59 protein-coding genes and 4 tRNA genes (2 of these 63 running past the window's edge) are annotated in these 56,599 nt (G+C 62.8%); 13 read left to right on the top strand and 50 right to left on the bottom strand.

Going from position 1 to position 56,599, the window contains the following annotated elements:
* Nucleotides 1-474, bottom strand: the 5' portion of a protein-coding gene (locus tag FEZ59_RS24450; RefSeq protein ID WP_172933320.1) for a TIGR03084 family metal-binding protein. It extends 327 nt beyond the left edge of the window; the window shows 474 of its 801 coding nt (coding positions 1-474); its start codon is at nt 472-474; its stop codon lies beyond the left edge, outside the window.
* A gap of 109 nt (nt 475-583) precedes the next feature.
* On the opposite strand from FEZ59_RS24450, the gene FEZ59_RS24445 reads away from it, so the two are divergent.
* From FEZ59_RS24445 to FEZ59_RS24435, 3 genes are read left to right on the top strand one after another with little or no spacing between them, the layout of a single operon-like run.
* A complete protein-coding gene (locus tag FEZ59_RS24445; RefSeq protein WP_172933319.1) occupies nt 584-1,384 on the top strand; it encodes a crotonase/enoyl-CoA hydratase family protein in 801 nt (266 codons plus the stop codon).
* The gene (locus FEZ59_RS24440) at nt 1,381-2,241 is read left to right on the top strand and encodes an EamA family transporter (RefSeq protein ID WP_172933318.1); all 861 of its coding nucleotides are present in this window, start codon (nt 1,381-1,383) and stop codon (nt 2,239-2,241) included. Before FEZ59_RS24445 ends, FEZ59_RS24440 begins: the two co-directional genes overlap by 4 nt.
* A gap of 44 nt (nt 2,242-2,285) precedes the next feature.
* On the top strand, nt 2,286-2,813 hold the full coding sequence (locus FEZ59_RS24435; RefSeq protein WP_050656397.1) for a gamma carbonic anhydrase family protein: 528 nt from the start codon (nt 2,286-2,288) through the stop codon (nt 2,811-2,813).
* A 40-nt stretch (nt 2,814-2,853) separates the two neighbouring features.
* On the opposite strand, the gene FEZ59_RS24430 is transcribed toward FEZ59_RS24435, so the two are convergent.
* From FEZ59_RS24430 to FEZ59_RS24400, 7 genes are all read right to left on the bottom strand, one after another.
* A complete protein-coding gene (locus FEZ59_RS24430) occupies nt 2,854-3,840 on the bottom strand; it encodes a pirin family protein (RefSeq protein WP_172933317.1) in 987 nt (328 codons plus the stop codon).
* 20 nt (nt 3,841-3,860) lie between these two features.
* On the bottom strand, nt 3,861-4,334 hold the full coding sequence (locus tag FEZ59_RS24425; protein ID WP_172933348.1) for a MarR family transcriptional regulator: 474 nt from the start codon (nt 4,332-4,334) through the stop codon (nt 3,861-3,863).
* Nucleotides 4,321-5,415, bottom strand: coding sequence for an LLM class flavin-dependent oxidoreductase (locus FEZ59_RS24420; RefSeq protein ID WP_020906827.1), 1,095 nt, complete (start codon nt 5,413-5,415; stop codon nt 4,321-4,323). The genes FEZ59_RS24425 and FEZ59_RS24420 overlap by 14 nt, the downstream gene beginning before the upstream one ends.
* 147 nt (nt 5,416-5,562) lie before the next feature.
* Complete coding sequence (locus FEZ59_RS24415; protein WP_003942006.1) at nt 5,563-7,095, bottom strand: DHA2 family efflux MFS transporter permease subunit; 1,533 nt, start codon at nt 7,093-7,095, stop codon at nt 5,563-5,565.
* Nucleotides 7,092-7,562 carry a MarR family winged helix-turn-helix transcriptional regulator gene (locus FEZ59_RS24410; protein ID WP_003941890.1) on the bottom strand — a complete coding sequence of 157 codons (471 nt, stop codon included), beginning with the start codon at nt 7,560-7,562 and terminating at the stop codon, nt 7,092-7,094. Before FEZ59_RS24410 ends, FEZ59_RS24415 begins: the two co-directional genes overlap by 4 nt.
* 89 nt (nt 7,563-7,651) lie before the next feature.
* A complete protein-coding gene (locus tag FEZ59_RS24405; protein ID WP_019744299.1) occupies nt 7,652-8,617 on the bottom strand; it encodes an NADPH:quinone oxidoreductase family protein in 966 nt (321 codons plus the stop codon).
* Nucleotides 8,618-8,696: 79 nt separating this feature from the next.
* Nucleotides 8,697-9,353 (bottom strand): TetR/AcrR family transcriptional regulator C-terminal domain-containing protein, encoded by a 657-nt coding sequence (locus tag FEZ59_RS24400; protein WP_172933316.1) that lies wholly within the window; start codon nt 9,351-9,353, stop codon nt 8,697-8,699.
* A gap of 65 nt (nt 9,354-9,418) precedes the next feature.
* Between FEZ59_RS24400 and FEZ59_RS24395 the strand changes: the two genes are divergently transcribed.
* Together FEZ59_RS24395 and FEZ59_RS24390 are read left to right on the top strand one after the other, a co-directional pair.
* Nucleotides 9,419-10,408: an NAD(P)-dependent alcohol dehydrogenase gene (locus FEZ59_RS24395; RefSeq protein WP_172933315.1), complete on the top strand. Its 990-nt coding sequence runs from the start codon at nt 9,419-9,421 to the stop codon at nt 10,406-10,408.
* Nucleotides 10,409-10,452: 44 nt separating this feature from the next.
* On the top strand, nt 10,453-11,211 hold the full coding sequence (locus tag FEZ59_RS24390) for an acyl-ACP thioesterase domain-containing protein (protein WP_020906825.1): 759 nt from the start codon (nt 10,453-10,455) through the stop codon (nt 11,209-11,211).
* Here the strand turns inward: FEZ59_RS24390 and FEZ59_RS24385 are convergent.
* Entirely contained in the window at nt 11,208-11,408 is a 201-nt protein-coding gene (locus FEZ59_RS24385) for a hypothetical protein (protein WP_003941897.1), read from the bottom strand. The two genes, FEZ59_RS24390 and FEZ59_RS24385, sit on opposite strands and share 4 nt — an antisense overlap.
* A 73-nt stretch (nt 11,409-11,481) precedes the next feature.
* Here FEZ59_RS24385 and FEZ59_RS24380 point away from each other — a divergent pair, with 73 nt between their 5' ends.
* Nucleotides 11,482-11,979 carry a histidine phosphatase family protein gene (locus FEZ59_RS24380; protein WP_007728426.1) on the top strand — a complete coding sequence of 166 codons (498 nt, stop codon included), beginning with the start codon at nt 11,482-11,484 and terminating at the stop codon, nt 11,977-11,979.
* A gap of 13 nt (nt 11,980-11,992) precedes the next feature.
* On the opposite strand, the gene FEZ59_RS24375 is transcribed toward FEZ59_RS24380, so the two are convergent.
* Nucleotides 11,993-13,000 carry an LLM class flavin-dependent oxidoreductase gene (locus tag FEZ59_RS24375; RefSeq protein ID WP_172933314.1) on the bottom strand — a complete coding sequence of 336 codons (1,008 nt, stop codon included), beginning with the start codon at nt 12,998-13,000 and terminating at the stop codon, nt 11,993-11,995.
* Nucleotides 13,001-13,088: 88 nt separating this feature from the next.
* Between FEZ59_RS24375 and FEZ59_RS24370 the strand changes: the two genes are divergently transcribed.
* The gene (locus FEZ59_RS24370) at nt 13,089-13,475 is read left to right on the top strand and encodes a glyoxalase superfamily protein (RefSeq protein ID WP_172933313.1); all 387 of its coding nucleotides are present in this window, start codon (nt 13,089-13,091) and stop codon (nt 13,473-13,475) included.
* Between the two features lie 95 nt (nt 13,476-13,570).
* On the opposite strand, the gene FEZ59_RS24365 is transcribed toward FEZ59_RS24370, so the two are convergent.
* From FEZ59_RS24365 to FEZ59_RS24235, 27 genes are all read right to left on the bottom strand, one after another.
* On the bottom strand, nt 13,571-17,527 hold the full coding sequence (locus FEZ59_RS24365) for a DNA-directed RNA polymerase subunit beta' (protein ID WP_019744304.1): 3,957 nt from the start codon (nt 17,525-17,527) through the stop codon (nt 13,571-13,573).
* A gap of 117 nt (nt 17,528-17,644) precedes the next feature.
* Nucleotides 17,645-21,151, bottom strand: coding sequence for a DNA-directed RNA polymerase subunit beta (gene rpoB, locus FEZ59_RS24360; protein WP_019744305.1), 3,507 nt, complete (start codon nt 21,149-21,151; stop codon nt 17,645-17,647).
* 450 nt (nt 21,152-21,601) lie between these two features.
* Nucleotides 21,602-22,480, bottom strand: coding sequence for a hypothetical protein (locus FEZ59_RS24355; RefSeq protein ID WP_021334065.1), 879 nt, complete (start codon nt 22,478-22,480; stop codon nt 21,602-21,604).
* Between the two features lie 45 nt (nt 22,481-22,525).
* Nucleotides 22,526-23,254, bottom strand: a complete 729-nt coding sequence (locus FEZ59_RS24350) for a hypothetical protein (protein WP_019744307.1) — start codon at nt 23,252-23,254, stop codon at nt 22,526-22,528.
* 99 nt (nt 23,255-23,353) lie between these two features.
* On the bottom strand, nt 23,354-24,601 hold the full coding sequence (locus tag FEZ59_RS24345; protein WP_019744308.1) for an MCE family protein: 1,248 nt from the start codon (nt 24,599-24,601) through the stop codon (nt 23,354-23,356).
* Nucleotides 24,598-25,875, bottom strand: a complete 1,278-nt coding sequence (locus tag FEZ59_RS24340) for an MCE family protein (RefSeq protein ID WP_172933312.1) — start codon at nt 25,873-25,875, stop codon at nt 24,598-24,600. The genes FEZ59_RS24345 and FEZ59_RS24340 overlap by 4 nt, the downstream gene beginning before the upstream one ends.
* Nucleotides 25,872-27,125, bottom strand: coding sequence for an MCE family protein (locus FEZ59_RS24335; RefSeq protein WP_003941941.1), 1,254 nt, complete (start codon nt 27,123-27,125; stop codon nt 25,872-25,874). Before FEZ59_RS24335 ends, FEZ59_RS24340 begins: the two co-directional genes overlap by 4 nt.
* Nucleotides 27,125-28,120 (bottom strand): MCE family protein, encoded by a 996-nt coding sequence (locus FEZ59_RS24330; RefSeq protein ID WP_003942053.1) that lies wholly within the window; start codon nt 28,118-28,120, stop codon nt 27,125-27,127. The genes FEZ59_RS24335 and FEZ59_RS24330 overlap by 1 nt, the downstream gene beginning before the upstream one ends.
* Nucleotides 28,117-29,196: an MlaD family protein gene (locus tag FEZ59_RS24325; protein WP_019744310.1), complete on the bottom strand. Its 1,080-nt coding sequence runs from the start codon at nt 29,194-29,196 to the stop codon at nt 28,117-28,119. Before FEZ59_RS24325 ends, FEZ59_RS24330 begins: the two co-directional genes overlap by 4 nt.
* Nucleotides 29,193-30,554 (bottom strand): MCE family protein, encoded by a 1,362-nt coding sequence (locus FEZ59_RS24320; RefSeq protein ID WP_019744311.1) that lies wholly within the window; start codon nt 30,552-30,554, stop codon nt 29,193-29,195. Before FEZ59_RS24320 ends, FEZ59_RS24325 begins: the two co-directional genes overlap by 4 nt.
* Entirely contained in the window at nt 30,551-31,411 is an 861-nt protein-coding gene (locus tag FEZ59_RS24315) for an ABC transporter permease (protein WP_003941894.1), read from the bottom strand. Before FEZ59_RS24315 ends, FEZ59_RS24320 begins: the two co-directional genes overlap by 4 nt.
* Before the next feature lie 5 nt (nt 31,412-31,416).
* The gene (locus FEZ59_RS24310; protein ID WP_003942038.1) at nt 31,417-32,211 is read right to left on the bottom strand and encodes an ABC transporter permease; all 795 of its coding nucleotides are present in this window, start codon (nt 32,209-32,211) and stop codon (nt 31,417-31,419) included.
* 9 nt (nt 32,212-32,220) lie between these two features.
* Nucleotides 32,221-33,342, bottom strand: coding sequence for an ABC transporter ATP-binding protein (locus FEZ59_RS24305; protein WP_024487305.1), 1,122 nt, complete (start codon nt 33,340-33,342; stop codon nt 32,221-32,223).
* A gap of 259 nt (nt 33,343-33,601) precedes the next feature.
* Nucleotides 33,602-33,988, bottom strand: coding sequence for a 50S ribosomal protein L7/L12 (gene rplL, locus FEZ59_RS24300; RefSeq protein WP_003941857.1), 387 nt, complete (start codon nt 33,986-33,988; stop codon nt 33,602-33,604).
* 78 nt (nt 33,989-34,066) lie between these two features.
* Nucleotides 34,067-34,651 carry a 50S ribosomal protein L10 gene (gene rplJ, locus FEZ59_RS24295; RefSeq protein WP_003942074.1) on the bottom strand — a complete coding sequence of 195 codons (585 nt, stop codon included), beginning with the start codon at nt 34,649-34,651 and terminating at the stop codon, nt 34,067-34,069.
* Nucleotides 34,652-35,104: 453 nt separating this feature from the next.
* Entirely contained in the window at nt 35,105-35,797 is a 693-nt protein-coding gene (locus tag FEZ59_RS24290) for a hypothetical protein (RefSeq protein WP_172933311.1), read from the bottom strand.
* Nucleotides 35,798-35,950: 153 nt separating this feature from the next.
* Nucleotides 35,951-36,670: a 50S ribosomal protein L1 gene (rplA, locus tag FEZ59_RS24285; RefSeq protein ID WP_003941982.1), complete on the bottom strand. Its 720-nt coding sequence runs from the start codon at nt 36,668-36,670 to the stop codon at nt 35,951-35,953.
* Nucleotides 36,671-36,779: 109 nt separating this feature from the next.
* On the bottom strand, nt 36,780-37,214 hold the full coding sequence (gene rplK, locus FEZ59_RS24280) for a 50S ribosomal protein L11 (protein WP_003941896.1): 435 nt from the start codon (nt 37,212-37,214) through the stop codon (nt 36,780-36,782).
* Nucleotides 37,215-37,280: 66 nt separating this feature from the next.
* Nucleotides 37,281-38,117 (bottom strand): transcription termination/antitermination protein NusG, encoded by an 837-nt coding sequence (gene nusG / locus FEZ59_RS24275; protein ID WP_003942049.1) that lies wholly within the window; start codon nt 38,115-38,117, stop codon nt 37,281-37,283.
* 84 nt (nt 38,118-38,201) lie between these two features.
* Complete coding sequence (gene secE, locus FEZ59_RS24270; protein WP_020968963.1) at nt 38,202-38,705, bottom strand: preprotein translocase subunit SecE; 504 nt, start codon at nt 38,703-38,705, stop codon at nt 38,202-38,204.
* A gap of 31 nt (nt 38,706-38,736) precedes the next feature.
* Nucleotides 38,737-38,809 (bottom strand) — tRNA-Trp (locus tag FEZ59_RS24265).
* 173 nt (nt 38,810-38,982) lie between these two features.
* The gene (gene hadB / locus FEZ59_RS24260) at nt 38,983-39,408 is read right to left on the bottom strand and encodes a (3R)-hydroxyacyl-ACP dehydratase subunit HadB (RefSeq protein WP_003941909.1); all 426 of its coding nucleotides are present in this window, start codon (nt 39,406-39,408) and stop codon (nt 38,983-38,985) included.
* A complete protein-coding gene (gene hadA / locus FEZ59_RS24255; RefSeq protein WP_019744315.1) occupies nt 39,395-39,949 on the bottom strand; it encodes a (3R)-hydroxyacyl-ACP dehydratase subunit HadA in 555 nt (184 codons plus the stop codon). The genes hadB and hadA overlap by 14 nt, the downstream gene beginning before the upstream one ends.
* 86 nt (nt 39,950-40,035) lie before the next feature.
* The gene (rpmG, locus tag FEZ59_RS24250; protein WP_003941903.1) at nt 40,036-40,203 is read right to left on the bottom strand and encodes a 50S ribosomal protein L33; all 168 of its coding nucleotides are present in this window, start codon (nt 40,201-40,203) and stop codon (nt 40,036-40,038) included.
* Between the two features lie 61 nt (nt 40,204-40,264).
* Nucleotides 40,265-40,337, bottom strand: a tRNA-Met gene (locus FEZ59_RS24245).
* 45 nt (nt 40,338-40,382) lie between these two features.
* A tRNA-Thr gene (locus FEZ59_RS24240) sits at nt 40,383-40,455 on the bottom strand.
* Between the two features lie 311 nt (nt 40,456-40,766).
* A tRNA-Tyr gene (locus tag FEZ59_RS24235) sits at nt 40,767-40,849 on the bottom strand.
* Nucleotides 40,850-41,073: 224 nt separating this feature from the next.
* Between FEZ59_RS24235 and FEZ59_RS24230 the strand changes: the two genes are divergently transcribed.
* Nucleotides 41,074-41,565 carry a YajQ family cyclic di-GMP-binding protein gene (locus FEZ59_RS24230; RefSeq protein ID WP_003941854.1) on the top strand — a complete coding sequence of 164 codons (492 nt, stop codon included), beginning with the start codon at nt 41,074-41,076 and terminating at the stop codon, nt 41,563-41,565.
* 70 nt (nt 41,566-41,635) lie between these two features.
* Here the strand turns inward: FEZ59_RS24230 and htpX are convergent, their stop codons facing one another.
* Both htpX and FEZ59_RS24220 read right to left on the bottom strand, forming a co-directional pair.
* A complete protein-coding gene (gene htpX, locus FEZ59_RS24225) occupies nt 41,636-42,499 on the bottom strand; it encodes a zinc metalloprotease HtpX (protein ID WP_029254860.1) in 864 nt (287 codons plus the stop codon).
* Between the two features lie 135 nt (nt 42,500-42,634).
* Nucleotides 42,635-43,684, bottom strand: a complete 1,050-nt coding sequence (locus tag FEZ59_RS24220; RefSeq protein ID WP_020906817.1) for a polyprenyl synthetase family protein — start codon at nt 43,682-43,684, stop codon at nt 42,635-42,637.
* A gap of 98 nt (nt 43,685-43,782) precedes the next feature.
* Here FEZ59_RS24220 and FEZ59_RS24215 point away from each other — a divergent pair, with 98 nt between their 5' ends.
* Nucleotides 43,783-45,051: a geranylgeranyl reductase family protein gene (locus FEZ59_RS24215; protein ID WP_029254859.1), complete on the top strand. Its 1,269-nt coding sequence runs from the start codon at nt 43,783-43,785 to the stop codon at nt 45,049-45,051.
* 55 nt (nt 45,052-45,106) lie between these two features.
* Here FEZ59_RS24215 and FEZ59_RS24210 read toward each other — a convergent pair whose 3' ends face one another.
* The 4 genes from FEZ59_RS24210 to menD form a co-directional block, all read right to left on the bottom strand.
* Entirely contained in the window at nt 45,107-45,805 is a 699-nt protein-coding gene (locus tag FEZ59_RS24210; protein ID WP_003941879.1) for a demethylmenaquinone methyltransferase, read from the bottom strand.
* Nucleotides 45,806-45,842: 37 nt separating this feature from the next.
* Nucleotides 45,843-46,988, bottom strand: a complete 1,146-nt coding sequence (locus tag FEZ59_RS24205; protein ID WP_024487303.1) for a glycosyltransferase family 1 protein — start codon at nt 46,986-46,988, stop codon at nt 45,843-45,845.
* Between the two features lie 68 nt (nt 46,989-47,056).
* The gene (locus FEZ59_RS24200) at nt 47,057-47,500 is read right to left on the bottom strand and encodes a DUF3592 domain-containing protein (protein WP_020968960.1); all 444 of its coding nucleotides are present in this window, start codon (nt 47,498-47,500) and stop codon (nt 47,057-47,059) included.
* Nucleotides 47,497-49,110: a 2-succinyl-5-enolpyruvyl-6-hydroxy-3-cyclohexene-1-carboxylic-acid synthase gene (gene menD, locus FEZ59_RS24195; RefSeq protein WP_020906813.1), complete on the bottom strand. Its 1,614-nt coding sequence runs from the start codon at nt 49,108-49,110 to the stop codon at nt 47,497-47,499. The genes FEZ59_RS24200 and menD overlap by 4 nt, the downstream gene beginning before the upstream one ends.
* Before the next feature lie 68 nt (nt 49,111-49,178).
* Between menD and FEZ59_RS24190 the strand changes: the two genes are divergently transcribed.
* Nucleotides 49,179-49,781: a flavin reductase family protein gene (locus FEZ59_RS24190; protein ID WP_021343457.1), complete on the top strand. Its 603-nt coding sequence runs from the start codon at nt 49,179-49,181 to the stop codon at nt 49,779-49,781.
* Between the two features lie 58 nt (nt 49,782-49,839).
* Nucleotides 49,840-50,667 (top strand): siderophore-interacting protein, encoded by an 828-nt coding sequence (locus FEZ59_RS24185; RefSeq protein ID WP_080909967.1) that lies wholly within the window; start codon nt 49,840-49,842, stop codon nt 50,665-50,667.
* 65 nt (nt 50,668-50,732) lie between these two features.
* Here the strand turns inward: FEZ59_RS24185 and FEZ59_RS24180 are convergent, their stop codons facing one another.
* From FEZ59_RS24180 to FEZ59_RS24170, 3 genes are read right to left on the bottom strand one after another with little or no spacing between them, the layout of a single operon-like run.
* Nucleotides 50,733-51,179, bottom strand: a complete 447-nt coding sequence (locus FEZ59_RS24180) for a hypothetical protein (RefSeq protein ID WP_003941973.1) — start codon at nt 51,177-51,179, stop codon at nt 50,733-50,735.
* 48 nt (nt 51,180-51,227) lie between these two features.
* Nucleotides 51,228-52,223, bottom strand: coding sequence for an o-succinylbenzoate synthase (locus FEZ59_RS24175; RefSeq protein ID WP_134999277.1), 996 nt, complete (start codon nt 52,221-52,223; stop codon nt 51,228-51,230).
* A 1-nt stretch (nt 52,224) separates the two neighbouring features.
* Nucleotides 52,225-52,869: a PaaI family thioesterase gene (locus FEZ59_RS24170; protein WP_024487302.1), complete on the bottom strand. Its 645-nt coding sequence runs from the start codon at nt 52,867-52,869 to the stop codon at nt 52,225-52,227.
* An 83-nt stretch (nt 52,870-52,952) separates the two neighbouring features.
* Here FEZ59_RS24170 and FEZ59_RS24165 point away from each other — a divergent pair, with 83 nt between their 5' ends.
* Both FEZ59_RS24165 and FEZ59_RS24160 read left to right on the top strand, forming a co-directional pair.
* Complete coding sequence (locus tag FEZ59_RS24165) at nt 52,953-53,846, top strand: 1,4-dihydroxy-2-naphthoyl-CoA synthase (protein WP_024487301.1); 894 nt, start codon at nt 52,953-52,955, stop codon at nt 53,844-53,846.
* A 28-nt stretch (nt 53,847-53,874) separates the two neighbouring features.
* On the top strand, nt 53,875-54,264 hold the full coding sequence (locus tag FEZ59_RS24160) for a VOC family protein (protein ID WP_019744328.1): 390 nt from the start codon (nt 53,875-53,877) through the stop codon (nt 54,262-54,264).
* A gap of 80 nt (nt 54,265-54,344) precedes the next feature.
* Here the strand turns inward: FEZ59_RS24160 and FEZ59_RS24155 are convergent, their stop codons facing one another.
* The 4 genes in view from FEZ59_RS24155 to FEZ59_RS24140 are tightly spaced (at most 2 nt apart) and all read right to left on the bottom strand, a layout consistent with a single transcriptional unit that may run on beyond the window.
* Nucleotides 54,345-54,704, bottom strand: coding sequence for a hypothetical protein (locus tag FEZ59_RS24155; RefSeq protein ID WP_003942018.1), 360 nt, complete (start codon nt 54,702-54,704; stop codon nt 54,345-54,347).
* Nucleotides 54,705-54,706: 2 nt separating this feature from the next.
* Nucleotides 54,707-55,465, bottom strand: a complete 759-nt coding sequence (locus tag FEZ59_RS24150; RefSeq protein WP_019744330.1) for an ABC transporter ATP-binding protein — start codon at nt 55,463-55,465, stop codon at nt 54,707-54,709.
* Entirely contained in the window at nt 55,462-56,205 is a 744-nt protein-coding gene (locus tag FEZ59_RS24145) for an ABC transporter ATP-binding protein (protein ID WP_007728482.1), read from the bottom strand. The genes FEZ59_RS24150 and FEZ59_RS24145 overlap by 4 nt, the downstream gene beginning before the upstream one ends.
* Nucleotides 56,198-56,599: the 3' end of an ABC transporter permease gene (locus FEZ59_RS24140; protein WP_172933310.1), read on the bottom strand. 1,857 nt of this gene lie beyond the right edge of the window; the window shows 402 of its 2,259 coding nt (coding positions 1,858-2,259); the start codon falls outside the window, past its right edge — the gene reads right to left on this strand; its stop codon occupies nt 56,198-56,200. Before FEZ59_RS24140 ends, FEZ59_RS24145 begins: the two co-directional genes overlap by 8 nt.

The raw sequence follows: 56,599 nt of genomic DNA, 5'->3' as shown, positions 1-56,599 counted from the left end.
CGCCGTCGGGGCTCGCTCGACGCCGAGCGCGTCGGCAACGTCCTGCCCGTGCGCCCACGTCTCCATCAATCGCGCAGTTGCCATGGACACTCCGCCCATGGGCGGGCCGTACCAAGGAAACTTGGTACCGGACGGGGCGGCGGTGAGAGCCTCGACGAGAGCGGTGCGCCCCGCTCGCCAATCGGCGAGCAACTCCGCCGGCGGGCGGGCCGCCTGCTCGGCAGCACCGTCGTCGACAAATCCCGCCGGATTCACGAACGCCGCCTTCAACTGCTCCGCAAACCCGTCCGGGTCGGTGATCGCCAGGATCGCAGCACTGTCCGTCCAGTGCAGGTGCCCGATCTGATGTGCGATGGTCCACCCTTCCGCCGGCGTCATTGTCGCCCACTTCTCCTCGGGCAGATCCGCAACCAGGGCGTCGAGGCTCTCGCCTTCGGCCCGCAAGTCATCGATGAACGTCTGAAGTTCGGCCATGCGACCAGCATCACACCCGGGTCCATAAAAATCAAGCACGAATGATTGTTATTGAGAAATCTTGTGGTGAGAGACTGAGCTCAACTGCCATCGACTACCAGGAGCACCCATGAGCGACGCCGTACTGATCTCGCGAACCGGCGATGTGGTCACGTGGACCCTCAATCGCCCGGACACCCGCAACGCGATCTCCGAGATCGACATGATCGAGGCCCTCGAAGACGCGGTCACCGCAGTCAACCGAGATCAGAGTGTGCGCGCGGTCATCCTCACGGGGGCCGGGTCGGCTTTCTCCTCCGGCGGCAACGTCAAACACATGCGAGACAAGGAAGGCATGTTCGGTGGTGCTCCCGGCGAGATCCGTCAGGGCTACCGGCACGGCATCCAGCGCATTCCGCTCGCGCTGTACACATGTGAGGCGCCGACCATCGCCGCGGTCAACGGCCCGGCCATCGGAGCGGGCTGCGACCTCTCACTCATGTGTGACCTCCGCATCGCCTCGACCGCCGCAGTCTTCGCCGAGAGCTTCGTCAAGGTGGGACTCATCCCCGGCGACGGCGGAGCCTGGCTGCTCCCCCGCGCGATCGGCAACGCCCGCGCCGCCGAGATGGCGTTCACCGGCGAACCGATCGATGCTGCGAAGGCACTCGACTGGGGTCTGGTCTCGCAGATCACCGAATCCGAGGAATTGCTTTCCGCAGCGCACGCTTTGGCCGCGCGAGTAGCCGCCAATCCCCCGCAGGTACTCCGCATGACCAAGAAACTCCTCCGCGAAGGCCAGCACCAGAGCCTCGAGAGCCTGCTCGAACTCTCGGCCGCCATGCAGTCGATCGCCCACCACACCCGAGATCACCACGAAGCCGTCGCCGCGATGCTCGAGCGTCGAAGTCCCGAGTTCACCGGAGAATGAAGGCCGGCAGTCAGCTACTGCCGGTCGGCGCAGTCCTCACCTCGATACTGTCGCTCCAGTTCGGAGCGGCATTCGCGACGACCCTGTTCTCGCAGATCGGGCCGGCCGGAGCCACGACGCTTCGGCTGACGATCGCCGCGATCATCCTCGGCGTCATCGTCCGCCCGCGATGGAGCAGGTGGTCGAACCGGCAACGCAAAGGCATCTTCGCGCTGGGCATCGCCCTCGCCGTGATGAACGGCGCCTTCTACCTCGCCCTCGACACGGTGCCCATCGGCACCGCCGTCACCATCGAGTTCCTCGGACCGTTGACGCTGGCCGCAGTTCTGTCTCGTCGGTGGGCCGACGGAGCGTGGGTACTGCTCGCCTTCGGCGGAGTGTTGCTGCTCGGGTTAAGGGATCACGGCGAATCCGGATTGGACCCGATCGGGGTGATGTTCGCGTTGATCGCCGCGACTGCGTGGGCCGGCTACATCGTGGCCGGTTCCCACCTGGCCGCGACGCTCCCGAGTGCCGACGGGTTGGCAGGGGCAAGCATCGTCGCAGCCGTATTGACGCTCCCCTTCGGCGTCGTCACGGGCGGAAGCCAACTGCTGGATCCGAAGATGCTCGCCGCAGGCGCAGCCGTCGCCATCCTCTCGTCCGTCATCCCGTACAGCTTGGAAATGTGGGCGCTGCGCTCCTTGGCCAAGAAGGTCTTCGCGGTCCTCATCGCCCTCGAACCGGCAGCGGCCGCACTGGCCGGAGTCCTCGTGATCGGGCAAACGCTCGACGCTTTCACACTCGTCGCCATCGGACTGGTGGTGACCGCGGGTGTCGGGACGGTCGTCATGAATCGAAAGTCCACACCGAAATAGTCCAAGTACCGTCAGAGCACGTCATTCCAACGCACAGGAGAACCATGACCAACCCGATCATCGCCACCGTTCTCGGACGCACCCCGCAGATCGACGAAAGCGCGTTCATCGCACCCAACGCCACCGTTGTCGGCGCTGTGACCATCGCTGCGGGCGCCAGCATCTGGTACGGCGCAGTTATCCGCGGCGACGCCGAATCGATCTCCATCGGCGCTGACACCAACATTCAGGACAACTGCACCGTGCACGCCGACCCGACGTTCCCCGCAGTGCTGGGCGAGCGAATCTCGGTCGGCCACAACGCAGTGCTGCACGGGTGCACCGTCGAAGACGACGTTCTCGTCGGCATGGGTGCCGTGGTGCTCAACGGCGCACACATCGGTTCGGGATCACTGATTGCAGCCGGTGCGGTCGTGTCTCAGGGGATGCAAATCCCGCCTGGATCACTGGTCGCCGGCGTGCCCGCCAAGGTCAAACGTGAACTCTCCGAAGGCGAAAAGGCCGGTATCACCGCCAACGGCGCCGGCTACATCATGCTCGCGAAGGCTCACCAGGACATCGAACAGGCCTGATCAAGACGATGCTCGCGGACGGTAGCCGCAAGAGCAACGACTAGCCTCGGGGCCGCAACGTACTGTTCGGCAACTCGGGTGCCGGGAGCGCCGGGCCGTCGTATCCCGGCACGACGCCGAAACGCTGATCCGGGACGCTGCCGTCGAATCCGGAGGCCAGCTCGGCCTGCCACTTGCGTCGATACTCGACGATCTCTTCGTGGGTACGACCCATGAAGTTCCACCACATGATGACCTGCTCGCCCAACGGTTTCCCGCCGAGAAGTAGCAGTCGAGCCGGTTCGGATCCCGGATTGCGCAAAGTCAGTTTTCCGAAACCCGGTGCTTGATAACCCAACTCGGCCCAGCCGACGGTGGAACCACGCAGAACAACCGATCCTTGATCGACGATCACGCCGTGCTCATGTGAACGATCGACATCGAGGGCGATCTCGGCCCCAGGATCGAGAATCACCTCGGCACCGAGTAATTCGGTGAAGGTAGACACCGGAGACGTGTCACCGGCGAGCGAGCCGAGGAACACACTGAGCGTGACACCATCGGTGGTCACCGGCTCCGGTCGATAGTGAACGAACGCGGGTGCGGTATCGCGCGCCGCATCCGGCAGCGCCACCCACAACTGCATCCCGTGCAGAACCTTCGTATTCGGCGTCGACACCTCGGAGTGCGCGATCCCACTCCCGGCCGTCATCAAATTCAGTTCACCCGGCCGCACCATCGCATGGGAACCGATGCTGTCACGGTGCTCGATCTCTCCGGTGAACAGCCAACTCACCGTTTGCAATCCGGTATGCGGATGCGGCGGCACATGCATGCCCGGTCCTGAGCCGACGTCATCCGGACCGTAATGATCGGCAAAACACCATGCCCCGATCAGCGAACGCTCGCGTTGCGGAAGGGTGCGACGCACTCGCATCGCCCGCGGGCCACCGAGCGGTACGTCGCGCGGGGTGAGAATCTGAATCTCGCTCTCCGCCGGATGGCCTTCGCATTCCTGCTCGACGGGCTGCGCTTCGAGGTTGCTCATATCGTCCATCCTGCCTCTAGTCATGACTGCGCGAGACGCAGACGCGTGCACAATTCGGCCAACATTCGAAGTTCATCCGCGTCCAGGGCCGGTCCGACGTGGCGACGAATGCTCGCCGCATGACGGCGACCCACTGATTTCTGCAGCGCTGCACCCGCTTCGGTGAGCTGCACGATCGTTCCGCGGCGATCCTGTGGATCAACACTTCTCGATACCAGACCTTCGCCCTCCAACCGTTCTACCAGGCGGCTGAGCGACGGCTGGCTCAACAGGATCTCGCGATTCAGATCATGCAGGCGAAGTGAACTACTCGGTGTGAGGCTCAATGTGAACAGCACGTCGTACTCGCGCATCGAGACCTGATCCCAGACGTCGTCGGCAGCCAACCGCCGCAGCACCGACACCTGGGCGCGAAACAAGGCTTCCCAGGCGTCGGTGGCGAGTTCGGTGGTGCTGACCGGAACCTCAGGCGGTTGCTCGTCAGGCAGTGACACTGCTTGCCTCACGAGCCGCCTTCATCGACGCGTGAGTGGGCGGGTTGTCCGGCACATGTGCGGGCCGCCTGGCCGCGAACTCACGGCGCAGAACCGGAACAACTTCCTCACCGAGCAGATCGAGCTGCTCGAGCACCGTCTTGAGCGGCAGCCCGGCGTGATCCATCAGGAACAGCTGGCGCTGGTAGTCGCCGAAGAAATCGGCAAACGCCAACGTCTTCTCGATGACCTGCTCAGGGGAACCGACGGTCAGCGGCGTCTGCTCGGTGAACTCTTCGAGTGAGGGCCCGTGGCCGTACACCGGAGCATTGTCGAAATACGGACGGAATTCCTTGACCGCGTCCTGACTGTTCTTGCGCATGAAGACCTGACCACCGAGACCGACAATCGCCTGGTCCGCGGAGCCGTGGCCGTAATGCTCGTAACGCTGGCGGTAGAGATTGATCAGCTCGATGTAGTGCTCTTTCGGCCAGAAGATGTTGTTCGCGAAGAATCCGTCGCCGTGATACGCCGCGATCTCCGCGATCTCGGGGCTGCGGATCGAACCGTGCCACACGAACGGCGCGACGCCGTCCAGCGGGCGCGGGGTGGACGTGAATCCCTGGAGTGGAGTGCGGTACTCCCCTTGCCAGTTCACGACCTCCTCGTCCCAGAGCCGGCGAAGAAGTTGATAGTTCTCGAGCGCCAGCGGGATACCGGCGCGAATGTCCTTGCCGAACCACGGGTACACCGGCGCGGTGTTTCCGCGTCCCATCATCAGATCGACACGCCCCTCAGCGAGGTGTTGAAGCATCGCGTAGTCCTCGGCGATCTTCACCGGGTCGTTGGTGGTGATCAGCGTCGTGGACGTGGAGAGCGTGATCTTCTCGGTCTGGGCCGCGATGTATCCGAGCATCGTGGTCGGAGACGACGGCACGAACGGCTTGTTGTGGTGCTCGCCGGTCGCGAAGACGTCGAGACCGACTTCCTCGGCGTGCTTGGCGATGGTCGTCATGGCCTTGATGCGCTCGTGCTCTGTCGGGGTCTTACCCGTCGTGGGATCAGTGGTGACGTCACCGACCGTGAAGATTCCGAACTGCATGGTTGCTCCTCCGCGAACTAGATCCATGCGTTTGCATGTAACTGATCAAACATTCAACCATCCAGCTGTATTCCACGGCAAAAAGATGAGGGCGGCACACAAGATGTGTGCCGCCCTCATCTGGACAAACGATCTACCGAAAAGCGGTCAGTGCATAACGATCGGCGTTGCCGTCTCGCCCTCGGCCACCGGCCTGGTGGTCTTGCTCCGCGGCAGGAAGAACGCCGGGATGAGGGTCAGGACGATCAGCACAGTGGCAACGAGGAAGGTGTTGCCGAAAGCGTCCGACGCCGCACTGAGAATCGAATTCGCAGCAGACTCCTGCGGACTTCCCGGCTCGGTCGGAATGTGCGACGCCGCACCGACCATCGTCGTATCGAGGCCACGATCGAGAAGCTGGTTGGTCAAGACCACCGACATCACGGCGGTACCGATCGAACCTGCGGTCTGCTGAACGATGTTCATCAGAGTGGAGCCGCGAGCGATCTGCTCGTTGGAGAGCGTCACGATAGCTGCGGTCATCAGCGGCATCATGGTGCAACCCATACCGAGGCCCATGACGAACAAGGCGCCCATCAGCAGCCACGTCGGGGAATCCGAGGCAACCTGTGTGAACACACCCAAACCGATGAGAATCAGCGGCAAACCGGTCAGGACGATCTTGCCCGGGCCGATCTTGTCGACCAGTCGACCAGCGATCGGCATGGTGACCATAGCGCCCAGACCCTGTGGAGCCATCAACAATCCGGCCGCGAGCGTGGTGTGCCCGCCGACCTGAATGAAGTAGCTCGGGAACAGCAACCCGGCGCCCATGAACGCGACGATGAACAGCGACGTCGTGATGACGGCGGTGGTCAACTGACGGTTCTTGAACAGGTGCAGGTCGATCAGCGGGTGATCCTTGTTGAGCGCGTGGAACACGAAGGCGATGATCAGTGCCAGACCGATACCGGCCGACACCAGAACCCGAGCGGACGCGACGGTTCCCACCTCAGGGATGGACGACACACCGAACAGGAACAGCGCCAGGCCGGGCGACAGCAGGATCATGCCGAGGAAGTCGAAGGACTCCGAAGGCTTCGCCTTGTCGGACGGCAGAATGATGAACGCAGCAGCCAGAGCGATGATGCCGATCGGCAAGTTGATCAGGAAGATCCAGTGCCAGCTCGCGGCCTCGATCAGCCAACCACCGAGAATCGGGCCGCCGATAGGACCGAGCAGCATCGGGATACCGAGAACTGCCATGACACGACCGACACGGTCCGGACCGGCGGCCCGGGTCATGATCGTCATACCGAGCGGCATCAACATGCCGCCGCCGAGACCCTGGAGCACGCGGAAGCCGATGAGCGAGGTGATGTCCCACGCCATCGCACAAGCGACCGAACCGAGCACGAACAGCACCAGGGCCGTCATGTACAGGCGCTTGGTGCCGAAACGGTCGGCAGCCCAACCGGTAACCGGAATGACCGTCGCCAAGGCGAGCGTGTAGGCCGTCATCGTCCACGCGACGGTGGCGTACGAAGTTTCGAAGTCCTCGGCAAAAGTGGTGAGCGCGACGCTCACCACGGTTACGTCGAGAATCGACATGATGGCGCCGAGCACCACCACGGAAGCGATCTTGAGGACCGCCCCGTCAAGTTTGTCGGACGCCGGTGCCGGCGCGTTCGGCGATGTCATCGCGAAGTCTCCTGGTTAAGTGCTCGCAGATAGTCACCCGCGAGAATGGGCTTGAGAGCCTCGAACAAACGAATCCGCTCTGGCTCAGGAACACGCGACGCGAATTCGCGAAGCTGGCCGCGCTTGCACTCGATGTGGTTGGTCGTCACCTTACGACCGGCCTCCGACAAGGAAACCCGCTTGACGCGTCGGTCCCTCTCGTCTTCACGGCGATCGACCAGACCCATGTTCACAAGCTGATCGATGTTCCGCCCCGTAGCTGCCACCGAGAGCCGAAGCTCGTCGGCAACCTCGTTGATCGGGATCGCCGCATCACGTTGTGCAAGTACGAACAGCACACGCACCTGAGAGAACGAGAGATCCAGTTCGATCAACGCATCGATCGACTCCGAATCACCGGCGCTCATCAGGCGAGTGAACAACTCGTCGAGTGCTCCATACAGGTCATCAGAATCGGAAGCGATCACCTGGCAAATGGTAGTGCGGTTGCAACTATTGCCCAAATGAAAACATGTTGCAACTTATTATTTGGTGAGCACCATCACGTTGCGAAGAATCATTCCTGCAGCAAGATGGCCTTTCCGAGAACTTTGCCGCTTTCGAGATCAGCCAGGGCAACTGCTGCGTCGGCAAGCGGATACCGTGCCTTGACCAGCGGACGCAATCCGTTCCGGACGTGTTCTACCAGCGATGCATGCACCTCGGCTACCGCTTCGGGATTGGTGCGCGTGAACTCGCCCCACGCCGCGCCGACAATGCTGATGTTGCGGAACAGCACCCGGTTCACCTTGACCTGAGGAATGCCGCCGCCGGCAAAACCGATAACCACAAGACGCCCCTCCGGCGCCAGAACCCGGACCGCGTCGTCGAACGCATCCCCGCCTACCGGATCTACCACGATCTGAGCGCCGACGCCGTCGGTCAGTTCCCGAATCCGCTCTCCCCATCCCGGAGCCAGCGCGACAACCTCGTCGGCACCGAGCTCACGCAAGAAGTCCTCGACGCCTTCGCGTCGCACTACGGCAATCACCCGAGCCCCGTGTGCCTTGGCCAGCTGGATGGTTGCCGTTCCGACTCCGCCCGCAGCGCCGAGCACGACGACCGTCTCCCCCGCGACGATCTTCGCGCGACGAGCCAGCGCGAACTCCATCGTCTGATAGTTGATGATCAGAGAGGCCGCCTCGTCGAAGGCGAGTCCGTCCGGAATTCGGAGTACCTGCGCCGGGTTGACGGCAATCCGCTCTGCATAGCCGCCCAGATACGCGGCCGCGAGAACACGATCGCCCGGAGCGAAACCCGACCCTTCCGGCGCGGAGACCACGACGCCCGAGATCTCCGCGCCGGGAATGAACGGCGGTTCCGGGCGGATCTGATACTTGCCGTAGGTGATGAGTAGGTCCGGAAAGCAGACGCCACTGGCCTTCACATCGATGAGAACAAGACCTTCGGCTGCGGGCTCGGGAACCTCCTGCGCGACAATTCCTTCGGGACCGGACAGTTCCGTAACCACCATGGCGCGCACAGAAAGCTCCTCTTCGGGACATCTGAAGTCTGGACCGGTAACCCGGTTTTCTCGACTTTAACCCGGTACTCACGTCAGATCATCGTTCGCTCCCGATGTGCAGACGTTCGAGTCCGTCGAGAATCAGATCAAGACCGAAAGCGAATTCGGCGGCGTAGCTGTATCCCGGAGCTAGGACGTGCTCGGTGGTCAGCTCGGCCAGGTGCGGATACTGACCGCTCTCGAACGAGCCCATGATCGCCTTCGCCAGTTCCGTCGTTTCCTGCGCCGTTTCGAACGGCAAGCTCACCTCTTGCAGCACGAAGCCGTAGATGTACGCATCCATGATCGAAAAGGCATGCGCAGCAAAGGCGACCGGAAAGTCGGCAGCGCGTAGTGTTCCGATGACGGCGTCGTGGTGGCGCAGGGTCGCGGGACCAGGCGTCGTTCGGGACTCCATCAACGGAGTTGCCCACGGGTGCCTCCCCAGCACCTCCCGAGTCGATACCGCTCGCGCGTGAACTTCCGTTCGCCACGGCAGTCCCGGCGTCGGAAGATCGATCTCCGCAAAGACCGCGTCGACCATTCCGTCGAGCAGATCCCCCTTGTCCGAAACATGGTTGTACAGAGACATCGCCTCGACGCCAAGTTCGGTCCCCAGCTTCCGCATGGTCATCGAATCGATTCCGACGGAATCTGCAAGCGCCACGGCAGCGCGTACAACGTGATCTCGGGTCAATCTTGTGCGCTTCTCCACATTGACAGAACTTACACCGTAAGTGCAATACTTACGGTGTAAGCATTCGACGAACGGAGACTCGCATGCCGCAGGAACTGATGACCGCCGTCGTACAGGATCGCTACGGCGAAGCCGACGTTCTCTACCTCGACCACATTCCGCGCCCCACTGTCGCCGACAACGAAGTGCTGATTCGCGTCGAGGCCGCGTCCGTCGACCGCGGGGCATGGCATCTCATGGCCGGACTGCCATATCCGTTGCGCCTCGCGGGATTTGGACTGCGCAGACCTGAGAACCGGGTCCGCGGACTGGACGTGTCCGGCCGAGTCGAGGCCGTCGGCTGTTCGGTGACCCGCGTGGCAGTCGGCCAGGAGGTATACGGGATCGCGGTCGGTTCGTTTGCGGAGTACGCGTGCGCACTCGAGACGAAGATTGCCGCAAAACCTGCCCGGTTGTCGTTCGCACAAGCAGCAGCGGTGCCGGTCTCCGCCCTCACAGCGCTGCAAGCCGTGCGCGACCACGGCCGTGCGCAGGCGGGGCAATCCGTCCTCGTTCTCGGTGCATCCGGTGGCGTCGGGATCTACGCGGTGCAGGTGGCAAAAGCCATGGGCGCGCTCGTCACCGGCGTATGCAGCACCTCGAAAACCGATACCGTCCGCTCCCTCGGTGCCGACGAGGTTCTCGACTACCGCGTCGACGACGCCACCGACGGATCGCATCGGTACGACGTCATCATCGACACCGGCGGCAACCGCCGACTGCGAGATCTTCGACGGGCGCTCACACGCACCGGAAGGCTCGTGATCGTGGGCGGCGAGAACGGCGGACGGTGGCTCGGCGGAATCGATCGCCAAATCCGCGCACTGTGCTTGTCTCCGTTCGTATCTCAGAAGCTCGGGTCTTTGATGTCTTCGGAGAACGCCGAGGATCTGGAGGTGCTGACGGCAATGATCGACGCAGGTGTCATCACCCCGGTGATCGACTCCGTTCATCCCCTTGCCGACACCGCCGTCGCCGTGGCACGAATGGTCGACGGTTCCGGCTGCGGAAAGCAGATAATCGCCACTCGCTGAAAAGCCTGACAGAATCGGCTCACTCCAGCGAACAGGAATCTCACGTGAACCCAGATCTCACGCTCGCGCCGCAGCCAGACAGAGGACCGATCTTCGTCAAGTCCCGCCCGGTCCGTACCGGCGACATCGACGTCGCCAAGCAGGTCAGGCTCGACGCCGTCGCCCGTTATCTGCAGGACATCGGCAACGACAACATCGAAGCCGCCGGCGCCATCGACACTCATCCGCTCTGGATAGTGCGTCGTACGGTCGTCGATGTCGTCCGCCCGGCGATCTGGCCGGAAGAGCTGACGATGACTCGCTGGTGCTCCGGCTTCTCCACGAGATGGGCGAACATGCGCGTGCGCTTCGACGGCAGCAACGGCGCGCTGATGGAAACCGAAGGCTTCTGGATCAACATCAGCGCCGAGTCAGGCATGCCCACGCGGATGAGTGACGACTTCATGCGGCCGTTGGAAGAATCCACCGACGAGCATCGCCTGAAGTGGAAGCGTGTCCTCGCCGAGAACGCACCGGAGGCGGACGACGCGGGTGTTCTGGACACGCCGTTCGCTCTGCGCGCCACGGATATCGACCCGTTCGACCACGTCAACAACGCCGTCTACTGGCAGGCAGTCGAAGAGGTCCTCAGCGCTCGCACCGAACTGCGTACAGTTCCGCATCGAGCACTGATCGAGTACCTCTCCCCCATCGTCTCCAGCGACGACGTCGTCCTGCGCAGCCGCGTCGACGACAAGACCGTCACGGTCTGGTTCCTGGTCGGCGAAGCGCTCCGCGCAGTTGCGCAGGTGAGCGCCCTCTAACGCAGTTTCTGGGTCGCGACAGCCGCGACACCGAACACCAGCGCAAGAAGAATCGCGGCCCAGAAACCGAAGAGCCACCACACCACGCCGAACACGACCACTGCCGGGGCAACGGTGATGAAAGCGATGGTGGGGCTTTCGCGTACCACCTCGAGTGCAGTTCGGGCATTAGTTCGATCGAGCTTCTTACCGGCCATCGAAAACCTCCTTCAAGGTCCTGACCATCCAGAGTAACCGGACTGACGGGCACAAAGCGGATACCGTGAACGCATGGCCGACCACCGCACCCTCGTCCTCATGCGACACGGCAAGTCCAGCTACCCCGAGGGCATCCGTGATCACGAGCGTCCGCTCGCCGAACGGGGCCTGCGCGAGGCCCGCATCGGCGGCGAATGGATCCGCGAAAACGTCCCGCCCGTAGACGCCGTTCTGTGCTCCACCTCCCGGCGGACCGTCGAAACCCTTGCCTCGACGGGAATCGAAGCTCCCGCCGGATTCGAGAAGTCCATCTACGGCGGCTCACCCGCAGACGTCATCGCAGCTGCGCGAACCACGTCCGACCACGTCAAGACGCTCCTGATCGTCGGACACGAACCCGGAATTCCCTGGACTGCACTCGATCTCGCATCGAACGAAAACTCCGAAGCAGCCCAACGTATCCGCGACAAGTTCCCGACTTCGGCGATCGCCGTCCTCTCCGTACCGGTGCCGTGGACCGAACTCGACGACTCCGTCGCCACTCTGCTCGAGTTTCACGTGCCTCGTTAGATCGACCACACCGCTAAAGCACCTCACGTAGCAGTCGGTCCGAAAGTGCAAGCGCGTCACGGTCGTACGTCGACGTCGACGCCAGCACTTCGTCGGCACCGGTCCGCTCGGCGAGATCGTGAAGCTGTTGTTTCACCTCGACAGGTGTGCCGTGCAGCGCCGACGCCATGAACGACTCGATACGCCTGGCATTTCGATCACTGCGCGGGGCGCGCCTGATCCCGTCCAGCGACGCGAGCGGCGGAAACTCCCCCGTCCGTGACGATTCTGCGAGCGCGTATGCCTCCGGGATCAGCAACTCACGCGCCGCGTCGGTGGTATCGGCAACCGCCACTTCGAGAGAAACCACCACATAGGGTTCGGGATGAGCGTCGGTGGCCCGGAAAGCTCGGCGGTACTCGTCCAAAGCCTCCACCCGGTCGGTGCTCCCGATTCCGAGTATCGGCCCACCCACGACCACCGGAAGCCCCAGTTGCGCTGCCACTTTCAAACCTGTACGCGTCGCGAGTACGAAGATCGGCACCCCGGTCTCCGACGCCGGCCGTGCCGTCACTGCCGCGGATCCGTCCAGATAGCGCCTCACCTCATCGAGATCTGACGCAAACGTGTCCGGAGCATCCTTGCTGCGTCGTAGTGCCTGACGAACAGGTTCCGTGAATCCCAGCGATCGGCCGAGGCCGAGATCGATTCGCCCCGGGTACAGCGCCTCGAGCATCAAGAACTGCTCGGCGACGATCAGCGGTTGGTGATTCGGCAGCATGACCCCACCGCTCCCGAGTCTGATATCGCGCGTATGCGCGCCGATCGCGGCAAGCAGCACTGCCGGCGACCCGCTCCCGATCCCGGGCACCGCGTGATGCTCGGCCACCCAGAACCGGTGGTAGCCGAGAGCGTCGGCGTGCGCGGCGCGTTCGACGGAATGCGTCAGAGCTGCGGAGTCGGGGTATCCGCTCCTGGTTCGGGATCGGTCGAGCAGTGAGAGAAGCACTCTCGGAGCAACAAGGAATTCGGAAAGTTTCATCCGGACGCCTAATGAGGACCGTTTCTGACCGCAGTCCCCGCAACACTGGACCTGTCGCCGGAATCCACCATCACATGAAGGGCACGTCATGGACATCAAGCTCGAACTGGTCGCCATTCCCGTCACCGACATCGACCGCGCCAAGGACTTCTACGTCCGCCTCGGCTTCAACGCCGACCACGATCACACGGTCAGCGAGGACCTGCGCTTCGTCCAGCTGACCCCACCCGGTTCGGCCTGCTCGATCTGCATCGGCAAGGGAATCACCGACGCCGAGCCCGGTTCCGTCGTCGGCATGCAGGTAGTGGTCAAGGACATCGAAGAGGCCGAGCGCGAGTTCAAGAGCCGCGGCATCGACATCAGCCCGATCGACGACCAGGCTTGGGGCAGATTCATCTACTTCGCCGACCCCGACGGCAACAAGTGGGCTGTCCAGGAGATCGTCATCCCGGACCTCAACGGCAGCAACTCCTGAAGCGAGCGAGATGAAAAATCCCCCCACCTCTTTCGAGGTGGGGGGATTTTCTACGAACTAACGCTTAGTGGTAGTCGTCACATGCGACTACCCGACTAGCGGTAGTCGTTGCTGAAGCCGTAGTCGTCCAGCGGAACTGCAGCACCGGTGTTCTGGCCGAAGCCGTCCGGGCTGTAGTACTGGTCGTCGTACGACGGCACTGCGTAAGCAGCGGCGCGTGCCTCTTCGGTGGGCTGAACCTGGATGTTGCGGTAACGGTTGATACCGGTACCGGCAGGGATCAGCTTACCGATGATGACATTTTCCTTCAGACCGATCAGCTTGTCCGAGCGGCAGTTGATAGCCGCGTCGGTCAAGACACGAGTGGTCTCCTGGAACGATGCCGCGGACAGCCACGAATCCGTCGCGAGCGACGCCTTCGTGATACCCATGAGCACCGGACGGCCGGCTGCGGGCTCGCCACCCTCGGCGACAACGCGGCGGTTTGCCGACTCGAACTCGGCGCGCTCGGTGAGCGAACCGGGCAGGAACTCGGTGGCACCGGAATCGATGATCGTCACGCGACGAAGCATCTGGCGCACGATGACCTCGATGTGCTTGTCGTGGATCGACACACCCTGGCTCCGGTACACCTCCTGGACCTCGTTGACCAAGTGGATCTGAACCTGACGCGGACCCATGACTCGCAGGACCTCGTGGGGATCGGCAGCACCTTCCATGAGCTGCTGTCCGACCTCGACGTGGTCACCGTCAGCCAAGAGGCTTTCGCGACCATCGGCATGCTTGAAGACGCGCAGACGCTGACGCTTGCTGAGCTTGTCGTAGACAACCTCTTCGCCGCCGTCGTCCGGAACGATGGTGATCTTGTAGAAACGATCGCCGTCTTCGAGCTGTACCCGACCGGTGACGTCCGCGATAGGAGCCTTGCCCTTGGGCACACGTGCCTCGAACAGCTCCTGGACACGCGGCAGACCGCCGGTGATGTCATCTCCTGCGACACCGCCCTGGTGGAAGGTACGCATGGTCAGCTGGGTACCGGGCTCACCGATCGACTGTGCGGCGACGATACCGACAGCCTCACCGATGTCGACCAGCTTGCCGGTGGCCATCGAACGGCCGTAGCAAGTGGCGCAAACGCCGGTGCCGGTGGTGCAGGTCAGGACCGAGCGGACCTTGACCGTCGTGATGCCGGCTTCGAGCAGAGCATCGATCGCGGGGTCACCGAGATCGTGGCCACGCTCGACGATGACGGTGCCGTTCGCGTCGACTGCATCGGCCGCCAAGGTACGGGCGTACGTGCTGGTCTCCACGTGAGCATCGCGGATCATCGTGCCGTCGGCCTGCTTCTCGGCGATCGTGGTGACGATGCCGCGCTCTGTTCCACAGTCGACCTCGCGGACGATGACGTCCTGCGAAACGTCCACCAGACGACGGGTCAGGTAACCCGAGTCGGCGGTGCGGAGTGCGGTATCGGCCAGACCCTTACGAGCACCGTGCGTGTTGATGAAGTACTCGAGAACGGTCAGGCCTTCCTTGAAGGAAGACTTGATCGGACGCGGGATGAACTCACCCTTCGGGTTTGTCACCAGACCCTTCATACCGGCGAGCGAGCGAACCTGAGTCATGTTGCCGGCTGCGCCGGACTTCACGATCATCGGGATCGGGTTGCTGTCGGGGAAGTGAGCCTCCATGGCCTTGCCGACCTTGTCGGTCGCTTCCTGCCAAATGGTGACCAGAGCGCTGTTGCGCTCCTTCTTGTCCAGAGCACCACGCTGGTACTGCTTCTCGATCTTGTCGGCCTGAGCCTCGAAGTCCTCGATGATGGCAGGCTTCTCCGGCGGCACGAGCACGTCGGAAATCGAGACCGTGACACCCGAACGGGTGGCCCAGTAGAACCCGACGTCCTTGAGCTTGTCGACGGTCTGAGCAACCACGATCATCGGGTACCGCTCGGCGAGATCGTTGATGATCGTCGCCTGGCGCTTCTTCGGCATCTGCTCGTTGACGAACGGGTAGTCCGCCGGAAGCAGCTCGTTGAAGAGCACACGGCCGAGTGTCGTGGTGGCGGTCCAGCCGTCACCGTATTTCCAGCCCTCGGGGAACAGTTCGTTCTCGAGGTCGCGCGGCGGACGCTGCTGCGTCAGACGCACCTTGATCTGAGCCTGAACCGAGAGCGCACCGCGGTCGACTGCCATCTGAGCCTCGGCGGGCGAGGAGTACACGCCCTGCTCTGCCTCGTCGTTGGTCGGAGCAACGAGCTCACCGGTGACACCCTCGTCGAGACGGGTCAGGTGGAACAGACCCGTGACCATGTCCAGACGCGGCATGGCGAGCGGGCGACCCGAAGCAGGCGAGAGGATGTTGTTCGAGGACAGCATCAGGATGCGGGCCTCGGCCTGAGCCTCTGCCGACAGCGGGAGGTGAACAGCCATCTGGTCACCGTCGAAGTCGGCGTTGAAGGCCTCACACACCAGCGGGTGGAGCTGAATGGCCTTGCCCTCGACGAGCTGCGGCTCGAATGCCTGGATACCCAGACGGTGCAGCGTAGGTGCACGGTTGAGCAGCACGGGGTGCTCGGCGATGACCTCTTCGAGGACGTCCCACACCTGGACGCGCTTGCGCTCGACCATGCGCTTGGCCGACTTGATGTTCTGCGCGTGGTTGAGATCGACCAGACGCTTCATCACGAACGGCTTGAACAGCTCGAGAGCCATCAGCTTGGGCAGACCACACTGGTGCAGCTTGAGCTGAGGACCGACGACGATCACGGAACGACCCGAGTAGTCGACGCGCTTACCGAGCAGGTTCTGACGGAAACGACCCTGCTTGCCCTTGAGCAGATCGCTCAGGGACTTCAGCGGGCGGTTACCCGGTCCGGTGACCGGACGTCCACGACGACCGTTGTCGAACAGGGCGTCGACCGACTCCTGCAGCATCCGCTTCTCGTTGTTGACGATGATCTCGGGAGCACCGAGGTCGATCAGTCGCTTGAGGCGGTTGTTGCGGTTGATGACGCGGCGGTACAGGTCGTTGAGGTCGGACGTCGCGAAACGTCCACCGTCGAGCTGAACCATCGGGCGAAGCTCCGGCGGGATCACCGGAACAGCGTTGAGGACCATGCCCATCGGCGAGTTGCCGTTGGTCTGGAATGCCGCAACCACCTTGAGGCGCTTGAGTGCACGCAGCTTCTTCTGGCCCTTGCCGCTGCGGATGGTCTCGCGGAGAGACTCTGCCTCGGCGTCGAGGTCGAAGTTCTGCATCAGGATCTGGATGGACTCTGCGCCCATCGCACCCGTGAAGTACTCGCCGTAACGGTCGACCAGCTCGCGGTACAGGAGCTCGTCGATGATGAGCTGCTTGACGCTCAGCTTGGTGAAGGTGGTCCAGATCTCGTCGAGACGATCCAGCTCACGCTGCGCGCGGTCACGGAGCTGACGCATTTCGCGCTCGCCGCCGTCCTTGACCTTGCGGCGGACATCGGACTTCGCGCCCTCTGCCTCGAGCTCGGCGATGTCGGCTTCGAGCTTCTGCGCACGTGCCTCGAGATCGGCGTCGCGCTGATCTGCGACGGTCTTCTTCTCGACCTGCATCTCGGCTTCGAGGGTGGACAGCTCGTTGTGACGGAGCTCCTCGTCGACGCCGACGATGACGTAGGCAGCGAAGTAGATGATCTTTTCGAGATCCTTCGGAGCCAGGTCGAGCAGGTAACCGAGACGGCTCGGAACACCCTTGAAGTACCAGATGTGCGTGACCGGTGCGGCCAGTTCGATGTGACCCATACGCTCACGACGAACCTTGGCGCGAGTGACCTCGACGCCACAGCGCTCACAGATGATGCCCTTGAAGCGGACACGCTTGTACTTACCGCAGTAGCACTCCCAGTCCCGGGTGGGGCCGAAGATCTTCTCGCAGAAGAGGCCGTCCTTCTCGGGCTTGAGCGTGCGGTAGTTGATGGTCTCCGGCTTCTTGACCTCGCCGTAGGACCAATTGCGGATGTCCTCTGCACTGGCCAAGCCAATGCGGAGTTCATCGAAGAAGTTGACGTCGAGCACGTAACTTCCTTTCCCCGTTGGGGTTACGGTTGCCGGTCACCCGGCAACCTGACTGCCAATTCAAATGTGAACTACGCCCCCGGGCCGCTCTTTCAAGAGCAACCCGGGGACCGAAACCTAGTTCGCGAGGTCGTCGACCGTCGCAGCTTCGTTCCTGGACAGGTTGATGCCCAGGTTCGCTGCGGCCCGCTCCAAGTCCTCGTCGTCGCCGTCCGCCATCGTGATGGCCGCGCCGTCCGAGGACAGCACCTCCACGTTGAGGCAGAGCGACTGGAGCTCCTTGAGGAGCACCTTGAACGACTCGGGGATGCCGGGTTCGGGGATGTTCTCGCCCTTGACGATGGCTTCGTACACCTTGACTCGACCGACCACGTCGTCCGACTTGATGGTCAGCAGTTCCTGCAGCGTGTATGCCGCGCCGTAGGCCTGCATCGCCCAGCACTCCATCTCACCGAAGCGCTGGCCACCGAACTGGGCCTTACCACCGAGAGGCTGCTGCGTGATCATCGAGTACGGACCGGTCGAACGAGCGTGGATCTTGTCGTCGACCAAGTGGTGCAGCTTGATGATGTACATGTAACCGACCGAGACCGGGTACGGGAACGGCTCGCCGGAGCGGCCGTCGAACAAGGTGGCCTTTCCGTCGGGTCCGACCATCTGCTCGCCGTCACGGTTCGGCAGCGTCGCGCCGAGGAGACCGGTGAGCTCGTCTTCCTTCGCACCGTCGAACACCGGGGTGGCGATGTTCGAGTCGGCCGGAGCGGACAGCATCTCTTCCGGCAGGGTCGCAGCCCAGTCGGGACGAGTGCCGTCGGACGCGATCTGAATGTTCCAGCCGGTCTTGCCGATCCACCCGAGGTGGGTCTCCAAGACCTGACCGATGTTCATACGACGCGGGACACCGTGCGTGTTCAAGATGATGTCGACAGGCGTGCCGTCCGAGAGGAACGGCATGTCTTCCTGCGGCAGGATCTTGCCGATGACGCCCTTGTTACCGTGGCGGCCGGCGAGCTTGTCGCCGTCCTGGATCTTGCGCTTCTGTGCCACGTAGACGCGGACCAACTCGTTGACACCGGGAGGCAGATCGTCGTCTTCGTCACGTGAGAACACGCGGATTCCGATGACCTTGCCGGTCTCACCGTGAGGAACCTTGAGGGACGTGTCACGAACCTCCCGAGCCTTCTCACCGAAGATGGCGCGAAGGAGGCGCTCTTCGGGGGTCAGCTCGGTCTCGCCCTTCGGCGTGACCTTTCCGACCAGCACGTCGCCGTCACGAACCTCGGCACCGATACGGATGATGCCGCGCTCGTCGAGGTCGGCGAGGACCTCGTCGGAGACGTTCGGGATGTCGCGAGTGATTTCCTCGGCACCGAGCTTGGTGTCGCGGGCATCGATCTCGTGCTCCTCGATGTGAATCGAGGTCAGGACGTCCTCTTCCACGAGACGCTGCGACAGAATGATCGCGTCCTCGTAGTTGTGGCCTTCCCACGGCATGATCGCGACGAGCAAGTTCTTGCCCAGCGCCATCTCACCGTTCTCGGTGCAAGGGCCGTCGGCCAGAACCTGGCCGGCCTCGACACGCTGTCCCTCGTCCACGATCGGACGCTGGTTGGCGCACGTGCCCTGGTTGGAACGCGCGAACTTGCGCATCCGGTACGTCTTGCGGCTTCCGTCGTCAGCCATCACCGTGACGTAGTCCGCGGAGATCTCCTCCACGACACCGGTCTTCTCGGTGATGATGACGTCGCCGGCATCCACAGCTGCACGCAGCTCCATGCCGGTTCCGACGAGAGGTGCCTCGCTGCGAACCAGCGGGACAGCCTGACGCTGCATGTTGGCGCCCATCAGGGCACGGTTTGCATCGTCGTGCTCGAGGAACGGAATCATCGCGGTTGCGACGGACACCATCTGACGCGGCGAAACGTCCATGTAGTCGATGTCGGAGGACGCGACGAACTCGACCTCGCCACCCTTACGGCGGACGAGAATCTTCGAGTCGGTGAAGCGACCCTCGCGGTCGATGGCCGAGTTGGCCTGCGCGACTACGTGGCGGTCTTCTTCGTCAGCGGTCAGGTAGTCGACCTCGTCGGTCACCTGTCCGTCGACGACGCGACGGTACGGGGTCTCGATGAAACCGAACGGGTTGACGCGGGCGTAGACCGACAGCGAACCGATCAGGCCGATGTTCGGGCCTTCCGGGGTCTCGATCGGGCACATGCGGCCGTAGTGCGACGGGTGAACGTCGCGAACCTCGAGGCCGGCGCGCTCACGGGACAGACCACCCGGGCCGAGGGCGGACAGACGACGCTTGTGCGTCAGCCCCGACAGCGGGTTGTTCTGGTCCATGAACTGCGACAGCTGGGAGGTTCCGAAGAACTCCCTGATCGCAGCGACGACGGGCCGGATGTTGATCAGCGTCTGAGGCGTGATTGCCTCGACGTCCTGCGTGGTCATGCGCTCACGAACCACACGCTCCATGCGGGACAGGCCCACGCGGATCTGGTTCTGGATGAGCTCGCCGACGGTACGCAGACGACGGTTGCCGAAGTGGTCGATGTCGTCGACCTCGACGGGAACCTCGACGCCGCCCGGAGCCGTCATCGAGGTGTCACCTGCGTGCAGACGCACGAGGTACTCGACGGTGGCGACGATGTCTTCTTCGGTGAGCGTGGATGCAACGATCGGCTGACCCGCGTTCAGGCCGAGCTTCTTGTTGATCTTGTAACGACCCACGCGAGCGAGGTCGTAGCGCTTGTCCTTGAAGAACAGGTTCTCCAGCAGGGTCTGCGCGCTCTCCTTGGTGGGGGGCTCGCCCGGACGCAGCTTGCGGTAGATGTCGAGCAACGCCTCATCGGTGCCGGCGGTGTTGTCCTTCTCCAGCGTGGCCATGAGGATCTCGGAGAAGCCGAAGCGCTCCGTGATCTGCTCGGTGGTCCAGCCGAGTGCCTTGAGCAGGACGGTGACAGGCTGACGACGCTTGCGGTCGATACGGACACCAACGGTGTCGCGCTTGTCGACGTCGAACTCGAGCCATGCGCCGCGACCCGGGATCACCTTGACGCTGTGCAGATCCTTCTCGGTGCTCTTGTCGACGCTCATGTCGAAGTACACACCGGGGGAACGCACGAGCTGCGAGACGACCACACGCTCGGTGCCGTTGATGATGAAGGTGCCCTTGTCGGTCATCATCGGGAAATCTCCCATGAAGACCGTCTGGCTCTTGATCTCACCAGTGTTGTTGTTGATGAACTCCGCGGTGACGAACAACGGCGCCGCGTAGGTCATGTCCTTGTCTTTGCACTCGTCCGTCGAGGCCTTGACCTCGTCGAATCGAGGGTCGGAGAAGGACAGCGACATAGTGCCGTTGAAATCCTCGATCGGAGAAAGCTCCGCGAGGATGTCCTCGAGACCACCGGACACTGCATTGTCGCCGAGTGCCGCTGCTCGTTCACGCCAACTCTGCGCGCCGATCAGCCACTCGAACGAATCTGTCTGTACGTCAAGAAGCCCGGGAACTTCGAGGGGTTCGCGAACTTTCGCGAACGAAACCCTCTTCGGGGCTCCGGGGATTCCGGAAACTGCCTTGGTCTGGCTAGAGACTGCCAAGATGCGTCCTTCCAGCACCTCACGCGGGCCGCTCCGTGCTGTTGCGACCGCCGCTGTATCTGCTTCGAATTTCGCTGGTTACAACCCGAACGAAACCCGTCGCAGAAAGCAAGAAGTACTTGACTTCGCAGCGGTTGAGACGAGGGGTGGACAGGAGGCAGCCAGCGCAACGTCCAAAAGTACACCCTTACTCTGGAAATGTCGAGTCGGGTGTAACTGAGGGTCGAATTCAGATACTGACGTGAGACTGCCGATCACTCGTCCGTGCATGTTCACCGATCAGAGTGGACCTTGCGGACCGCTCCGTCAAGGGCGAGAGCGCGTGTCGCAGCATTCGAACATTCGTGACGAGCATTCGAACACTGCCACCGGAAGTGTAGCCAGCAACGGCGTCACATACGAAAAATCTGGACCGACATCGTGCGTCGGTCCAGATCTTCGCGCTGGTACTGGTCGCGAATCTCCGAGCTACTGGTCGCGAATCTCCGAGATCAGCCAGTTTCCGTCCTGCTTCTCCAGACTCACGATGACCATTCCGGAGCGAGAGTCTGCCGCCACGCCGTTCTGCGTCGAGCTGACGTTCAGTTGGGCGAGCAACTGCGCCCGGTCCTTCTCGAGTCGTGTGATCCCGATCAGCGGGACATCAGCGGTCGTTGCCGTCTGAGTTTGTTCGACGCCGGCCTTCTGCGTGTCCTTGTACTGGGTCAGCTGATCGCGCATCGACTGGTTAAGGCCCTGGACACCCTTGTCGAAATCGGCGTCGAACGTGTCGGGAGAGAACGTGAAGACTGCAGCCAACGCCGACGGCGTCACACGAAGAACCTCAGCCGTGGCGCCTTCGTCCACCCAGGCGACGTCGTCCGTCTTCGCGCCGACTTTGAAGAAGGCGATGCCGGCGAGGATCGCGACGATGACCGCTGCGGCCCCCAGGATCGCGACCAGGCGCCAACCGGCCTTGGATTGTGTAGGTGTTGTCGCCGACTCCCCCGCGCCCGTCTCCGGGGTAGCAGGGGCCTTGGGCTCGTCTGCGACGGTTTTCGCCGGTTTGGTCAGATCGGGGCCTGGTGTGGATTCCGGCGCGTCGGTTTCCGTCTTCGACGGCTCGATGTCTCCGGACTCGGCCTTCGTGAGCGTCGGCTTCGCAACCTTCGGCTTCGCAACCTCCGGCTTCACAGCCTCCGGCTTCACAGCCTCCTGTGTCTCTTCTTCCGGCTGTTCGATCGTGGGCTCGACCGGGTCCGAGTCGGACGTCCCCGCGGGGACGTTGAGCGAACGAGCGCTTCCAGCGATCTTCGGCCGACGGTTCTGAGGGGAGGACGGTCCGCCGGTACGACGTTTGGGTGGCATTACGCGCTTCTCCTTCGAGGGATGTCGGTGTGCAGGTTCGACGAACTACTGGCCACCGGAATCACCACCCTCGGTTGTCGGTGCAGGAGCACCGGATGCAGGTGCTTCGGTCCCCGAACCGGGTGCGGGCGTTGCGTCAGGAGCAGGCGTGGAGCCGTCGGCAGCCGGCAGAGTGCCCGAGCCGAGATCGAGCCGCGATCCGATCGGATCAGCGGACTGCGCCTTCCAGACCCCGTCGACCTCGACCATGCCCAGCCGCATGCCGAGCTGATTCTTGACGAACTGGTTGCCCTGGGTCGTGGTGACTCGAACGACGACCAGTGCCGTGGCGGTCCGGTCATCGGTATTGAGCTCGGTCAGCGCGGACTGCACAACTTCGGTGTCAGCCTTCGAACCCGAGTTACGCAACTCGTCGGTGATCGAATCCTGAACGGTCTGCAGATACGTCGTCATCTCGTCACCGGTCACCGAAGAACGCATGTTCTCGATCGACTGGTCGAGATTGGCCGAATCCGCGTTGTTGAGGTTGATCGCGACTTGCTGCGCACCGATCAGCGCGTCGTCACGCATCTCGGCTGTGGTGCGGTCGGTGGTGAGCGCCCGAACGTACGGGACGCCGAACACACCGAGCGCAACCACTGCCGCCAGAAGCAAGACACCGACCGCAATCAGAGACGCTGTCAGCCCCTTCGGTCTACCGGTTGTCGGCGCTCCCGATTCGACTTGCTCGGGCCCGCCGGACTGCGGGGAACTGTTTCTCTGAATCACACTCACTACCCTACTTACCTGTTTTGCCCAGCCTCTGGCCGCGAATCGTCAACTGCCACAACTCAGTAGCCTGAACTGCACAAACTCGACCACATTCGGATCGGTCTACTTCGGTGTCACTCCGAGCAACGGCGCCAACTGCGTCGCGATCGGGTTGAGGTTCAACTTGTCCGGATCGACCTTCGGCTTGAAGTCCCAAGGCTGGATCGTGTCGGGATCGGCGTACACCACGCGGTTGGCACTGCGGACGCCCGTCTCGCTGCCCAGCGGCGTCTCACACGACGCGGCGGTGTTGAGCGGGAAGTCCTGCTGGGTGTCGTCGAAATTGGGATTCTGACGCTTCATCTCGTCCAGGATCGCCATGGTGCCTTCGTAACCCACCGTGCACGAGAGCGGATTGTTGGTCTCGAGCACCAAGCCCTGATGGACCGTTCCGTCGCCGGGAGCAACCGTCGGTGCGGCAGCGGCCAGGCCGGGAAGGAAGATCAGGAACGGCTGCAGCGCGATCGTTCGGGGTGCAAGCGTCTTGGTGGTCGCGGCAAGATTGGTCAGGTCAGTCGTCAGGCTCGGGCCCGCCTCGTTGATGAGGGCACCGATCTGATCGCTGGCCGGGATGCCGTTGTCGATCAAGCGACGGATGTCCGGATCGCTGGTCCGCAACTGCGCCGTGACAGCATCGAGATCGGTACTGAACTGCTTGATCGCGGAGGACTGATCCGACTGCGTAGTCAGTACCGTCTCACTGTTCCGAATCAGCGCGAGCGTCTGAGGCAGAGTGTCGAGCCCGGACTGCGACAGACCGGACAGCGAATCGGCCAGGACCTGAATGTCCTCGCCCTTGCCGTTGAATGCGGCACCGAGTTCGACGGCGACGGTGTGGAGCGCGTCGACCGGCACGGACTTGACCAAGCCGTTGGCGCTGGTCAGCACATCCTCGATCGGGATCGGAGTTGTGGTGTCCCCCACCGCGATCACCGAGCCGTCCGCGAGGAACGGTCCCTGATCGGTATCGGGCTGAAGGTCGACGTACTGCTCACCGATGGCGGAGCGGTTGGCCACGACTGCACGGGCCGACGCGGGAATCTCCGGAGCACTGTTGTCGATCTTCAGGTCGACCTGAATTCCGTCCTCGGTCAACGACATGTCGCCCACTCGACCGACCGGCACACCGCGATACGTCACTTCGGCGTTGGTGAAAATTCCACCGGACGTGGCCAATTCGGTCTTGACCGTGTACTGACCGAACCCCATGAGGTTGTCCAGACGCACGTACTTGGCGCCGACGTAGATGAGACCCAGAAGCGCGACCACCACGAAGCCGACGAGCTGCCATCTGACCAGAGCTGATCTCACTGTCCATCACCACCGATTCCGAACTGTTCCAGCATTCCCTGGATGGGGTTGAGTGGGTCCGCTGCCGGAGCCGGTGTTGCCGGGTCACCGGCCGTGGTGGCGGGTAGACCGGCGACGACGGGGATCTGCGGCAGGATCGGAGCGATCGGCAGCAGCGACACCGTCGGCCAACCCGGCCGCGGTCCGTTTCCGTTGTAGTACGGGTTGGACGGATCTACCACCGGCTTTGGGTTGCCGAACTTCGGCTGACGGTATTCCGGTTCACCCTGTCCGACACCGAGACCCGAGAGAGTGTTGCCGATCTGCAAGTCGACGCTCAGGAAGAGGTTCACGGAACCGCCCTGCGCAATCTTCTCGACACCGTCCGGGAACGGGAACGTCGGAAGGAAAGGAAGTGCCCCGACGAAGTCGTCACCGGAGTCTGCGAGCGCCTGCAGCGTTGGACGCAGAGCCTGAAGATCAGCGATCAGATCGTCCTTGGACTGTGTGAGGACGTCGGTTCCCACTGTTCCGAGTCGATCCACCTGAGCAAGCATCTGCGTCAGCTGCGGGCGCTGCTCGTTGAGAACCTGTGTCGCAACGGGGAGTTCCTCGAGAATCTTCCCGATCTTCTCGTTCTGATCGTTGACGCGGGTCGAGAGCACATCCAGGCCGTCGAGCGCACGGGTGATGTCGTCACGCTGTTCGTTGAGTCCACCGATGAGTGTGTTCGCCTGCTCCAGAAGACTTCTCGTCTTGCCCTCGCGACCGTCGAATGCGGCCCCGAGTTCTTCGACGATGGGTTGCAACTGGCCCACACCGCCGCCGTTGAGCAGCAGCGACAATGCGCCGAGAACCTGCTCGATCTCCGTGGCGTGGCGAGTGCGATCGAGCGGAATCAGGTCTCCGTCGGCCAGCTTCGCAGAGTCCGGTCCGGACGGCGGGGCCGACAACTGGATGAACTTCTCGCCGAGCAGGTTGGTCTGCTCGACCGCGGCAATTGCGTTGGCGGGTAGATCAACCGACGAGTCGAGGATGATTCCGACGTCCGCGGTCCATCCGTCCGGTCCGACCGACACGTCGTCGACTCGACCGACCGGAACACCGTCGACCTTCACAGCGGACTGCGGAACAAGGTCCAGGACGTCGTCGAACTGAATGGTCAATTGCATCGGATCGGAACCCACATCGGGACCGCCGGGAAGCGGAACCGCGTAGATTCCCTCGGACGAGCAGGCTGTTGCCGAGATCAGGACGGCGCACAGTCCGGCGCCGACTATCAATGAACGCTTCACTCGCCCTCCCCGTTTCCACTGGTCAGTCGCGGTGACACGACGCCGGGCACAGTGCCCGGAACTACCTGCATCTGTCGTTCGGAACCGGCAAGGATGCCGAAGGGAAGGTTCAGGCCTGCAGCCTGATTGGCTGCGTCGGTCATCGCCGCGACGTTTGCGCACTGGTCGATAGCCGGTTGCATCTGCCTTCCCAATGCCTCGAACCGAGGATCACCGGGCAACAGCTTGCCGAGGTCCATCAACTTGCAGAGCACGCCGGCCGGGTTCTGAAGATCAGGGAACGCCAGACGTGAAGCCAGCACACCTGATTCGGCGTCGTACGAGTTGACCAGGTTGGAGATCGCCAACGGAAGCATGGTGAGCGTGTTGGCCAGGGCTTCCTTGTTGTTCGCCAATGTCTGTGTCGGTTCGACGAGACCCTCGGTTGTCTGGACCAGTTGATCACGGTTGTCTGCCACGAACTTCGCGACGTCGCCGAGAGCAATCGAGAGCTGGTTCAGAGCGGCACCGAGATCGTCGCGCTCACCTGCCAAGAATCCGGTCAGGTCCGACAACTGAGTGTTGAACTGGCGCACCTGCTGATCGTTGGCCGCGAGAGCGCCCACGAAAGTATCCAGGTTCTTGATGGTGAGCGAGATGTTGTCACGCGAATCGTTGAGCGTCCGTGCGGCATCCGAGAGGTTGGTGATGCTGTCTCCCAACGCTTCACCGTTGCCCTCGAGGTTGGCCGCACCTGTCTCGACGAAATCGGACAGTGCTCCGTTCTTGTTGGCACCTTCAGGACCGAGCGCCGACGCGAGTTCGTCGATGCTGGAGTACAACTGGTCGACCTCGACGGGCGTCGCCGTCTTCTCGATCGGAATGACTGCACCGCTGGCCATCTTGTCGCCGCCGGTGAAGACCGGTGTCAGCTGGATGTAGCGGTCGGCAACCACCGAAGGCGTGATCTGAGCGGCACTGGCGCCGGCGGGGATGTCGATCCCACGATCGACGCGCAACTCGACCTTGACCTGATCTCCCTGAGGTTCGACGGATTCGACGGTGCCGACCTTGACACCGAGAACACGAACGTCGGAACCGTCGTAGATGCCCACCGACTTGTCGAAGTAGGCGGTGATCTTGGTGGTACCGGCGCGAGTGAACACCCACCACAGCGCGCCACCGATTACGAGTAACCCGATCAGAACAGCGGCGATGATCGCGACCGAGCGCTTCTTGGAGCCGCTTCCGGCTTCGGCAGTATCAGCCATCAGTTGCCTCCCAACGTACGAACGGGGTCACGGTAGCCCGGTATATCCGGCAGACCCGGCGGAAGGAGGTTCACGACGACCTGGTCGAACCAACGGCCGTTGCCGACCACGTTGGCGTACAAGCGAATGAAGGGTTCGTAGAGCTTCAGTGCCTTGTCCAAGTTCTCGTTGTTGGCCTTCAAGATGTCGATGACGCCGTTGAGCTGCGTCAGCGCCGGCCCGATTGCCGCCTCGTTGTCACGAACGAGACCGGTGAGCTGCTGAGAGACGCGCTGAGTTCCGGTGAGCAGCTGCGAAATCGCTTGCTGGCGATTGTTGAGTTCCTGCACCAGAAGTCCGCCGTCCCGGATCAGCTGGGTGAATTCCTTGTTGCGATCCGCAAGAATCTGCGACGTCTTCCCGGTGGCGGCGAAGAGCTTCTGCAGGTCCTGATCGCGGCTCGCGATCGTCTGCGACAGCCGGCTGACACCGTCGAGCGAAGCGCGGACGTCGCCAGGTGTCTCGGAAAATGCCTGGGACAACGTCTCCATGCTCTTCGCCAACTGGTCGGTGTCGATGTCGCCGACGGTGTCCGCCGCTGCCGAGAAGGCCTGAACGACGTCGTACGGAGAGGTGGTGCGCTCGAGCGGAATCCGGTCCTTGGGATCGAGGTTGTCGGTTCCGCGCGGATCGAGTGCGAGGTACTTCTGTCCCAGAATCGTCTTGATCTGAATGGACGCAGAGGTTTGATCTCCCACCCACGCGTCACTGACCTTGAAGTCGACGAGAACACGGTCACCGTCGAGATCGACGGAAGTGACCTTGCCGACCTTCACGCCGGCGATACGAACCTCGTTGCCAGGCTTGAGACCCGCAGCTTCGGAGAACTCGGCGGAGTAGGACGAGCCTGCTCCCACGAACGGAAGCGAATCGAGGAAGAACGCGGACAAAGTGGCCAACAGCACCACGAAGATACCGATGGCTCCGGCCATTGCCGGACTGCGACGTTTACTCATCGACCTTGCAACTCCCTCATACCGTCTTGAGTGCATCGCGTGGCCGCGTTGGTGTAAATCGGCTGATTGACCGTCGGCAGGCCGGTGGGCAGATTCAGCGAGGCAGACTGTCCTGGACCGGCAACGATGTCGATTCCGCACAGGTAGAACTGGAACCAGGAACCGTAACTGGCTACGCGAGCGAGCTTGTCGAGCTTGACCGGCAAGGTCTCGAGCACCGCGTTCACGTCGTCACTACGACGGTTGAGTGTGGTCGCCAGCGTGTTGAGCGCCGTGATCGAGCCCTGAATCGACGGCCGCGTCGGCTCGAGCAGATCTGCCGTGGCATCGGTCAACCCGGCGAGTGAGGTGACGGCCGAACCGACGACACCGCGCTCGTTGGCCAACCCGGTGACGAGTTGCTGGGTGTTGACGATCAGCGAATCGAGGTTCTTGTCGTTCGCGTTGACGGTGTCGAGAACGTCGTTGAGGTTCTTGATCACCGCCCCGATGACGGCGTCCTTGTCCGCGACGGTGTTGGTCAAACTCGCTGTGTTGCGGACGAGTTCGCTGATGGTGCCGGACTCCCCCTGGAAGACCTGGATGATCTGGTAGGACAGCTTGTTGACGTCGTCAGCGCTCAGGGTGGTGAAGAGCGGCTTGAATCCGTTGAACAGCGTCGTGAGATTGACTGCCGGGCGAGTCTGCGCCAACGGCAGGGTATCGCCGCCGGTGATCTTCTGTCCCTGGCTGCCTTCACCTTGCGAGAGCGAAATGTATCGCTGCCCGACCAGGTTGCGGAACCGGATCGTGGCGATGGAACTGGCAGGCAACCAATCACGGTCGGACACCGAGAACTGCACCTCGGCCTGGTTGTCGTTGACGATCGCGATCTTCTCGACCTGTCCGACACGAACACCGGCGATGCGCACCTCGTCACCCTCGTTCAGCGAAGTGACGTCGGAGAAGACGGCGTTGAACTTGGTGCCTCCGCCGCCGCCGAGGTTGGCGATGCTGGCGGCCAGCAATCCTGTTGCCAGGACGGTGACCACCACGAAGATGATGAGCTTTGTCAGTGGAGCTGCGAGTCCTCTCATTGGACGCTCACCTCCGCACCGGAAAATGCCGGAGCACTGACCATCGTGGTCCACGCCGGAACGTCGTCCGGCGCAACACCGTTGGCCTGTCCGTAGATCACCTTCAACGTATCCTCTTCGAGTTTCGAGCCCGCGTAGCCGGCCTGCTGAGCAGGGCCGCTGTTGTTGGTCGAGAACAACTGAGGTCCTGAGCCCTCGGGTGCAGGCAGGAATTCCATGGTGGCGGGACCGGGATTGCGGGAAGGAACCTGGTAGGAACCGTCACCGTACGAACCACCGGGGTACTGCGGGAACGGACGACCTGGCTCGGTGACGTTGTCGTAGCAAACCGGGCCGCGGTTGTCGACGAGCCGTGGCTCGTCCTGGTTGGGCAGGTAGCGACCCTTGGGGTTCACGATCTGAATACTCGCACGCACACCAGGATTGGGCGCGTCGGTGGACAGGATCTTGGCAGCTTCCGGGGCGGTGTCCGAGAAGCCCTTGAACGTGCACCCGAACGTCGGTGAGTACTGAGCCAGAAGCTGGAGAGCTTCCTTCGAATCCGCAGCGAGCGTGATGATCGAGGACGAGTTCGCTTCGAGGAAGGCTGCGGTGTCCGACGATGTCACGGTGAGCGACGCCAGCAGAGTCCGCAACTGGTCCTGCTTCTGAACCACCGTGTTACCCGTGGTCCGCAGATTGTCGAGAGCGTTGATCAGATCGGGCGCAGCGTCCGAGTACGTCTGGGAGAAGTCCGCGAACTTGCGCAGATCCTCTTGCACCGCGGGCAGCTCGGTGTTGACGCCGCGGAAGATCTCCTCGAGACGATCGACCGTCAGACCGAGCTCAGCGCCGCGTCCCGTCAGACCCTGCGCGAGAGAACCGAGAGTGTTCGCCAGATCCTGCGGCGGAATCGCCTGCAGAAGTGGGAGCAGTCCGTCCAGAACGTCGCCGACCTCGACAGCGTTTCCGCTCTTGTCCTGCTGGATCACCGTTCCCGCGGAAATCGGCGCAGCGGTGGTTCCCTCCGGAATGATCAGGGAGACGTATCGCTCACCGAAAAGCGTCTTCGGGAGCAGACGTGCCGTCACGTTCGACGGAATCAGATCAGCCTTGTCCGGTTCGATCGCGAGGACCGAGGTGACCTGGCCGTCTTTTGTCGACGCGGATCGCACCTCGCCGACCAGCAGACCACGAACCTTGACGTCCGCGTTGGGTGGCAATGCATTTCCGACGGTGTCGGTGACGAGGTCGATCTTCACTACGTCCTTGAACGTCTTGTTGAAGGTTCCGATGGTGAAGGCCAGGAACAGTGCCAACACCACGAAGAACACGAGTCCGAGCACACGGCGGCGCAGGACTGACGGAGCCTCGATCATCCGGCCACCCTCACTGTCGTCGTGGTGCCCCAGATTGCGAGGCTGAGGAAGAAGTCGAGAACGGCGATCGTGACGATTGCGGCGCGAACAGCGCGGCCGACGGCCACGCCGACGCCTGCGGGACCACCCGAGGCATGGAACCCGTAGTAGCAGTGGATCAGAATCAGCACGAAGGCGAAGACCAGGACTTTCGCAAACGAATACAGCACGTCCTGCGGTGGCAGGAACAGATTGAAGTAGTGGTCGTACGAGCCCGTCGACTGCCCGTTGAACACGGTACTGATCACTCGCGACGCGAGGTACGCCGCAAGCAGACCCACGATGTACAGCGGGATGACGGCGACGAAGCCGGCGATCATGCGGGTCGTGACCAGGAACGGCACTGACGGAACTGCCATGACCTCCAGTGCATCGATCTCTTCGGAGATTCGCATAGCGCCGAGTTGAGCGGTGAAACCACAACCCACCGTGGCCGAGAGCGCAAGAGCCGCAACGATCGGAGCGATCTCACGGGTGTTGACGTATGCGGACAGGAAGCCGGTCAGGACCGAGCTACCCAACTGCTCCAGAGCGGCGAAGCCCTGCAGACCGACGACGACACCGGTGAATCCCGACATCATCGCGATGACACCGATCGTTCCGCCGATGACTGCGAGCGCACCGCTACCGAACGTCACTTCGGCGAGCAGCCGAAGCGTCTCCTTCCGATACCGATGCAAGGTGCGCGGGGTCCATGCGATGGCGCGCGCGTAGAACGACATCTGCTCGCCCGCGCGGTCCAACGCGTTCACTGGAATTCTGGCAACTTTGCGGCTCTTCAGCAGGAACTGATCGCCGCGGCCTCGTGCGATGGTCATTTAGGTCAAGATCCCTTCGCCGGCACGATCTGGAGGTACACCATCGTCAGAATCAGATTGGCGAAGAACAACAGCAGGAACGTGATGACGACGGCCTGGTTCACCGCCTCACCGACGCCCTTCGGGCCACCGGATGGGTGGAGTCCCTTGTACGCGGAGATCACACCGGCGATGACACCGAACACCGCGGCTTTGATCTCACCGCTCCAAATGTCCGGTAGCTGCGCAAAAGCTGAGAACGAGGAGATGTAGGCACCGGGGTTACCGCCCTGCAGGATCACGTTGAAGAAGTAACCACCCGCGATACCGACCACGGACACCAGTCCGTTGAGCAGCACAGCGATCAGCACCATCGCGAGTACACGCGGAACCACCAGGCGCTGAATCGGATTGATTCCGAGGACTTCCATCGCGTCGATCTCTTCGCGAATGGTTCGAGAACCGAGGTCGGCCGTCACGGCCGATCCGGCCGCACCGGCGACCAACAATGCTGTCACCAGAGGGCTACCCTGCTGGATCACCGCCAGGACGCTGGCAGCGCCGGTGAACGATTCTGCACCCAACTGCTTGATCAGCGAACCGGTCTGCAGTGAGACGACGGCGCCGAAAGGGATGGCTACCAATGCCGTCGGCAAAATTGTCACGCTGGCGATGAACCAGGCCTGCTCGATGAACTCACGGAACTGAAATGGACGCCGGAACGTATTCCTGACGACGTCGACAAACAGTTCGACGATGTTTCCGGCCTGAGTTAATGCTCCGTTGACCGGACTCAGAACCGAGTTGCGGGTAACCCCCATCCGATATGCCTACCCTTGCCCGTGTGTCGTGTTTCCGTAGGGATCGCCCTCGTATGCAGGAATGACCTGCGTGTCTTGCGAGTTGTCGTTCCACTCCCCCTGATAGCCGCTCGCGTCGGCGTACTGGGGAGCGTACTGCCCAGTTCCGTCAACCTCGTCGAGGCTGTCCTGAATTGCCGCCTGAGCGTTAGCTGGGAGGGTGTGCATGATCTGGCGGACGCGCTCCTGGCGACGACGAACAGCCTGACGCTCCGGGTTTCCGGGGGTGGCCTTCATCTGCGGCACGATGCCCTCGACGTCGTCGACACCACCGGCGTGGTGACCGGCGTCGACGAGCGCCTGCTCGTGCGCCATCTGAGCCTCGTCCTTTTCCTCCGACATACCGATCGGACCGATCATCGTTCCGTTGAGGAACTGCTTGACGACGGGCTCGTCAGAGGTGAGCAGCACCTCACGAGGACCGAACATCACCAACTGACGACGGAAGAGCATGCCGATGTTGTCCGGCACCGTGCGTGCGAGGTTGATGTTGTGCGAGACGATCAGAATCGTCGCGTCCGACTGGGCGTTGATGTCGATCAGCGTCTGGCTGATGTACGTCGTACGCACCGGATCGAGACCGGAGTCAGGCTCGTCGACGAGGATGATCTCGGGATCGAGAACGAGTGCACGCGCAAGACCGGCACGCTTGCGCATACCGCCGGAGATCTCACCGGGAAGCTTGTCCTCGGCGCCGACCAGACCCGTGAGATCGAGCTTCTCCATCACGATCTTGCGGATATCGGATTCCGACTTCTTGGTGTGCTCACGAAGCGGGAATGCGATGTTGTCGTACAAGTTCATCGAGCCGAACAGTGCGCCGTCCTGGAACAGAACGCCGAACAGCTTGCGGATCTCGTAGAGCTCCTTGGAGGAGCACTGCAGGATGTCCGTGCCGTCGATGACAATGGAGCCTTGTTCAGGGCGGAGCAGTCCGATCAGGGACTTCAGGAACACCGACTTACCGGTACCCGAAGGCCCGAGCAGTGCGCTGACCTCACCCGCGGGAAGTGTCAACGACACGTCCTGCCAAATCCTCTGCGACCCGAAAGACTTTGTCAGTCCTTGTACCGCTACCTCGACTCCCACCATTACCTCCGCGACGTCCGTTGCATGCATGCACCCGTGTGGGTTGGGTCACTCTATCGCATGGGAGTGGTACCCGTGACTGCGAATACTACTAACGAGTAGGGAAGAAGCATAATTCAGGTCACAGCCTAGTTCGGGCACCCCTCCCACCTGCATGGATTCCGACATATCACCCGCGAAAAAAGTTCAAAAAAAGAGGGCCACTCCCCGTGGGGAGTGGCCCTCTTCGTTACTACTCGCGAAGAGCAGCGGGAAAACCGTCTTACTTGATGACGATCTTTGCGCCGGCAGCTTCGAGCTTTTCCTTGGCAGCCTCTGCGGCGTCCTTGGCAACCTTCTCGAGGATGGCCTTCGGAGCGCTCTCGACGAGGTCCTTGGCTTCCTTCAGGCCGAGGCCGGAAACGACCTCACGGACGACCTTGATGACCTGGATCTTCTTGTCGCCAGCCGACTCGAGGACGACGTCGAACTCGTCCTGCTCTTCAGCAGCTTCTGCGCCGGCAGCCGGTGCGCCTGCAGCGGCGACGGCGACGGGAGCAGCAGCGGTGACCTCGAAGGTCTCCTCGAATGCCTTAACGAACTCCGAGAGCTCGAGGAGGGTGAGCTCCTTGAACTGGTCCAACAACTCTTCGGTGCTGAGCTTCGCCATTGTGGCGGTCCTTCCTGTAAGTCCCATGTCGCTGATCCGCGACCGGGCGGGGTTATAGCAGTGATGCGCGGGTGCGGATCAGCTTTCGGCTTCGGCCTCGGCCGGAGCCTCGGTGGCAGCCTCTGCGGGGGCCTCTGCGGCTCCGCCTTCTGCGGCCTTCTTCTCCTGCAGGGCAGCGGCCAAACGGGCCATCTGCGAAGCGGGAGCATTGAACAGGCCTGCGGCCTTTGCCAAGTTGCCCTTCATCGCGCCGGCAAGCTTTGCCAACAGGATTTCGCGGGATTCGAGATCCGCGATCTTGTTGACCTCTTCCACGGACAGCGCAGCGCCGTCCATGTAGCCGCCCTTGATGATGAGCGCCTTGTTGTCCTTAGCGAAGTTCTTCAGAGCCTTCGCAGCGTCGACCGGTTCGCCCTTGATGAATGCAATGGCGGTCGGACCAACGAACAGGTCATCAAGGCCCTCGATGCCAGCCTCTGCGGCGGCACGCTTGACCAGGGTGTTCTTGGCGACGGAGTAGGTGGCACCTTCTCCGAGAGCGCGTCGCAGTGTCGTGATGTTGCCAACCGAAAGGCCACGGTATTCCGTGACCACAGCGGCGGTCGAACCCTTGAACTGCTCGGTGATTTCCGCAACTGCGGAAACCTTCTCAGGCTTTGCCATACTTCGCCTCCTCTCGTGACAGTCGTTGTCCCACTCAGGAACCGCTGCACCTCATCGGGGTGAACCCGAGAAGACACAGTCCGCGACATGCAAAACGCCCCGGCGCAAGCGCACGGGGCGTACAGAGGAAACATGAAGAAGAGGCTTACGAATCAGCGTAACGATGCAAAGCAAAGCAGTGCATAACCAAGCAAACTGTAGAACCACTACATCAAGCTATCCCCCTACCTCGTTCACCTACGTGGGCCGCCGAGCACTCCCGGACTTTCAACCACACCCATCACTGAGTGCAATCACCAACGGTCTTGGGTAGAACATGATTTTGGGGTGAAGTTCATATCCAGCACTGAACTCCGCGTCGAAGACTACCTGACTGCTCGCTGCATAACCAAATCGGGTTCGTCACGCAGCTGGTTTCTTCAAGCACCCGGTTTCTTCAAGCACCCGGTTTCTTCAAGCACCGATAGCCCTGGCGATCTTGTGTTCGATCTCTGCCCGAGCTCGGTCCGGCAGCACCAGCAGCCCGTCGAGTTCTTTGTGAGCCTTCCGATACGCACTCTGACGTTCCTGTGGCGTCGCGCCATCGTCCATGGCCAGGCGCAGCAGACGTTGCGCCCTTACCAGGCGCTCTTGTTCGTCGAGGGTGAATCCGCTCCGTCGGCGACGCTTCGCCTCCGCTTCCGCGATCTCGAAGGCGATCGAGTAAGCGTGCACCGCCTCGCGGTACTCGGTTTGTGCCTGCTGGTTACCGATCATCGTCTCCGGATTGCCTGGACGGAGCAGATCGGCACGATATTTGGCTCGATGAAAATCGGCCGTCAAAGGCTCACGCATGTCCGTCATCATCGGAGTGTCGAGCAGTGTGACCGGATCGAGCTCGTACGAGAACCATCGGGCGTCGACCGCATCGTGCTGCTCGATGGCCTTGCCCAGCTCTCGGCGCTGCGTTTCTTCGTCGGCGTGATGTTGTGCGTTGGCCTGCGCGATGGCGACCTTGGTCTCCTGCTTGAGCCGGAAGCGCTCTTGCCGGCGCTCGATCCGCCTTTCGTTGGCAACCGCGACACCTTTCAGCGCCCCACCGATGGTGCCGCCGAAAACGAAGAGCAGCCACCAAAAGTTTCCGAGGAACTGGAACGCTTCGTGCATACCCCGATGATGCCACCGTTAGATCGATACCACCGTTGGATCGATACCACCGTTGGACCGGTACCACCGGCAGGGATCACCCTCTCCCGAAACAGACAAGAAGGCCGGCAGGGAGTTGATCCCTGCCGGCCTTCTTGTTCGTATGCGGACTGCTTACGCGTCTGCAGCATCCTCGAGGAGGTTGCGAGTACGGTTCGGATCCACCGGGATGCCCGGACCGGTGGTGGTCGAGACCGTGATCTTCTTCACGTAGCGACCCTTGGCCGACGAGGGCTTCGCACGCAGGATCTCGTCCAGGGCTGCGCCGTAGTTCTCCACCAGCTTCTCATCGTCGAACGATGCCTTGCCGATGACGAAGTGCAGGTTGGCCTGCTTGTCGACGCGGAAGTTGATCTTTCCGCCCTTGATGTCGTTGACAGCCTTGGTGACATCCGCCGTGACGGTGCCCGTCTTGGGGTTCGGCATCAGGCCACGCGGTCCGAGGACACGGGCGATGCGGCCGACCTTGGCCATCTGATCAGGAGTCGCGATTGCGGCGTCGAAATCGACCCATCCACCCTGGATGCGCTCGATCAGGTCTTCTGCACCGACTACGTCAGCGCCTGCAGCCTCGGCTTCTGCTGCCTTCTCGCCAACAGCGAACACGATGACGCGAGCGGTCTTACCGGTGCCGTGGGGCAGGTTGACCGTTCCGCGGACCATCTGGTCAGCCTTACGGGGGTCGACGCCCAGACGAACTGCAACCTCAACGGTTGCATCCATCTTGGTGGACGACGTCTCCTTGGCGAGCTTTGCAGCCTGAAGCGGGCTGTAGAGCTTGTCTGCGTCGATCTTCTCAGCGGCGGCGAGGTACGCCTTGCTGCGCTTTGCCATTTGTTCTGTCCTTACTTATCACTGCAGCGAATTACCTGTGCAGTGGTGAATGGTTCAGTTGTGGTCGGGGCCTGGCCGGCCCTCCCACGTAATGCTGTGGAGCGGACTATTAGCCCTGGACCGTGATGCCCATGGAACGAGCGGTACCGGCGATGATCTTCGCGGCCTGCTCGATGTCATTGGCATTGAGGTCTTCAGCCTTGGTCTTCGCGATTTCGCGCACCTGATCCATGGTCACCGAGGCAACCTTGGTCTTGTGCGGTTCGCCGGAACCCTTGGCGACGCCGGCTGCCTTGAGGAGCAGCTTGGCGGCGGGAGGGGTCTTCAGCTTGAAATCGAAGGTCCGGTCTTCGTAGACCGAGATCTCGACCGGCACAACATTGCCGCGCTGGGACTCAGTCGCCGCGTTGTAGGCCTTGCAGAACTCCATGATGTTCACGCCGTGCTGACCGAGCGCGGGACCCACGGGAGGTGCAGGGTTAGCCTGACCTGCCTGGATCTGCAGCTTGATGAGCCCGGCGAGCTTCTTCTTCTTTGGGGGCATCTCTAGTTCCTAGTTTCTAGCTTGGGTGTGTGTCTTGCGTCGAACAAATTGCAAGTTTTGGGGTGGTCAGATCTTCGCGACCTGGTTGAAGTTGAGCTCAACCGGGGTTTCACGACCGAAGATCGACACGAGAACCTTGAGCTTCTGCTGCTCGCCGTTGACCTCGCTGATGCTGGCCGGAAGGGTTGCGAACGGGCCGTCCATGACGGTGACCGACTCGCCGACCTCGAAGTCGACCTCGATGAGGGGCTTGCCGAAGGACTCGGACGGTGCCTCGCCTGCTGCGACGGCGGCCGCTGCAGCCTGCTGCTTCTTCTGCTCCTGCTGCGGGAGCAGGAACTTGACGACCTCGTTGAGGGTCAGCGGCGAGGGACGCGACGTGGCACCGACAAAACCGGTGACGCCAGGCGTGTTGCGCACTGCGCCCCACGACTCGTCGTTGAGCTCCATGCGAACGAGGATGTATCCGGGCAGAACCTTGCGATTGACCTGCTTGCGCTGGCCGTTCTTGATCTCGGTGACCTCTTCGGTGGGAACTTCCACCTGGAAGATGTAGTCACCGACGTCGAGGTTCTGAACGCGAGTCTCGAGGTTGGTCTTGACCTTGTTCTCGTAACCGGCGTACGAGTGGATGACGTACCAGTCACCCGGGGCGCGACGCAGCGCAGCCTTGAGTTCGGCAACGGGATCCTCGACCTCGAGCTCGGCGGCGGGAGCGGCCTCGTCGGAGTTCTCGGCATCGTCGGAGATGACGTCCTCGGTCGCTGCAGCGTCTGCATCAGTGCCTTCGGCAACGTCTGCATCGGTGCCTTCGGCAACCACGACGTCTACTTCGGCTGCCGCCTCGGCAGAAACACGCTCTTCGGCCAAAGCCTCATTCGTGTCGTTCTCGGGGGTGCTCACTGGGGCACTCGCTTCCTCTCGTTACTCGGACCCGGGTCGGGTCTTGTCGCGCTCGCAGGCAAAGACGCCCGACTGCTACGGCGATCAGCCGAACAGCCAGGTGACACCCTTGATCACAGCGATATCGACGCCGCTGATGAAAGCGACCATGAAGACCACGAACGTCAGCACGACGCTGGTGTAGGTGATCATCTGCTTGCGGTTCGGCCAGATGACCTTACGGAGTTCTGCGATGACCTCGCGGAAGAATTTGCGCAGGCGCTTGAAGATGTTGTCCTTCTTCGCCTTGGGCTTCTTGCCGGGGTTCGTTGCAGTCGGCTTGGCCGAAGATGTCCGGGATGCCGTCCGGGCCGGAGTCTTCACGGTGGACGCACTGACCGAGGCGCCGCGTGCAGCGCGCTTGCCGGTCGGCTTGTTGGAAACCCCACTGGATGCGGAGGGAGCCTTCTCGGCACCGTCCTTGTCCAACGACAGATCGGAACGCGTAGTCGCGTCAGCTGCAGTGTCGTCGACACCGGTCGAATCGGCAGACGTTGAAGTCTCCGCATCCGAAGTGTCGGCGTCGCGCTTGGCGCGCTCCTCGCTCACGTCGTTCCTCTCAGTCGCTGGCATCCGGGGGCAGGGGCGACAGGACTTGAACCTGCAACCTGCGGTTTTGGAGACCGCTGCTCTGCCAGTTGAGCTACGCCCCTTTGGTTGACATCGACAGGTGGACCCTGCCTGAATCAACCGTTCTGCGATCACACAACATACGCGCTACCCGAGGTGAATGTCTTGCAACATTCAGGGCAGCGCGCAGCGCTGAGGAATCCCAGAAATCTCAGTGTACTTCAAAGCCCCGGAACAAACACAATCCGCCCTGCGATCAGGCTAGACGGACCGTGGCGGTGGCACGACCGAAGATCTTCTTACCTTCGGACTTGGCCACGATTGCCAGTACTGCGGTCTTGCTTTCTTCGTCGATCGACTTCACCTTGGCGGTGAACTCGATCTCGGCAGCCTTGTCGGCTGCCACGATCACCGGGCTCGTGAACCGTACGTTGTACTCGGTCACTGCACCCGGATCCCCCAGCCATTCGGTGACGTAGCCGGCACCGATGCCCATGGAGAGCATGCCGTGCGCGACGACGTCCGGCAAGCCGGCAAGTCGTGCGACCTCGTCACTGAAGTGAATCGGATTGGGATCTCCCGAAACACCCGCGTAGTTGGCGAGGTTTCCACGCGTCAGGGTGACGGACTTCTCGGGGAGAAGTTCGCCGACACTCACGTCGGAAAATTTACGAAGCGACATGCATCATCACGTCCTTGACTGCGTGGGCGATGTTCTCGTCCACTTCCCCACCCGTTCGAGCAACGAGCGTTGTCCACGTGGTGACAACTGCTTCGTCGTTCTGATCGGTGATGATGTTCTTGGTCACGATGATGTCGCTACCTGCGGCCTGCCTGAACGAATCCAGGAAAACGTCGCAGAAGAGTCGGTCACCGACCTGCATGGGCTTGTGCAGCACCAGTCGCTGATCGGTCTGAAGAATCTGACTCAAGTCGTAGCCTGTGACGATCTCTTCGAACAGACGTCGCTGAGCAATGGCACCTACGATGGCGACGAACGTAATGGGAGCAATCAGGCCGTCGTATCCGAGGCCTTTGGCTGCCGATTCGTCGTAGTGCGCAGGATGCGCGTCCTGGACGGCGCGAGCGAACTCGCGCACCTTCTCGCGTCCGACCTCGTAGAAGTCTTCGACACGATAGTGGTGACCGACCATCTGGACGGCATGAGCGGCCGGGTCCGTAGGGACCTCGGCCGCTGCCTGGTTCTCTTGCAAATCTGTCACGCGGTGAGACTCTCTTCTAGCTAGGACCCGAAGACGCAGGCCCAGAGAGGGTCTTCCGCGAAAATCGTCGTCCTGTTAAGGACTTACTACTTCGACTCGCGATGCGACTGGTGGGTTCCGCAGTTGGGGCAGAACTTCTTGAGCTCCAGGCGATCGGGGTCGTTGCGCCGATTCTTCTTGGTGATGTAGTTGCGATGCTTGCATACCTCGCAGGCCAAGGTGATCTTGGGCCGAACGTCGGTCGAGGAGGCCACGGGATGCCTTCTTTCGGGTGTATCTGATTACGAGCAATCAGGGTGGATCATGCATATTGTGTAGCGGTGACCGGACTTGAACCGGCGACGCAACGATTATGAGTCGTTTGCTCTACCAACTGAGCTACACCGCCTCGGTGTCGAGTGTCGCGCGGAAAGCACGGCACCACAATCCAGCGAGCCCCCTAACGGAATCGAACCGTTGACCTTTTCCTTACCATGGAAACGCTCTACCGACTGAGCTAAGGGGGCGTGGCTCAGGAGTGCGTTGCCGCTCTCTTGAAGCCTCCGAAAGATTACACACGAACGAGCGCCAGCACCAAATCCGCTGGTCATCGGGGCAAAAATGGTGCCGGAGCCCATTGTTGCACCGATCGGGGCCGCTGGCGAGGGCTTTGCGGGAACCAACTTGACCCCGCACTCCCCCGAAGCCATCCCAAGAAGCACTCCCGAGACCCCTGAGCCGCAGCCGACGCCGGCGTCACCAACGCGCACCCGACCTCGGAACAAGCACAAAAAAGTCAGCCCCGACTCTCGAAAAGAGAATCGGGGCTGACTTGGTGTGGCAGATGTAGGATTCGAACCTACGTAGGCATAAGCCGACGGATTTACAGTCCGCTCCCATTGGCCGCTCGGGCAATCTGCCGTGCTTGCACCAGGCTTCGATCCGGCGCATTCGCAAGTATATCGCGACGTGCGGCGGCCGAAAACGGCTTCCTCGGTGCGGTGAGAAGAATACAACGAACACACCCCCATTTTGCAAACCGGGTGGTAACGGGCGGTGCCGACCCGATAACGTCGAGGTGTCCACCGGTATGGAAGGTGGGCAGAACTCGATGTTCGTGAACTACCGGAAAGCGGGAGTGTGAAGTGGCTGATTCGTCCTTCGACGTGGTGAGCAAGGTTGACCGTCAAGAGGTGGACAACGCCCTGCATCAGGCTGCCAAGGAGTTGACCACGCGTTTCGACTTCCGAAACACGGGAGCGTCGATCGAGTGGTCTGGTGAAGAGACGATCACGTTGAACGCCGACACCGAGGAGCGACTGCTGGCCGCCCTCGACGTGTTCAAGGAGAAGTTGATCCGTCGTGACATCTCGCTGAAGGCATTCGATGCCGGCGAGCCGGCGCAGTCCGGAAAGATCTACAAGCTGTCCGGAACCTTGGTCCAGGGCATCAGCAGCGAGAACGCGAAGAAGATCACCAAGAAGATTCGCGACGAGGGCCCCAAGGGCGTCAAGGCGCAGATCCAGGGTGAGGAACTTCGTGTGAGCAGCAAGAAGCGCGACGACCTCCAGGGCGTCATCTCCCTGCTCAAGGGTGAGGACTTCGGGATCGCCCTGCAGTTCGTGAACTACCGGTAGTAGGGGCTGCGCCCCTGTGCGCGGTTAAGGAGTCCTGAGACTACCTAACCGCGCACAGGGGCCGAAGGCCCTACATCCCGGCCATCTTCTCCAAACGCTCGATACGATCCGCCATGGGCGGATGTGTCGAGAACAGCTTGCTCACCTTGTCCCCCGCTCTGAAGGGGTTGGCAATCATCAGGTGGGACTGCGCCGCGAGCTTGGGCTCAGGCGGCAACGGCGCGGCTGCCACGCCCGACTCGAGCTTGCGCAGCGCCGACGCCAACGCCAGCGGGTCACCGGTGAGCTCGGCTCCCGATTGATCAGCCTGATACTCGCGAGAGCGCGAGACGGCCAGCTTGACCACGGTTGCCGCGATCGGTCCCAGTAGGGAGACGAGCAGCAAGGCGATCGGATTACTTCCCTGCCCGTTCCCTCGGCCACCGAAGATGCTCGCGTACATCGCGAAGTTGGCCAGGCCCGAGATGACGCTGGCCATCGCGCCGGCCACGGACGAGATCAAAATGTCCCGGTTGTAGACGTGAGAGAGTTCGTGCCCGAGTACGGCGCGCAGTTCGCGTTCGTTCAGGATCTGCATGATGCCGCTGGTCACGCACACCGCGGCGTGCCGAGGGCTACGACCGGTGGCAAACGCGTTCGGGGCGTTCGTGGGGCTGATGTACAGCCTGGGCATCGGTTGGTGCGCCGTCGTGGCGAGTTCGCGCACGATCCGGTAGATCGCCGGTGCCTCGACCTCGGTGATGGGCTGGGCGCGCATCGATCGAAGCGCCAGCTTGTCGCTGTTGAAGTACACGTAGGCATTCATGCCGACGGCAAACAGAACGGATCCCCACAGAAGGAACGGGCTGTTGAACAGCGAACCGATGAAGACGATCAGCGCTGACATCCCCACCAACAACCCGAATGTCTTCGCACCGTTCGCGTAGCCGTGCAAACTGCTCACCTCTTGCCTCGCTGGAGCCGAAGGCTCACCCGAACTCCCGGCGTATGCACCGGTTATGTTCAGTCAACGAAGGACAGGGTCATCAGGGTTCCCACCCAGGGTCGTCAGGGTTTCACCCCAGGTGTGTCAGCCGACTCGTTCGATCGTGTAGTCCACGAGGCGCACGAGCGCTTCATTCGCCGGTCCCTGCGGGAGCTCGGCCAACTGGGCCTTTGCCGAGACTGCGTACTCGCCCAGCTTTGCCTTCGCCTTGACCATGCCCGGCGAACGCTCGAGCAGTTCGAGAGCTTCTTCTACCAGTGCGTCTTCGGTGACCGGGCCCGCGAGCAGCTCCCGCAGGCGATCTGCGTCGGCTCCTTCTTCGCGGAACGCGTACAGGACGGGCAGGGTGTGGACACCCTCGCGCAAGTCGGTGCCCGGAGTCTTGCCGGACTGCGCCGATACGGACGAGATGTCGATGATGTCGTCGGAGATCTGGAACGCGGTGCCGACGGCGTCACCCAGGCGCTCGAGACGCTCGATGTGAGCTGCGTCGGCGCCGGAGAAGGTGCCGCCGAATCGTCCGGATGCAGCGATGAGCGAACCGGTCTTCTCCCACACGACCTTGAGGTAATGCTCGACCGGATCCTGTTCCTTCTTGACGCCGATCGTCTCGCGCATCTGGCCGGTGACCAGTTCGGCGAAGGTTTCGGCGATGATCCGAACGGCTTCAGGTCCGAGCGTCGATACCAGGCGTGATGCGTGCGCGAACAGATAGTCGCCGGCCAGGATCGCCACGCTGTTTCCCCAGCGGGCGTTGGCGCTGGGTGCTCCGCGCCGCATGGACGCCTCGTCCATGACGTCGTCGTGATAGAGCGTCGCCAGGTGAACGAGTTCGGTGACAGTCGCTGCGGTGATGATCGACGGATCGTTCGGCACCGGTCCGAGTTGCGCGGTCAGGATCGTGAACAACGGACGGAAGCGCTTTCCACCGGCTCGCGCGAGATGCAGCGCGGCCTCGGTGAGGAAGTCTTCGCCGTCGGACAGCTCGCTGACCAACAACTCCTCGACATCGGAGAGTCCACCACGCACTACTGCGGCGAGCTGTTCGTCGCCCAGGTCGATGCCTGCAACGACGGTGCTCGATGCGGTTGCGTCGGCAGCAGTCTTTTCGGTGCTCACGATGTCAGTACCCATTCCTGTCGTCAGTGACGGCTCGGTTCCCACGGTAGTGAACCTAGCGGTTCGCACTCGGGACGGCCTCGCCACGGTGGCGATCGCGAGCCTGGGAAGATGTGAGTGTGTCCGTAGAAGAGCAGTCCCCCGTCGTCGATTCGCTTCCGACCGAAACCGACATTGTGGTCATCGGCGCAGGTCCCGCGGGTTCTTCGGCCGCGGCATGGGCCGCCCGCAGCGGCCGAGACGTCGTGCTGGTGGACGCTGCCGTGTTCCCGCGAGACAAGACTTGTGGTGATGGACTCACTCCGCGCGCCGTGGCCGAACTGGATCTCCTCGGCCTCGGCGAGTGGGTTCGGTCACATACGACGAACAAGGGCCTGCGGTTGTCCGGCTTCGGCCAAGAACTCGAACTCGAGTGGCCAGGGACGTCGTTCCCGCCGATCGGCAGTGCGATCCCCCGGACCGAACTCGACGACGCCATTCGCCGGTGCGCCGTCGAATCCGGCGCGGTCATGGTCGAGGGCACCAAGGCCGTCGACGTCGAACTCGACGGTGATCGAGTAGCCGCCGTCGTACTCGCCGGCCCCTCGGGACGCAGCACTCTTCGTTGCCGGACGCTGATCATCGCCGACGGCGTTCGCTCGACGCTCGGCAAGAAGCTGGGACGGCAGTGGCACCGGGACACCGCGTACGGCGTCGCGGCACGCGCTTACGTCGCGACGCCGCGCAGCGCCGACCCGTGGATCACCTCGCATCTGGAACTGCGGGACGCCGAGGGCACGTTGCAGGCGGGGTACGGCTGGATCTTCCCGCTCGGCACCGGCGAGGTGAACATCGGCGTCGGGACACTGGCGACGTCCAAGCGCCCGGCGCCGGGTGCCCTGCGTCCCTTGCTCGACTTGTACACCGACCAGCGCCGAAGTGAGTGGCAGTGGAGCAGCGAAATTCATTCCGTCGCTTCGGCTTTGCTACCCATGGGCGGCGCCGTCTCCAACATCGCCGGACGCAACTGGGCCGTGATCGGCGACGCCGCAGCGTGCGTGAACCCGCTCAACGGTGAGGGCATCGACTACGGCCTCGAAGGCGGACGTCTGGTGGTCGAACAGCTCGGCGCCGACGACCTCACGGAGCTGTGGCCGACCGTGCTTCGGGAGCATTACGGGCAGGCGTTCTCGGTCGCGCGCCGGCTCGCAGGCCTGCTGACGGTTCCGCAATTCCTGCCCGCCTCGGGCCCGATCGCGATGCGCTCACGGGCACTGATGACGGTCGCCGTTCGGGTGATGGGAAACCTCGTCACCGACGCCGACGCCGATCTGACGGCGAAGGCATGGCGTGCGTCGGGGGCCGCGTCGAGAAAGATCGACTCCCGACCGCTGTTCGGCTGAGCAAGTGCTGTGCGCCTTTATTAACCGCCCGCGGTTAATAAAGGCGCACAGCAGTTCAGGCAGTGGCGTAATGCAGCGCCACGATGCCGCCGGTGAGGTTGCGCCACTTGACGTTCTTCCACCCGGCAGCCTCGATCTTGCGTGCCAACTCTTCCTGGGTCGGCCAGGCGCGGATCGATTCGGCGAGGTAGACGTAGGCGTCGGGGTTGCTGCTGACGGTGCGTGCGACCTGCGGGAGCGCCTTCATGAGGTACTCCATGTAGACCGTGCGGAAGGGCCCGAAGACGGGCGTCGAGAACTCGCTGACGACGAGACGTCCGCCCGGCTTGGTGACGCGGGCGATCTCGCGCAGTCCGGCTTCGAAGTCGGAGACGTTGCGCAGGCCGAAGGAAATCGTCGCGGCATCGAACACGTTGTCGGCATAGGGCAGGTACATCGCGTCACCTGCGACCATCGGAACTTTGCGCGAGATTCCGGCCTTGAGCATTCCCTTGGAGAAATCGGTGGCGACGCACCAGGCGCCGGAGCGCCCCAGTTCGACGGTCGAGACTCCGGTTCCGGCGGCGAGGTCGAGTACCTTCTCGCCCGGCTTGAGGTCGAGAGCTTCGCGGGTGGCCTTGCGCCAACCCTTGTCCTGGCCGAAGGACAGCACGGTGTTGGTGAGGTCGTATCGCTCCGCGACGTCGTCGAACATCGACGCGACTTCGTGCGGTTGCTTCTCGAGAGTTGCTCGGGTTCCGTGTGTAGTGGCCACACCCGAAACGCTACCAACCCTCGGGCAGCGAAGGCGTTCAGGCTGCTCTGGCACCCGTTCGCCGCCCGAGGCCCTGCACGTCCTCGTAGTGACGGAGCAACTCTTCGCAGATTGCCGGCCAGGTCCGGTGCAGCACCGAGCGCCTCGCCGCGGAGCCGAACTGCACCCGCAGATCACGCTGACGAAGTGCGTCGACGGCGCTTGGCAGGAGTTCGGTGAACCTGTCCGTCGGCAGGAGGTAGCCGTTGCGGCAATGCGAGATCAGGTCACGTGGTCCACCGGCGTCCGGTCCGACGACAGGTACACCGCTCGCGAGGGCTTCCTGAACCGCCTGGCAGAAGGTCTCGTGCTCGCCGGGGTGAACGAATACGTCCAGGCTCGCATAGGCGTCGGCCAGCGCGGTACCGCCGAGTTGTCCGGTGAAGATCGCATCCGGCATCAGTCGTCGTAGGTTCTCGCGATCCGGGCCGTCTCCGACGATCACGATCTGCACGCTGGGATCGGCCGCCAGCACGGCCAGTCGCTCGACGTGTTTTTCGGGCGCGAGGCGACCGACGAAGCCGACCACCAACTGGTCGCTGTCGCCGATCCAGGACTGCCGCAACGCCGAGCTACGACGCGAAGGCGCGAATCGTTGTGCGTCGACGCCGCGGGCCCACCGGTGCACGCGCGGAATGCCGTGCTCTTCGAGGGCGTCGACTGCCGACGTGGAGGGTGCAAGGGTCCTGTTGCAGCTCTTGTGGATTCGACGGGTCCACGCCCATGCGGCGCGACTGGTGACGCCGAGACCGTAGCTTTCGGCAAATCCGGCGACGTCGGTCTGGTAAACCGCGACGGTGGGTATCGCGAGCCGCTTGGCGACGGCCACTCCCCCGGCGCCGAGCAGGAACGGCGACGCCAGATGGACGACGTCGGGCGCGAAGGTCCGCACGGCCGTCGTCAGACGCGGTTGTGGCAGGCCGACGGGGAGTGAACTGACTTTGGGCACCATGACGGCGGGCACCCGAACCACCTGAACACCTTCGTGTTCGGTGGCGGCAGAGGTGTCGGATCCGACAGTGTCCGGCGCAATGACCATGGCGTCGTGGCCAGTGCGATCGAGGTGTTCGAGCACGCGTAGTACCGAGTTGGTGACGCCGTTCATGTTGGGCAGGAATGACTCCGCAACGATGGCTACTCTCACACCGAGAACGGTGACAGGGCCAGGAAAAGTCCACGTCATGTTCGTGTGAAGTTCCGGCGAAGCGCGAACTAACTCGAAGCGACCGGTGCCGATCCCGGAGCTCCCGCTTCCCGCTTGCGCAGGTACCAGATCGACGGTCCAGCCAGGAGCCACGTCACGACGATCACCGATCCCGCCGGGATCAGCGCCACCGTCGCGTTGCGTCCCGCTACCCGGACCAAATCAGGGTCGGCTTTGGAGTACTCCACCTCGATGCGTTGTCCCACAGTCAGATTGGTGGGGTAGAGCACGCCGAGTTCAGGGTTGTGATTCGCGCCGTCTGGTGTCACGAAGCTGATCGCCGAACGTAGCGAGCCTGCCGAGAGCACCTCGGCGGTTGCGGTCCCCATGTTCGATTCGATGGTCCGATCGTTGCGCCAGGCACCGAGAACCAGGATCACCGCGAGCACCGAAATGCCGACCGCAACCACGAGTACGCCGATGCGGAAGCGCCGCAGAACCGTTTGCGTCACAGCTGTGCTCGCACGGAAGCGTGGAGTTCGCGCAGTCCACTGCGATCTGTCGCGACTTCGAGCACACGAATGCCGTTTGCGGGTTGCGCCAGCGTCGTTGCCAGGGCGTCGACGGTGACGGCTGCGTGCGGCACGCGGTAGGCCGCGCACAGCGCAGCGAGGTCCATGCCGTGCGGTGTTCCGAACACTCGCTCGAAGACGCCGGCGTACTGCGGGTCGCCTTGTTCGAGGAGCTCGAAGATGCCGCCGCCGTCGTCGTTGGCCACGACGATGGTGAGGTCGCTCGGCCTCGGCTCACCGGTCCCGATCAGCAGCCCGGACGCGTCGTGCAGGAAGGTCAGGTCGCCCATGAGAGCGACGGTCCGGCCGCCCTCGTATGCCAGTGCGGCACCGACCGCCGCCGAGACGGTGCCGTCGATACCTGCGACCCCGCGATTGGACAGCACCCGCACGGCGGGCTTGGGATAGCTCACGAGGGCCGCGTCGCGAACGGGGTTGGACGCGCCGAGCAGAAGCTGGTCGCCGTCCGCGAGTGCATCCATCACGGCAGCTGCCACGTGCAGGCCAGTGGCTTTGGGGTGGGCGTCGAGTTGCTTGCGGACGGCAGTTTCGGCGTGTTCGGTCAGCGCGGCGCATCGAGCAATCCAGGCGGGATCGGGCGTCCCGGTGACCACTGCCCTGGTTCCCGTGGCGAGCACGTTGCCGGATACGTCGGGCCAGCGCGGCCCGGTGGTCAGCGCGTAGACGTCGACGCTCGGATCGGCCAAAACCTTCGAGACCTGACGATGCAACGTCGGGCGGCCGGTGATGATCGCCTGCTTGGGCTTGAGTTGCGAGAGCGCGAGTGGATGCAGTGCGATCCCGTGCATCGGAGCCGTCGGCTCGGCCACCGTCGGCAGGCCGGCCAGCTCAGGCCGAAGTGCGCTGCCGTGTCCGGAAATGACCACCGTATCTGCGGTGAGGTCCAGATCGACCGGAACATCGAGCGTCGCGTTCTGCGTGGTGGTCCAGGCTGCACCGCCTGGACGGCCCTCCGGAACCGGGCCATGGACGTGCACGTCCGGCACCAGCGGCTCACGGAGCGGGATGTCGAAATGCACCGGACCCGCGTTTCCGGATCTGGTTCCGCGGGCAGCGGCGAGGACCCGGCAGACCGCCGAGCGCCACTGGCTGTTCTGCGTCGAATCGTCTTCGGCCAAGCCCAGGCTGATGGTTGCGCGAACCTGACTGCCGAAGAGCCCGAGCTGCTCGACGGTCTGGTTGGCGCCGGTGCCGAGCATCTCGTAAGGCCGGTTGGCGCTCAGGACCACCAGCGGCACTCGCGCATAGTTGGCCTCGAGGACAGCAGGTCCGAGATTCGCGACGGCGGTCCCGGAGGTCATCACGATGGGGACCGGTCGTTTCCCGGCGATTGCCAGTCCGAGTGCCAGAAAGCCTGCTGTCCGCTCGTCGATCCGCATGTGCAGACGCAACCGGCCGTCGAGATCGGCGGCCTGGAGGGCAAATGCGAGGGGCGCGTTGCGAGAGCCTGGACACAGCACGACTTCACGCACGCCACCACGAACCAGTTCGTCGACGACGGCTGTGGCTTGTGCAGTGGACGGATTCACGCCTTCAAGAGTGTCAGATGTTCGGGTGCAAGCATGCCCAGGGGCGGGGACAGCGGCATTATGTGTGGGTGCGCACACTCTTCGATCCAGCCGAGCTCGAACCCCGCCGGTTCTATCAGTTACTCACCGCTTCGGTGGTCCCCCGGCCGATTGCCTGGGTGTCCACCCTGTCGGCGGACGGCGTCGGCAATCTGGCTCCGTACAGCTTTTTCACCGTGGCAAGTTCGGCGCCGCCGATCGTGCAGTTCACGTCGGTCGGACGCAAGGACAGTCTGCGCAACATCGAAGCGACCGGCGAATTCGTGATCAACCTGGCGACCGCCACGCTCGCAGACGTGGTGAACAAGAGTTCGGCCTTCTACGACGCCGAGGCCGACGAATTTCTCGAGTTGAACATCCGTAGCGAACCGAGCGAGCGGGTTCGCCCTGTCCGGGTCGCCGACTCCCCGATCGCCATCGAATGCACGCTTCACCAGGTCATCGAGGTCGGTAATTCATTTGTCGTGATGGGAAATGTGGTCGCGGTCGCAGTACGTCCCGAGGCTGTCGCCGACGACGGGTTACCGGACTTCGCGGCAATCGCACCGATGAGCCGACTTGGCCGAGCGCAGTGGGGTCTTCCTCCCGAAGTCGTCGAAAAGGACAGACCCACCACTCCACACCGGCCGTAAATCAGGTTAGGGTTACCTGATTAGGTACGAGTAACAGCTAATCAGGGAGCAACCAGTCATGGCCAAGCGCGCCAAGTTCGTGAAACCGGCCTCACGCAGTATCGTGTCGGCGCAGGTCGTGGCGAACAAACGAATCAGCCCGAGCTTCATCCGAGTGACCATTGCCGGCGAAGAGCTGTCCACCATCGCACCGATGGGTGCCGATCAGTGGTTCCGCATGTTCATCCCGCAGGTCGGCCAGAGCGAACTCCGGTTGCCGAGCGCGGCAAGCAATCTCTGGTACGCGCAGTACCTGTTGATGTCCAAGGACACGCGACCGGTCGTGCGCAACTACACGATTCGCGCCTACCGTGCTGCCGGATCCGGTCTCTTCGGTGAGACCACGGAGATCGACATCGACTTCGCCTATCACGGCGACATCGGCCCGGCATCCGCGTGGGCGGACATCGCGTCGACCGGCGACAATGTCGCACTCCTCGACGAAGGCTGCATCTACAACCCCACACCCGAAGCCAAGTGGCAACTGCTCGTCGGCGACGAGAGCGCACTTCCGGCGATCATCGGCATTCTGGAAACCGCGCCGGCAGACCTGCGTGCCGAGGTCTTCGTCGAGATTCCGAACATCGAAGACAAGCAAGACATTCCGGAGTTGGCGAACGTCAACGTGCATTGGCTCGTTCGCGAAGACGAACACGCAACGCCGGGTGTTCTGACCCTCGAGACCGTCCGCGCCGCCGAACTGCCCGAAGGGCCGTCGTACACGTTTGTCGCCGGCGAACAGGCACTCACCACCGGGCTGCGTCGGCATCTCGTGAACGACCGAAAGTTCGCCAAGACCGACATCACCTTCACCGGCTTCTGGCGCCACGGACATTCGGCTCACTGACAAACGAATGCAAAAAACGAGCGGCCCGGGAGAATCTCCCGGGCCGCTCGTTGTCTTACGTTCGCTTATGCAGCGTGCTTCTGGATCACATCGCCCAGACGCGGCAGAGCTGCAGTCACATGCTTCTTGGCCGAACCGCGCAGCTTCGAGTACATCGACTTGACGACGGCCTTGTCGCTACCTTCGATACGCTCGTCCGTCACCTCGAGGAGGGAATCGGCAACCGCGTCGCCGCGGGCGCTGATGAAATCGGCGAAGCTGCCTTCACCGGAAGCCGAGAATTCCTGCCAGTACGGCTCGAGCTTTGCCACGAAAGCCGGCAGAAGCGCGGTGACGGCGTCCGGCACGATGGACGGGCTCACCTTCTTGACCGCGCCGTAGCCACCCTTGAGAGCCAGCCCTGAGGCCCCCGACTTATCCGAAACCTCTGCGTCGATCAAGGTCTGCACGTCCGCGACGACCGCGGGAACCCGTGATTCCTCGAGCAGGGTTTCGTTCAGAGCTGCAACCACTTTCGATCCCTTCATTCTTCACTGATGTTCATCAGGTCGCGCCCGAGACTATACGAAATTCGGCAGGTCTCTACTGCCGAGTATCCGATGGCAGCGCCTGGCCCTCTCCAACCACCAGTCGCGCCGGTCCGCGGGCGCGGCCAGCGTCTCGAGCAGAACCGGATCAGGCTCGACGACACCAACGGGCAAAGCGCCGTCGACGGCTGCTCCGCTGACCGCGACATCCCGGACGAACAGGCCGCCTGTGCCGAGGCCGCAGGCAAACGGAAGCGCGGGCAAGGCTGCCGCGGCCGCCAGTCCCGCGGACATCCCCACAGCCGTGTCCAGTGCACTCGAGACCACCACCGGCACCCCGTAGTCCGCCAGCTGCGCCGACAGCGCCACCACAGCACGCATTCCGCCCAGCGGCGGCACCTTCACGACGGCTACGTCCGCTCCCCCGGCTCGTACGACGCGCAACGGGTCCTCCGCACGGCGAATGCTCTCGTCGGCAGCGATCCGCACACCGGTCCCCGCGGCGCGGACGCTGACCAGTTCCTCGACGCTTGCACACGGCTGCTCGGCGTATTCGAGTTCACCGTCTTCGGTGATCGCTCGCAAAGCCGTGATCGCCTCGTCCACACTCCACCCGCCGTTGGCGTCGACGCGCACGTTCGGGATGTGCCGACGCACCTCGTTCACCCGGGCGACGTCCTGCGCCAACGACTGCCCCTTCTCGGCGACCTTGACCTTGGCGGTCCGGGCCCCGGGGAAGCGCTCCAACAATTGCGGAACGGCAGAGGCGTCGATCGCCGGCACGGTGGCGTTGACGGGAACGGCGTGACGAAGCGCAGGCGGCGGACCCAGCCACGCCGCCTCGATCCCGGCGAGCAGCCACTGCGACGCCTCGTCGTCGTCGTACTCGACGAAGGGTGCGAATTCTCCCCACCCGGCCGGGCCACGAACGAGCAGAGCCTCACGAGTCGTGATGCCGCGAAAGCGAACTCGCATCGGCAGCGCGAGCACCACGGCGTCCGAGATCAGATCGTCGAACGAGGGGAACATGTCAGGGCTGTCCTGGAAGCAGTTCGATCATGAGCGCCTCACCGTCGGCGAGGAGCTTGCCGTCGAGGTCGGTCAGGCGTGCGCTGACAAAGGTCTTGCGACCCTCGACCCGATCCACCTTCCCTTCGATCACCAGTTGCGTGTTGAGCGGAGTGATCGCACGGTAGTTGATGTGGAGGTAGCCGGTCCGGGAAATCGGACGACCACCCGCGTGGACCGTCATCCCGAAGACGTCGTCGAACAGCAAGGGCAGGACGCCGCCGTGAGCGGCACCGTTGCCGCCCAGGTGGTAGCGGCGGAAGACGCCGGTACTGCGGACTCCTTCGGTGTCGAACTTCTCGACCATCCACGGGAGCATGAGGAGGCTGCCGCGTCCGGGCAGTTGGATGTTCGAGCCCGCGGGCGACTTGCCCTCCGGCACCTCGTACGGAGTCAACCGATCGGCAAGCTCCTCGGCCTGCGTAGCGATGTCAGCGAGTACGTCGTCGGGAACATTGGTCGAGACGGCAAGGTCCTGCAACCTGCGCATCGCTTCGACGAAGCGGCCGAAGTCCGGACCTGCAGGAGTGTGCCGGAACCGTGGAAATCCGCCCCGCTTCTCACCGTCTGTGACGATCTCCGTGCCGTCTGCGGTTTGTTCGCTCATGACCTGCACGTTAGCGCGCCCGGGAACGTGTTCTACCTCAGGCATCCGTTAGACACGCGAGGCGTGCCTCTATCGTGACTGAGGTGACCTTCAACCCGCAGCTCTGGCGCCCTGTTCCCGGATTCGAGAACCTCACCGACATCACGTACCACCGGCACGTCAGTCAAGGCACCGTTCGCGTCGCCTTCGACCGACCGGAAGTACGTAATGCGTTCCGCCCGCACACCGTCGACGAGTTGTACCGCGCGCTCGATCACGCCCGTATGACCTCCGACGTGGGAGCGGTCCTGCTCACCGGCAACGGACCGAGCGAGAAGGACGGCGGCTGGGCGTTCTGCTCGGGCGGAGACCAGCGCATCCGTGGCCGCAGTGGCTACCAGTACGCCGAAGGTGAAACGGCGGACACCGTCGACAAAGCACGCGCCGGACGCCTTCACATCCTCGAGGTCCAGCGCCTGATCCGCTTCATGCCGAAGGTCGTGATCTGCCTGGTCAACGGTTGGGCTGCGGGCGGCGGTCACAGCCTGCATGTGGTGTGCGACCTGACGCTCGCCAGCCGCGAGCACGCACGGTTCAAGCAGACCGACGCCGACGTCGGAAGCTTCGACGGCGGCTACGGCAGCGCCTATCTGGCAAAGATGGTGGGCCAGAAGTTCGCTCGCGAGATCTTCTTCCTGGGTGAGACGTACACCGCCGAGGAAATGCATCAGATGGGCGCGGTCAACAAGGTTGTCGACCACGCGGAACTCGAAAACGTCGCGATCGACTGGGCAGGCAAGATCAACGGCAAGTCGCCGCAGGCACAGCGGATGCTCAAGTACGCGTTCAACCTGCAGGACGACGGGTTGGTCGGCCAGCAGCTGTTCGCCGGTGAGGCAACACGTTTGGCGTACATGACCGACGAGGCCGTCGAGGGTCGCGACTCGTTCCTCGAAAAGCGTGATCCCGATTGGTCACCATATCCCTGGTACTTCTGAGACAGTAGGTGCGAGAGGGAGGTCGGACGTGGAGATTCTGAGTAGCCGTACGATATTGCGCCCGAGCGAGTACGAACGAACGCTGAGCTTCTACCGAGACACCCTCGGTCTGGCGATCGCTCGTGAATATCCCGGCGGCACAGTCTTCTTCGCCGGCCAAGGGCTGATCGAAGTCGCTGCGCACGGCGGCACCGGCGAAGGTGGCTTTCGCGGCGCGATCTGGCTGCAGGTCCGTGACCTCACTGCCGCTCAGACCGAACTGGTTCTCGCCGGAGTCAAGATCGCCCGCGAGGCCAGGCAAGAACCGTGGGGTCTGCACGAGATGTGGATCGCCGACCCGGACGGGACACCGATCGTGATGGTGCAGATCCCGGAGGACCATCCCATCCGACGCGATTCCCGGCCACCGTCCGCGTAGTCGAGACACCACTGTAGCCGAGCAGTGACAGATGCCCGCCACGACTTTCGTGGCGGGCATCTGTCGGTTCTTCGCAGAGATCAGTTGCGCGTGCTCAGCGCCTGAGAGATCTGATCTGTCTGGGCCTGACCCTCGAGCAGTTGGCGAACCAACCACAGCCGCAGCACCTTTGCCACCGATGCGGCCAGGAAGAGTGCGGCACCGACCACTGTCAGGGCGAGGAAAACCACGGTGAGGATCTGGTACGACACCAGATCCCGCAGGTCCGAGAGCGTCAGCGAAGAGATGTAGACGACGAAGGCGCCGACCACACCGACGACCATGAGCACCAGGCCGGCGATGCGCGTCGCAGCGTCGCCGCCTGCCTGCTTCTTGTCCAGCTTCAACTCTGCGATGTTCTTCTTGAATTCCTCACGGCGATCTTCGGCGAGAGTAGTCATCGTCATCCTCCTAGATAACTGGTAGAAAGTTCGTTTTCGATGTCGAGGGGATCGCCGGTCTTCACGACGCGTCCCTGCAACATGAGTGCGGCCGAGGTCGCGATGGGCAGCACCGCTCGTGCGAACTGCTCGGCGACGAGAATGGAAATGCCTTCGGCTGCAAGCGAGCCGACGACGTCGTACATCTGCGAGACGATTCGCGGTGCGAGACCCATCGACAGCTCGTCGAGCAGGAGCACCGTCGGGTGAGTGCCGAGCGCCCGTGACAGCGCCAGCATCTGCTGCTCGCCGCCGGACATCGATCCGGCCAACTGCCCGCGCCGCTCCCCCAGGATCGGGAACCTGCTGTACGCAACCTCTTCGAGTTCGGCCAACCCGACGCCCGTTCCCGTGGCGATCCACAGATTTTCGCGCACGGTCAGGTTTGCGAAGATCCCGCGTCCCTCGGGGATGGAGCAGACGCCCAGCCTCGCCAACTCCGAAGGCTCGACGCCGTTCACGACCTGGCCCGCGAGCCGGAACTCGCCGCGGGTGACCGGCAGGACGCCTGAGCAGATCTTGAGCGTCGACGTCTTGCCACCACCGTTGGGTCCGAGCAGCGCCACCACTGCGCCCGGTTCGAGTACCAGATCCACCCCGTGCAGAACCTCGATGGATCCGTAACCGGCACGGACACCGGACAGTTCGAGCAACGGTTCGGCGCGGTCGGGGCTGCGTATGCCCTCGTCGATTTTCGCCTCGCCAATTTTCGCTGAAGTCATACCGCCTCCTCCTCGGTCCCGATGTAGGCCGCGATCACTTCCGGATCCGTCCGGATCTTCTCCGGATCGCCCGATGCGAGGACTGCGCCGTAGTCGAGCACGTGAATGGTCGAGCACACCTTCATCACCAGCGGAATGTCGTGCTCCACCAGACAGATTCCGAGTCCACCCGCCGCCAGCTCGGTGAGCATCTCGGCAAAGACCTCGGTTTCCTGCTCGGTCTGGCCCGAGGCCGGTTCGTCGAGCAGCAGCACTCGCGGGTCGGTCATGAGCGCCCGTGCAACTTCGACTACGCGGGCGCGTCCGGTGGGGATGTCCGCGACGTCCTTGTCCGCGACATCCGTCAGCCCGGTCAGCTCCAGCAGACGATCCGTCTCGCTGTCCACGTCGATCTTGTTGCGGCCGTTCGCCTTGTGGATGTCTCCCGCGACACGCAGGTTGTCACGCACCGACAGCGAGACGAACAGTTCGAGCCGCTGGAAGGTACGCGCAAGCCCGCGACCTGCCCGCTTGTGCGGCGGCAGCTTCGTCACGTCGACGCCGCCGAGGAACACCTGACCGGACGTGGGTTTCTGCAGCCCGGTGATGGTGTTGAAGAGCGTCGTCTTGCCCGCACCATTCGGTCCGATCAGTCCCGTCACGGTTCCGGGTTGCACGGTGAGCGAAACGTCCTTGACCGCGACGTGCCCACCGAAACGAACGCTCACACCGCGTGTTTCGAGAAGAGGTGTGTCAGACATGGGCGGTCAACTCCTTCGGCGAGCCGCCCTGGTACTGAGGAATCCCCAGTTCACGGTCGATCTCGTCACGGATCTCGGGGCTGTACGGGACGTCGATCCCGACGTCTTCGGGAACGACTGTCGCCTTGGCTGCCAATTCTTCCGGAGTGAGAACCGCACGGGGCATGACCATCTCGCCCATCACGGGCAGCATGAACACCACCGCGATCGTGATGGACGCGAACCACCAGTTGCCGAGTACGCCGGTCAGAGCAAGGACGTAGGTCAGTAGAACGACTGCGGCGCCGCCGATCAGAACCGGCCTGGCATCGGTGAGCCGACGGTAGCCCTCGATCACGCTGTGCACGGTGCCACTGGGGTTCGCGCCGACACCGATGCCGATCAGGGCCGGGCT

The sequence above is a fragment of the Rhodococcus sp. MS13 genome, assembly GCF_013277835.1.
In the GTDB taxonomy this organism is placed as follows: Bacteria; Actinomycetota; Actinomycetes; order Mycobacteriales; family Mycobacteriaceae; genus Rhodococcus_F; species Rhodococcus_F erythropolis.
Note: the sequence above shows the minus strand (reverse complement) of the source record. Positions and strands in the feature narration are given on the sequence as shown.

Bases quoted from the DNA above. Each gene is read 5' to 3' on its own strand.
- FEZ59_RS24440 (WP_172933318.1), top strand. From the start codon at position 1,381: ATGAAGGCCGGCAGTCAGCTACTGCCGGTCGGCGCAGTCCTCACCTCG.
- FEZ59_RS24385 (WP_003941897.1), bottom strand. From the start codon at position 11,408: ATGGCCGGTAAGAAGCTCGATCGAACTAATGCCCGAACTGCACTCGAG.
- FEZ59_RS24145 (WP_007728482.1), bottom strand. From the start codon at position 56,205: ATGTCTGACACACCTCTTCTCGAAACACGCGGTGTGAGCGTTCGTTTC.
- FEZ59_RS24415 (WP_003942006.1), bottom strand. From the start codon at position 7,095: ATGACATCGCCGAACGCGCCGGCACCGGCGTCCGACAAACTTGACGGG.
- FEZ59_RS24310 (WP_003942038.1), bottom strand. From the start codon at position 32,211: ATGGGGGTTACCCGCAACTCGGTTCTGAGTCCGGTCAACGGAGCATTA.
- FEZ59_RS24380 (WP_007728426.1), top strand. From the start codon at position 11,482: ATGGCCGACCACCGCACCCTCGTCCTCATGCGACACGGCAAGTCCAGC.
- FEZ59_RS24445 (WP_172933319.1), top strand. From the start codon at position 584: ATGAGCGACGCCGTACTGATCTCGCGAACCGGCGATGTGGTCACGTGG.
- FEZ59_RS24375 (WP_172933314.1), bottom strand. From the start codon at position 13,000: ATGAAACTTTCCGAATTCCTTGTTGCTCCGAGAGTGCTTCTCTCACTG.
- FEZ59_RS24290 (WP_172933311.1), bottom strand. From the start codon at position 35,797: ATGCACGAAGCGTTCCAGTTCCTCGGAAACTTTTGGTGGCTGCTCTTC.
- FEZ59_RS24175 (WP_134999277.1), bottom strand. From the start codon at position 52,223: ATGTTCCCCTCGTTCGACGATCTGATCTCGGACGCCGTGGTGCTCGCG.
- FEZ59_RS24355 (WP_021334065.1), bottom strand. From the start codon at position 22,480: ATGCCACCCAAACGTCGTACCGGCGGACCGTCCTCCCCTCAGAACCGT.
- FEZ59_RS24305 (WP_024487305.1), bottom strand. From the start codon at position 33,342: ATGGTGGGAGTCGAGGTAGCGGTACAAGGACTGACAAAGTCTTTCGGG.
- FEZ59_RS24185 (WP_080909967.1), top strand. From the start codon at position 49,840: ATGGCCAAGCGCGCCAAGTTCGTGAAACCGGCCTCACGCAGTATCGTG.
- FEZ59_RS24430 (WP_172933317.1), bottom strand. From the start codon at position 3,840: ATGAGCAACCTCGAAGCGCAGCCCGTCGAGCAGGAATGCGAAGGCCAT.
- rplJ (WP_003942074.1), bottom strand. From the start codon at position 34,651: ATGGCAAAGCCTGAGAAGGTTTCCGCAGTTGCGGAAATCACCGAGCAG.
- FEZ59_RS24325 (WP_019744310.1), bottom strand. From the start codon at position 29,196: ATGAGAGGACTCGCAGCTCCACTGACAAAGCTCATCATCTTCGTGGTG.
- FEZ59_RS24330 (WP_003942053.1), bottom strand. From the start codon at position 28,120: ATGAGTAAACGTCGCAGTCCGGCAATGGCCGGAGCCATCGGTATCTTC.
- FEZ59_RS24170 (WP_024487302.1), bottom strand. From the start codon at position 52,869: ATGAGCGAACAAACCGCAGACGGCACGGAGATCGTCACAGACGGTGAG.
- FEZ59_RS24155 (WP_003942018.1), bottom strand. From the start codon at position 54,704: ATGACTACTCTCGCCGAAGATCGCCGTGAGGAATTCAAGAAGAACATC.
- hadB (WP_003941909.1), bottom strand. From the start codon at position 39,408: ATGTCGCTTCGTAAATTTTCCGACGTGAGTGTCGGCGAACTTCTCCCC.
- rplL (WP_003941857.1), bottom strand. From the start codon at position 33,988: ATGGCGAAGCTCAGCACCGAAGAGTTGTTGGACCAGTTCAAGGAGCTC.
- FEZ59_RS24395 (WP_172933315.1), top strand. From the start codon at position 9,419: ATGCCGCAGGAACTGATGACCGCCGTCGTACAGGATCGCTACGGCGAA.
- FEZ59_RS24150 (WP_019744330.1), bottom strand. From the start codon at position 55,465: ATGACTTCAGCGAAAATTGGCGAGGCGAAAATCGACGAGGGCATACGC.
- FEZ59_RS24435 (WP_050656397.1), top strand. From the start codon at position 2,286: ATGACCAACCCGATCATCGCCACCGTTCTCGGACGCACCCCGCAGATC.
- FEZ59_RS24220 (WP_020906817.1), bottom strand. From the start codon at position 43,684: ATGGGTACTGACATCGTGAGCACCGAAAAGACTGCTGCCGACGCAACC.
- FEZ59_RS24320 (WP_019744311.1), bottom strand. From the start codon at position 30,554: ATGATCGAGGCTCCGTCAGTCCTGCGCCGCCGTGTGCTCGGACTCGTG.
- rplA (WP_003941982.1), bottom strand. From the start codon at position 36,670: ATGGCAAAGCGCAGCAAGGCGTACCTCGCCGCCGCTGAGAAGATCGAC.
- rplK (WP_003941896.1), bottom strand. From the start codon at position 37,214: ATGCCCCCAAAGAAGAAGAAGCTCGCCGGGCTCATCAAGCTGCAGATC.
- FEZ59_RS24370 (WP_172933313.1), top strand. From the start codon at position 13,089: ATGGACATCAAGCTCGAACTGGTCGCCATTCCCGTCACCGACATCGAC.
- FEZ59_RS24335 (WP_003941941.1), bottom strand. From the start codon at position 27,125: ATGGCTGATACTGCCGAAGCCGGAAGCGGCTCCAAGAAGCGCTCGGTC.
- FEZ59_RS24315 (WP_003941894.1), bottom strand. From the start codon at position 31,411: ATGACCATCGCACGAGGCCGCGGCGATCAGTTCCTGCTGAAGAGCCGC.
- FEZ59_RS24420 (WP_020906827.1), bottom strand. From the start codon at position 5,415: ATGCAGTTCGGAATCTTCACGGTCGGTGACGTCACCACTGATCCCACG.